The 57,671-nt window shown below is 30.1% G+C and carries 41 protein-coding genes (2 of these 41 cut by a window edge); 7 read left to right on the top strand and 34 right to left on the bottom strand.

From position 1 onward, the window contains the following. The 10 genes from DR024_RS03260 to DR024_RS03215 form a co-directional block, all read right to left on the bottom strand. A protein-coding gene (locus DR024_RS03260; protein WP_051195860.1) for a LamG-like jellyroll fold domain-containing protein crosses the window boundary here: on the bottom strand, nt 1-3,186 show its 5' portion. 480 nt of this gene lie to the left of the window's left edge; the window shows 3,186 of its 3,666 coding nt (coding positions 1-3,186); its start codon is at nt 3,184-3,186; its stop codon lies beyond the left edge, outside the window. A 179-nt stretch (nt 3,187-3,365) separates the two neighbouring features. Next, on the bottom strand, nt 3,366-4,295 hold the full coding sequence (gene pfkB / locus DR024_RS03255; RefSeq protein WP_111918149.1) for a 1-phosphofructokinase: 930 nt from the start codon (nt 4,293-4,295) through the stop codon (nt 3,366-3,368). A gap of 18 nt (nt 4,296-4,313) precedes the next feature. After that, complete coding sequence (locus tag DR024_RS03250) at nt 4,314-5,168, bottom strand: tagatose bisphosphate family class II aldolase (protein WP_027096721.1); 855 nt, start codon at nt 5,166-5,168, stop codon at nt 4,314-4,316. Nucleotides 5,169-5,185: 17 nt separating this feature from the next. Next, nucleotides 5,186-5,701 carry a galactose-6-phosphate isomerase subunit LacB gene (lacB, locus tag DR024_RS03245; RefSeq protein WP_027096722.1) on the bottom strand — a complete coding sequence of 172 codons (516 nt, stop codon included), beginning with the start codon at nt 5,699-5,701 and terminating at the stop codon, nt 5,186-5,188. 12 nt (nt 5,702-5,713) lie between these two features. After that, nucleotides 5,714-6,142, bottom strand: a complete 429-nt coding sequence (gene lacA / locus DR024_RS03240) for a galactose-6-phosphate isomerase subunit LacA (RefSeq protein ID WP_027096723.1) — start codon at nt 6,140-6,142, stop codon at nt 5,714-5,716. Nucleotides 6,143-6,157: 15 nt separating this feature from the next. Beyond that, the gene (locus DR024_RS03235) at nt 6,158-7,636 is read right to left on the bottom strand and encodes a sulfatase (RefSeq protein WP_027096724.1); all 1,479 of its coding nucleotides are present in this window, start codon (nt 7,634-7,636) and stop codon (nt 6,158-6,160) included. Between the two features lie 131 nt (nt 7,637-7,767). Next, nucleotides 7,768-8,580 (bottom strand): PTS system mannose/fructose/sorbose family transporter subunit IID, encoded by an 813-nt coding sequence (locus DR024_RS03230; protein ID WP_027096725.1) that lies wholly within the window; start codon nt 8,578-8,580, stop codon nt 7,768-7,770. After that, on the bottom strand, nt 8,580-9,383 hold the full coding sequence (locus DR024_RS03225) for a PTS mannose/fructose/sorbose/N-acetylgalactosamine transporter subunit IIC (protein WP_055183408.1): 804 nt from the start codon (nt 9,381-9,383) through the stop codon (nt 8,580-8,582). Before DR024_RS03225 ends, DR024_RS03230 begins: the two co-directional genes overlap by 1 nt. A gap of 34 nt (nt 9,384-9,417) precedes the next feature. Next, nucleotides 9,418-9,888, bottom strand: coding sequence for a PTS sugar transporter subunit IIB (locus DR024_RS03220; protein WP_027096727.1), 471 nt, complete (start codon nt 9,886-9,888; stop codon nt 9,418-9,420). Nucleotides 9,889-9,910: 22 nt separating this feature from the next. Next, a complete protein-coding gene (locus DR024_RS03215; RefSeq protein WP_027096728.1) occupies nt 9,911-10,342 on the bottom strand; it encodes a PTS sugar transporter subunit IIA in 432 nt (143 codons plus the stop codon). 274 nt (nt 10,343-10,616) lie between these two features. On the opposite strand from DR024_RS03215, the gene DR024_RS03210 reads away from it, so the two are divergent. Genes DR024_RS03210 through DR024_RS03200 form a run of 3 tightly spaced genes read left to right on the top strand, consistent with a single transcriptional unit; the run spans nt 10,617 to nt 15,378 of the window. Next, entirely contained in the window at nt 10,617-11,396 is a 780-nt protein-coding gene (locus tag DR024_RS03210) for a sulfite exporter TauE/SafE family protein (RefSeq protein ID WP_027096729.1), read from the top strand. A gap of 16 nt (nt 11,397-11,412) precedes the next feature. Next, complete coding sequence (locus DR024_RS03205) at nt 11,413-12,540, top strand: anaerobic sulfatase maturase (protein WP_027096730.1); 1,128 nt, start codon at nt 11,413-11,415, stop codon at nt 12,538-12,540. Nucleotides 12,541-12,546: 6 nt separating this feature from the next. After that, nucleotides 12,547-15,378 (top strand): sigma 54-interacting transcriptional regulator, encoded by a 2,832-nt coding sequence (locus DR024_RS03200; RefSeq protein WP_027096731.1) that lies wholly within the window; start codon nt 12,547-12,549, stop codon nt 15,376-15,378. 43 nt (nt 15,379-15,421) lie between these two features. Here DR024_RS03200 and folK read toward each other — a convergent pair whose 3' ends face one another. The 19 genes from folK to DR024_RS03105 all read right to left on the bottom strand — a co-directional run bounded on the left by folK (nt 15,422) and on the right by DR024_RS03105 (nt 43,849). After that, on the bottom strand, nt 15,422-16,246 hold the full coding sequence (gene folK / locus DR024_RS03195; protein ID WP_055253382.1) for a 2-amino-4-hydroxy-6-hydroxymethyldihydropteridine diphosphokinase: 825 nt from the start codon (nt 16,244-16,246) through the stop codon (nt 15,422-15,424). Nucleotides 16,247-16,256: 10 nt separating this feature from the next. After that, nucleotides 16,257-17,066 carry a dihydropteroate synthase gene (folP, locus tag DR024_RS03190; protein WP_065254512.1) on the bottom strand — a complete coding sequence of 270 codons (810 nt, stop codon included), beginning with the start codon at nt 17,064-17,066 and terminating at the stop codon, nt 16,257-16,259. 18 nt (nt 17,067-17,084) lie between these two features. Continuing rightward, a complete protein-coding gene (locus DR024_RS03185) occupies nt 17,085-17,558 on the bottom strand; it encodes an HD domain-containing protein (RefSeq protein ID WP_027096734.1) in 474 nt (157 codons plus the stop codon). Between the two features lie 14 nt (nt 17,559-17,572). Then, a complete protein-coding gene (gene folE, locus DR024_RS03180; protein WP_055183416.1) occupies nt 17,573-18,130 on the bottom strand; it encodes a GTP cyclohydrolase I FolE in 558 nt (185 codons plus the stop codon). Beyond that, on the bottom strand, nt 18,120-18,866 hold the full coding sequence (locus tag DR024_RS03175; protein WP_055183419.1) for an aminotransferase class IV: 747 nt from the start codon (nt 18,864-18,866) through the stop codon (nt 18,120-18,122). Before DR024_RS03175 ends, folE begins: the two co-directional genes overlap by 11 nt. Further along, a complete protein-coding gene (pabB, locus tag DR024_RS03170) occupies nt 18,866-20,212 on the bottom strand; it encodes an aminodeoxychorismate synthase component I (RefSeq protein ID WP_055253379.1) in 1,347 nt (448 codons plus the stop codon). Before pabB ends, DR024_RS03175 begins: the two co-directional genes overlap by 1 nt. After that, on the bottom strand, nt 20,199-20,789 hold the full coding sequence (locus DR024_RS03165) for an anthranilate synthase component II (protein ID WP_055183423.1): 591 nt from the start codon (nt 20,787-20,789) through the stop codon (nt 20,199-20,201). The genes pabB and DR024_RS03165 overlap by 14 nt, the downstream gene beginning before the upstream one ends. 143 nt (nt 20,790-20,932) lie before the next feature. Next, nucleotides 20,933-22,744 (bottom strand): ABC transporter ATP-binding protein, encoded by a 1,812-nt coding sequence (locus DR024_RS03160; RefSeq protein ID WP_034865781.1) that lies wholly within the window; start codon nt 22,742-22,744, stop codon nt 20,933-20,935. Nucleotides 22,745-22,758: 14 nt separating this feature from the next. Further along, entirely contained in the window at nt 22,759-24,471 is a 1,713-nt protein-coding gene (locus tag DR024_RS03155) for an ABC transporter ATP-binding protein (protein ID WP_111918147.1), read from the bottom strand. 960 nt (nt 24,472-25,431) lie between these two features. After that, nucleotides 25,432-25,728, bottom strand: coding sequence for a YciI family protein (locus DR024_RS03150; protein ID WP_027096741.1), 297 nt, complete (start codon nt 25,726-25,728; stop codon nt 25,432-25,434). A 23-nt stretch (nt 25,729-25,751) separates the two neighbouring features. Further along, entirely contained in the window at nt 25,752-26,516 is a 765-nt protein-coding gene (gene gpmA, locus DR024_RS03145) for a 2,3-diphosphoglycerate-dependent phosphoglycerate mutase (protein WP_027096742.1), read from the bottom strand. Between the two features lie 16 nt (nt 26,517-26,532). Beyond that, on the bottom strand, nt 26,533-27,312 hold the full coding sequence (locus DR024_RS03140; RefSeq protein ID WP_027096743.1) for a ZIP family metal transporter: 780 nt from the start codon (nt 27,310-27,312) through the stop codon (nt 26,533-26,535). Between the two features lie 232 nt (nt 27,313-27,544). Then, nucleotides 27,545-28,321 (bottom strand): class I SAM-dependent methyltransferase, encoded by a 777-nt coding sequence (locus DR024_RS03135; protein WP_027096744.1) that lies wholly within the window; start codon nt 28,319-28,321, stop codon nt 27,545-27,547. Between the two features lie 68 nt (nt 28,322-28,389). Next, nucleotides 28,390-28,977 carry a histidine phosphatase family protein gene (locus DR024_RS03130; protein ID WP_027096745.1) on the bottom strand — a complete coding sequence of 196 codons (588 nt, stop codon included), beginning with the start codon at nt 28,975-28,977 and terminating at the stop codon, nt 28,390-28,392. Nucleotides 28,978-29,079: 102 nt separating this feature from the next. Next, nucleotides 29,080-31,518 (bottom strand): DNA helicase RecQ, encoded by a 2,439-nt coding sequence (gene recQ / locus DR024_RS03125; protein ID WP_055253375.1) that lies wholly within the window; start codon nt 31,516-31,518, stop codon nt 29,080-29,082. A gap of 82 nt (nt 31,519-31,600) precedes the next feature. After that, on the bottom strand, nt 31,601-32,056 hold the full coding sequence (locus tag DR024_RS03120; protein WP_055253373.1) for a thioredoxin family protein: 456 nt from the start codon (nt 32,054-32,056) through the stop codon (nt 31,601-31,603). Nucleotides 32,057-32,110: 54 nt separating this feature from the next. Next, the gene (locus DR024_RS03115; protein ID WP_082422330.1) at nt 32,111-36,760 is read right to left on the bottom strand and encodes a beta-N-acetylglucosaminidase domain-containing protein; all 4,650 of its coding nucleotides are present in this window, start codon (nt 36,758-36,760) and stop codon (nt 32,111-32,113) included. Between the two features lie 419 nt (nt 36,761-37,179). Further along, on the bottom strand, nt 37,180-42,402 hold the full coding sequence (locus DR024_RS03110) for a discoidin domain-containing protein (protein WP_070098147.1): 5,223 nt from the start codon (nt 42,400-42,402) through the stop codon (nt 37,180-37,182). Nucleotides 42,403-42,544: 142 nt separating this feature from the next. Then, nucleotides 42,545-43,849, bottom strand: coding sequence for a class II D-tagatose-bisphosphate aldolase, non-catalytic subunit (locus tag DR024_RS03105; RefSeq protein WP_027096748.1), 1,305 nt, complete (start codon nt 43,847-43,849; stop codon nt 42,545-42,547). 487 nt (nt 43,850-44,336) lie between these two features. Here DR024_RS03105 and DR024_RS03100 point away from each other — a divergent pair, with 487 nt between their 5' ends. Continuing rightward, nucleotides 44,337-48,635, top strand: a complete 4,299-nt coding sequence (locus tag DR024_RS03100; RefSeq protein ID WP_111918145.1) for a glycoside hydrolase family 2 TIM barrel-domain containing protein — start codon at nt 44,337-44,339, stop codon at nt 48,633-48,635. 55 nt (nt 48,636-48,690) lie between these two features. Here the strand turns inward: DR024_RS03100 and DR024_RS03095 are convergent, their stop codons facing one another. From DR024_RS03095 to DR024_RS03075, 5 genes are all read right to left on the bottom strand, one after another. After that, nucleotides 48,691-49,050 carry a MerR family transcriptional regulator gene (locus tag DR024_RS03095; protein WP_027096750.1) on the bottom strand — a complete coding sequence of 120 codons (360 nt, stop codon included), beginning with the start codon at nt 49,048-49,050 and terminating at the stop codon, nt 48,691-48,693. Nucleotides 49,051-49,145: 95 nt separating this feature from the next. Continuing rightward, complete coding sequence (locus tag DR024_RS03090) at nt 49,146-50,492, bottom strand: MATE family efflux transporter (RefSeq protein WP_055183431.1); 1,347 nt, start codon at nt 50,490-50,492, stop codon at nt 49,146-49,148. A gap of 42 nt (nt 50,493-50,534) precedes the next feature. Continuing rightward, complete coding sequence (gene gloA2 / locus DR024_RS03085) at nt 50,535-50,915, bottom strand: SMU1112c/YaeR family gloxylase I-like metalloprotein (protein WP_027096752.1); 381 nt, start codon at nt 50,913-50,915, stop codon at nt 50,535-50,537. A 36-nt stretch (nt 50,916-50,951) separates the two neighbouring features. Next, entirely contained in the window at nt 50,952-52,133 is a 1,182-nt protein-coding gene (locus tag DR024_RS03080; protein ID WP_027096753.1) for a MalY/PatB family protein, read from the bottom strand. Continuing rightward, nucleotides 52,123-52,983, bottom strand: a complete 861-nt coding sequence (locus tag DR024_RS03075; protein WP_027096754.1) for a DUF3737 family protein — start codon at nt 52,981-52,983, stop codon at nt 52,123-52,125. The genes DR024_RS03080 and DR024_RS03075 overlap by 11 nt, the downstream gene beginning before the upstream one ends. Before the next feature lie 236 nt (nt 52,984-53,219). Here DR024_RS03075 and DR024_RS03070 point away from each other — a divergent pair, with 236 nt between their 5' ends. The 3 genes from DR024_RS03070 to aspD form a co-directional block, all read left to right on the top strand. Beyond that, the gene (locus tag DR024_RS03070) at nt 53,220-54,719 is read left to right on the top strand and encodes a hypothetical protein (protein ID WP_027096755.1); all 1,500 of its coding nucleotides are present in this window, start codon (nt 53,220-53,222) and stop codon (nt 54,717-54,719) included. Nucleotides 54,720-55,122: 403 nt separating this feature from the next. Further along, a complete protein-coding gene (locus DR024_RS03065) occupies nt 55,123-55,959 on the top strand; it encodes a PHP domain-containing protein (RefSeq protein ID WP_027096756.1) in 837 nt (278 codons plus the stop codon). A 180-nt stretch (nt 55,960-56,139) separates the two neighbouring features. Beyond that, on the top strand, nt 56,140-57,671 hold the 5' portion of the coding sequence (gene aspD, locus DR024_RS03060) for an aspartate 4-decarboxylase (RefSeq protein ID WP_099327954.1). 97 nt of this gene lie beyond the right edge of the window; the window shows 1,532 of its 1,629 coding nt (coding positions 1-1,532); the start codon lies at nt 56,140-56,142; its stop codon lies off the right edge, out of view.

The following is a 57,671-nucleotide window of genomic DNA, read 5'->3' as shown; positions in this document are numbered from 1 at the left end:
ATTATTAGGATTATCTAAAGTATTTTCTTCACTAAACGAATCTCCAGCAAGCTTCTGCACATCAACCACCTTATTAGTTAAGTCTACACCATCAACTTGAACTTCTATATTTCTTTTCTCATTCTTATCTAGATTAACTACAGCTAAATAAATATTACCCTCTTCATCCTTACTGGCTAATGCATTGAATACATCAACAGTACTAGCAAACTTAGGCATATAACTGAAGTTACTACTTATAATCTCATTACCAAACATTCCATTTAACATTTCAAATACATGGGCAGAAGGTGTTGAGAAAAACTTATAATTACCTTCACCTGTTGATGTATCAGCGCCCTCTTGAGGTACTGCTTGTATTACAGCTTGTTGTGTTGGTCCTAATGAATCTGCACCTTCACTGTACCAATCTACTAAACAATGTTTTTGAATATATGGACTACCTAATCTCACATATTCCATTAAACATTTAGCTATATATACAGCATGTGTCTGAGATCTTAATAGTGGATTGGTAGATCTAAATATACCAAATTCAGAAATTACAGGCACCTTTCCTTCTGGCATTAAATCAACGTATTTCTGAACATGAGCAATACCATTTTTATCTGCTAGCTTCATTGCAGAGTCATAGAAATCTTCTCCTGAACCTGTTGGAGTACCTGAGTATGGATGTATAGTTAAACCATCATATAAATCATTATAATTATTTTGATTCATAGTTTTTACAAAACCTTCTGTTTCAAAACTTGAATATACCTGAATTTCTTTATCAGTTCCAGATAATTCATTTATTTGCTTAATTGTATCTCTCATTGCTTGTGACACTTGGATAAATCCATCTTTTTCAACTGTATATGATACTTTTATAGTAGCACCTTCTTTAGGTATGTTTCCATTTACTCCATCACCAAATAATAGTTCCCCATTAAAGTAATTAACTTCCACTACATTTTCAGCACCAGTATTTTTAATATTTTCTACTACAGTCCATTCAACATCATTAACATATACATGCACTGAGTCTTTTTTTACTGCCGTAAATTCATCTTTTTTATAATCCTCTTGAGTATCACTTCCTCTACCCGGTATTGTATTAGCATATCTCATATACTTAACTTGGTTAGGTTCACCATTACTCTTAGCTGTTGATGCATTCCATTCTTCTGGTTCTACAACTTCTTGTTTTGTTATATTTATAGTTCCACCATTAATATAATGATCTAGAGCTTTTCCATCATAAGCAGTCCAATACATTTGTGAAGTTGATCCATCAACTCCACCTTGGTTCATTTCATTACCAATTTCAAAGAATCTTACATTATAAGGATTATGATGTCCATTTTTCTCACGAACCTTTGCCCATTCGATTCCCCCATTTGGATTTGTACCTACTTCAGCATTAAGATATTCAACTAAGTCTGCAGCATCTTGTGCTGAACCTCTACCTAATCCATATACATAAACTATTTCAGAATTGTTTTCATCAGCAAATGTAGCTACTTCTCCTAATCCAAAGTTAGGCTCTATTCCTTTAGCTGCACTATAGAATCCATGAATTTGATTTTTTCTATTAGATGAATCTCCTATAGAGTCTTTCCATCTAAATAAATTTGAGATAGTACCACCTGGATATCTTAGAGAACCAAAATTTGCATTTTTATAAAGTTCTGTAAAGTCTTCCCTCATCTTTCCTGTTTCAGAGTCAAAGCTTCCATATCCATTAAATGAATATCTATGATTAATTCCAAAAGTAGCACGATCAATTGAACGTTCAACTTCATTTGGATTTAATTTTAATTTTACGTTTTTATCTACTTTATCTTCATATATTTCTTTTGCTATATCCTTACCAATTGCATAGTCATATACCCTAATTTCATCTATTTCTCCTACAAATTGTTGTGGATTTTCTGCATTAGGATTTTTATGATTTCCTATTATTAAGCTAGTCATCTCATCAACTGAGTTATCTCCAGCATCATATTCCCCATCAAGTTCTCCATTAATGTAATACTTAACTTTATTTGACTTAGGATCAGTAGTTATAATAACATTTTGCCAAGTTCCCTTAGTTACTGTATTAGTGGATAAAACATCTGCACCATTAACATATGAACCATACTTATTATCTAGGCGAAGTGTTAATAAAGATCTTCCAGCATCCCCTTGTTGTAGTAACGCTGTATGGTTATCTTTACTAACTTCTCCGGTTTTATACCACAAAGAGAAGGAATATTGATTTTTACCTGTATTAATGAAATTATCAATCTTTAGACTACTATCATTACCTTTATTAAAGATTAATGAATTCCCCAACTCTTCGTTACTTGATTTTCCTATAGCTACATTATTACCTATTAATTTTCCATCTTTATCTCCAACTAAGTTGTCTACATTTCCATCATCAAAGTTCCAATGTCCTATTAGATTATCTTCAATTGTTTTATTAGGTGATTTTACTGATTCATATATAGCCTTTGCTTCACTATCATTTATGATTCTATCATATACACGGACCTCATCTATTTCCCCTTTCATTGAGTCTGGATCTTTTCCACCATTTTTATGCCTTCCTATTAATAAACTTGTTAATGCATCTACTTTATTATTTCCTGCATCTTTTTCCGAGTCAAATTTACCATTTATATAGTACTTTATTTTATTAGATTCTGGATCTATTGTCATTGATACATGTTGCCAAATACTTATATCTACATCTGTATTACTATCTACATTTTGTGCATTAACAAAACTTCTATATTTATTAGTAGAAGTTAATAATAGTAACGATCTACCATTACCATCTTGTTGAGCTAATACAGTATTATTATGAGTTGTTACATTCTCATCATACTTGTACCACATTGATATGGTATATGGTTTCGCACCAGTATTTATAAATTCAGGAACCTTCATATAACTATCAGAATCACTACCAAAGTAAAGGGATTTTCCCATATCTGAGTCTTTAATAGATATTCCTTTACCTATGAGCTCTCCATTCTTATCACTATTTGCTTTGTTAGTTAGTGTTCCTTCATTAAAATCCCAATATCCTATTAAGTTTTTTTCAATGTTTACATCTTCCTTAATATTCTTAGCGCTAACCACTGATATGGGAGAAACACATGATACAATCAAAGTAAACGATAACAATAAATTTAATATTCTCTTCTTTCTCAAACCTCTTCATCTCCTTATTTTTTGTTATATAATTATAGACTTACAACCAATCCTATAATTACACTCTTAATTATCAAAAAAAGATTCATCTTTAATACATGTTTTTACGCTAATACTAAAGATGAATCTAAATTTAATCAATAAATACTGAACATTTAAGCAATCACTTTTATTTAATATTATTTATTCAAAGTTACAGTTATTTTTTTAAATAAATCTTCCACTACCTCTTTTCTAACGAATCCTGTTTCTTCTTCCATAGCATTTGCTGTACCACAAGCTGAAGCATATCTTAATATATCTTCTATATCATAGCCTCTTTCTAAGGCAACAGCTACGCCACCAACATAAGAATCGCCAGACCCAACAGGATTTACAGCTTTTACTTTAGGAACAATTACTTTATAAAACTTTCCTTTATAACCTGCTATTGAGCCCTTACTTCCAAGAGAAATAACTACAAATTCTATTCCTTGTTCTTGGAACTTTATAATTTCTTCAATAGCATCTTCATCAGTTTCTATTCTTTTACCTGTTAATGCCTCTATTTCATCTCTATTAGGTTTAATAAAGAAAGGCTTAGATTTTATACCTTCTACTAAAAGTTCTCCACTTGTATCTAATAAAAACTTCTTGTTGTTTTTATTAGCAATACTAATTAATTCACCATAGAAACTTTTAGGAATATTTCTTGGTACACTACCAGAAGCAACAATAATATTGCTGCTCTTTATTAACTCTTTATATTTTAATAAGAACTTATTTTGTTCTTCCATAGAAACTTCCGGTCCTGGTTCTAATATTTCAGTTTGATCTAAATCCTCTGTAATTATAGCTAAACATTCTCTGGTTTCACCATTTATTTTTATAAAATCACTCTTTATATTATAATCAGATAACTTTTCTTCAATAAATTCACCAGTTTTTCCACCTAAGAATCCTGTTGCAATACATTCTTCGCCTAAGATAGTAGCTACATTGGTAACGTGTATTCCCTTACCTCCAGGTGTGTTTTCAACCTTAAAAGCCCTCATTACAGTTCCTTTTTCAAGCTCCTTCATTTCATATCTTTTATCAACAGATGCATTTAAATTTACTACTAATATCATATCTAACTTCCTATTCTATTAATATCTATTTGCACTACCGCAAATTTGTATCTTATGTTCTACTATTTTCTTCATTGCTTCTTTACCAGGAGTCATATACTTTCTTGGATCATTAGCTTCTGGATGCTGGCTGAAGTATTCCTTTAATGCACCTGAGAATGGAATCTTTAAATCTGTTGCAACATTAACCTTACATATTCCAAGTGAAATAGCCTTCATTACCAATTCATCTGGAACATCTGAGGCTCCATGTAAAACTAGTGGAACCTCTACTTTTGATCTTATTTCCTTTAATCTTTCAAAATCAAGTTTAGGTTCACCCTTATATAATCCATGAGCTGTCCCTATAGCTACTGCTAAAGAATCAATTCCTGTTCTCTTTACAAACTCTGCTGCATCATTAGGGTTTGTATACATTGTATCTTTTTCATCTACAATTAAGTCATCTTCTTGTCCACCTAATTTTCCAAGTTCTGCTTCTACTGTAGCATCAAATTTATGAGCATAATCTACTACTTCCTTAACCTTAGCAATGTTCTTTTCAAACTCTAGCTTTGATGCATCTATCATACATGATTTAAATCCAATATCTATATTACTCTTTATAGCCTCTACATCTTCAAAATGATCTAAATGAATTGCTATTGGAATATCATATTTATGGGCTGCTACTTCTGCCATTGCATTTATATATTCAGCACCTGCATATTCAATTGTTGAAGGTGTCCCCGCAATTATTACTGGTGATCTCATTTCAACAGCTGTATCTACAACTACTTGTAATGTCTCCAGATTGTGTATATTGAATGCTGGAACAGCATATCCATCTCTTTGTGCATTTAAAAGCATTTGTCTTGTTGATAGTATACTCATTTTTATCCCCCTAAATATTAATCGTGATATTCTCCTCTTTCCCACTTCTCATTGAACTCATCAAAATAATGTTCATCACCATTTGCATAATCTTTTTCTATCATGTTATCTATCTTTTCAATTAACTTCTTGTTTTCTTCTGTTGGCTTGTATTCAGTTTCTAAGAATACATCAATAATGTTTTCCATTAATCCAATCCCAGTAATTCTTCCACCAAAACCAAGAATATTTATGTTTAATTCTTCTTTAGAATATCTTGCTGTTTCAACATCTCTTACTAGAGCAACTCTAGCTCCCTTAATCTTAGCTGCTGAATTAGTTATACCAACTCCTGTACCACAGATTACTATTCCTAAATCTGCTTCTCCATTTACTACTTTTTCAGCAGTAGCCTTTCCGTATATTGGATAATGAGTTCTTACATGGTCATAAGTACCATTATCTATAACTTCATGCCCCTTTGATTTTAAATACTCAACTACGCTATTTTTAACATGTGTAACTATATGGTCGCATCCAACTGATATAATCATTTCTTTTTCCTCCTATGCCATTTTATTTAACATATCTACTCTTATTTGATGTCTTCCACCTGAGTATTCAGATGAAACGAATTTTTCTGAAATTCTTTTTCCAATTTCTAAACTTGTAACCTTAGAACCCATTGTTATTATTGAAGTATTATTATGGTCTCTAGTCATCTTAGCTGAATGTTCATCAGCTACTTGTGCACATACTATATACTTATGTTTTGCACACACATTAAAGGAACCTGTACCATATTCATCTACTACGATACCTCTTACCCCTTCTTTATTAAGAATTGCTTCACATACTAAATTTGAGGCATCATAAAAATCAACTTCTTTTCCTTCTGTTTTATCTATGACTTCATAACCTTTGTTAAGTAAGTCTTCCTTTATACCATTTTTAAATTCTACACTTTTGCTATCTGATGCAATTATTACTTTCATCGAATTTTCCTCCTACTATTTTAGATTTAGTCTTTCAAATTGCTCTTTTGGAGCATCCATTTCTTCTAATCCTCTTTTTAAAAGGTCAATATATTTGTTTTCTAAAGTTTCATCCTTTATTGGATTTACTTGAGGATAGTCTTCAACTATATTAAACAACTTACTTTCAGAAGTATATTTCAAAGCATCATCAACATTATCTAGTATTGAAGGATTTTCTATTGGAATTTTATAAACAGGATAATCTGTTCTCTTTAAGAACCTACCCATTTCTATTTCCTTCTCTCTTCCTTTTCCTAAATACTTTCTAATTGTTGTTGGTATGCATGTATATTCAAAGCATGGCTTATTTTCTTTATTAGGTGCTCTAAAATATGTATGTTCACCATCTGTAACATTCATTGCTATTCCATGGTAACCATATAAAGCATACTCCCTGTTATATTCTCTACCTTCAGGAATTGGTTTCCACGAAGCTCCTTGAACATCTTCTGGAATTTCTACTCCTGAATAATCTAGAACTGTTGGCATAATATCAATATTTTGAGTTAATACATTCACTCTTTCTCCTGCCATCTTTCCTTCTGGGAAATGTACTAATAAAGGAATGTGAGCTAACTCATTATACATATGCATATAATTCTTACCAAAGTAATTCCTTTCACCTAAGAAATATCCATGGTCTGTAGTTACTATAACTAAAGTATCTTCATATATATTAAGAGCCTTTAATTTATCTATTAATTTTCCAAAATGTTTATCTGTCATTGTAAGTAATGCGGCATACCTCTTATTTATATAGTCTAAGGCATCATCTGGCACATCAACTTCTTTATAATTTGGTGTTTCAAAATATGGTCCTTCATATTCACAACCATACATCTTCATATACTCTTCTGGAACATCAAATGGTTCATGTGGATCAAAAGTTTCTACCATCAAGAAGAAATCATCATGTTCCTTATTATCTTCAAGCCATTCACAGGCTGCATTAAATGTCTTAGGAGTTGGATATTCATCTTCTTGTCTTTCCCACTTTGTTCTGTTCCATTGATATTGTCTTCTTAATTTTCCATAATAATCATCTGGCATAAATGATGGATCATCAATTTTTGATATCCATGGATCTCCTTCTTGTCCTCTATAGAAGTCCCAAGTAGAGAATTGTTGAACATAATCCTCTCCACCTAATCTAAAATAGTGAGGATGGTCTGTTACTATATGACTAAATACATTCTTTTCTGATAATACTTTAGGAAGCGTTATATCAAATGGTTCTATTGGTCCCCAAGATCTTTCTAAAAAGTTCAAACGTCCAGTAAGTATATCTCTTCTTGCAGGCATACATGGAGCAGATCCAACCCAATGATTATCAAATGTAACTGCTTCCTTAGAGAATTTAGTTATATTAGGAGTCTTTACCCAAGTTTCATTATTGTAGACTTCCATCATATTTCTCTTTAATGTATCCATTAAAACTACGACTGTTCTCATATAAAATCCCCTCCAAATTTACTAAGTTTTAATTCATATTACTGTAGACAAGCAATAATATACTTATCAGCTTGTCTACAATAATTTTTAGGTGTGACCTTAAATTTTTAAGTTCACATATTCTTTTACTTCTATACTATAACTCCAGCCATTGACAATAATACTGCTATTATTAATACTCCGAATATTACCCAAACAGCATTCTTACCGTTAGATTTCTTTAATAGATAGTAACAAAGGAATGTTAATGCTAATGGAAGTAAGTTCGGCATTACTTTATCAAGCATTTCTTGTAACATTAAAGGATTTTCTCCTGCTGCAATCTGAACACCAAGTGTTACTTTTACAGTTGTTGCAATTAATCCACCAACAACAATAACTCCAAGAACGTTAGCCATATTTGCTAATCTGTCAAATATACCTTTTCCGTTATCTTCTCCACCTAAAACTTCCATCCCTTTAGAATAACCTTTAGTTACACCATAATACTTTAACGGGAAGTATAAACAGTTAATCATTAAGAACATTAATATTGCACCTAATATGTTTCCATCTAAAGCGAATGCCGCACCAATTGATCCTGCTATAGGCATCCATGTGAAGTTAAGCATACTGTCTCCAATACCAGCTAAAGGACCCATTAAACTTGTCTTCATTGAGATTACTGATTCTTTTTGATCTTCATCTGTTGTCTCTTCCATTGCTGCTACGATACCTAAGATAAAAGGCATTGCTATTGGATGAGTATTGAAATACTCTAAGTGTCTCTTCATAGCATTAGCTCTTTCTTCTTTTGATTTATCTTTATAAAGCTTCTTAAATATTGGCTTTAATATATAAACTGTACTTAAACTTTGCATTCTTTCATAGTTATGAGAGAATTGACATATTTGTGATCTCCAAAATACTTTCTTTAAATCCTTTTTATCAATTAAGTTAGCCATTATAGATCCCAGCCTCCTTCTACACCTTCTTCTACTTCAATAGATACTGTCGCTGCTTTATTAACAGATGATTCTTTTTGTTTATTGTTCATTATTAAGTCATAAACACCTGCGAAACATGCACCTATTAATGCTAATGCTAATGTAGGTAAATTTAAGTATGCAGTTAATGTGAATCCTAGTATTAAGAACATCCACATATTCTTTTTAAGCATCATAGTCAATAACATTGCTATACCTACTGCTGGAATTGCTTTTGATGCAACTGTTAAACCGGTCATTACGCTTGCTGGTATTGCTGCCATAATAGAGTCAATTGCACTTGCTCCTAAAAATACAGCTATAAATGTTGGTACTGCTCTACTTAAGAAAATTAAGCCACCACCCATATATTGAAGCTTGTCAATCTTATCAAAGTCACCTGTTTCAGCAATTTTATCTGCTTTGTGTACTAAAGAAATACTGATAGTTTTACATAACATATCAAGTTGTTGAACTAATAATGAAACTGGAATTGCAACAGCTACACCAGTTGCTTCTCCACCGCCTGATAAAATACCAATTGCTACACCAACTACTGAACCTGAAATAACATCTGGTGGAACATAAGAACCTACGTTGTTTACTCCTAACCACATTAATTCTAATGTTGCTCCAATTATAAGACCTTGAGTTAAATCACCTAAAATAAGTCCTGTTACTGCACCTGCAAGTAATGGTTTTCTGAAACCTAAATGTGGTCCATATTGGTCCCATGCACATATACCTGCCCAAACAGCCACTAATAATGCTTTGATTAACATAATAACCTCTCCTTTATTAATTTATTTATAAATTTTAAATTAGATCCTTCATGTATACTACGTCATCTTTAGGTACCATTTGTACAAATACTTCAATGCCTTTATCCATAAGTTCTTTAAATGCACTTTCTTCTTCAGGGGTTACTGAAATTGACTTTGTAAGTCTCTTTCTAGTTTCGTTGTATCTCATTCCTCCAGCATTTACCTTTTGAATTTCTAATCCCCCATTTACTACTTTTAATACATCTGTTGATGTTGTAAATAACAGCAAAGTATCCTTCTTTATTGGATTCTTCTTTAATACTTCTATAAATTGATCTACACCAAATACTAAAACTCTTACTCCTGCTGGAGCTGCAAGTCCTACTACTGATTTTTGTACTGGATCCTTGCTTACCTTATCATTAATTATTAGGACTTGTTCTATGCCATAGTCTCCAATCCAAGTTGAACAAACTTGTCCATGTATTAATCTGTCATCAATTCTTACTAATTTAACACCCATTTTTATTTCCTACTTAAACTCTCTATAAAGCTATTTCTTCCTCTTCTTCTTTTACTGATAACTTCTTGTTTATATCTATAAATGTTTCTTTATAAACCTCTTCTAACTTTTCTTTAATTGCTTCAGTTGGTAACTCTCTGTTTAATAATAGTTCTAATAGAACAGGTAAATTAAATCCTGTATACACTACTACATCGCATCCATCTAATATCATTCTTGAACTAGCGTTACATGGAGTCCCTCCAAATATATCTGCTAGAATAATTATTTCTCTTTCATCTTTTAATTCTTTATAAGCTTCTCTAAGCTCCTCTAAAACATTTTCTAAATCCTTATCATCAGTAACTGAAACTATTTTATACTTCTCTTGCTTCCCAACTATCATTTCAGCACTCTTCATTGCATACTCTGCAAAATGCCCATGACTTATTAATATGATTCCTATTTCTTTCATTTATGTACTCCCTCCTTATGCCTTTATTTAAAGCAAGTACCGTGCCAAAATCAGTATTGCAAGTGTATATAACGTTTTCAAACAAGTATAATACTCATTAATACTCTTTTTAAAAAAACAATACTGTTTATTAGTATCAATCCAATACTCTTCATATAAAATAGTATTTTTTTTATTTTCTAATAAGTTTGAAATCTGCTTGAAAATTATAGAAATTGAAATTAATATAGATAGTATAGGTTTTTTACAAAAGTTAGAATTGGAGGAAAAACAAATGAATTTACTTTACTTATTTATTGCTTTAGGGGCTACGACCCTAGGTTCAATGGCAGGTCTTGGTGGCGGGGTAATAATAAAACCCATTCTAGATTTCTTAGGCGACTATAACTTATCAACAATAAGTGTATTATCGTCATTCACTGTTTTTTCTATGGCTATAGTTTCCATAATCAAGCAAATACGTTATAAATTCAAAATTGAAGTAAGAAAAACTGTGCTTATTGGTATAGGTTCAATCTTTGGAGGTCTTATAGGAGAAAAACTAGTAAAGTTCATTTTAACCTTAATGCAACCAATAACAGTTACAATAATACAAAACTTTGTACTAGCTACACTACTAATTCTTGTATACATATACATGAATAATAAAGACAAATTTAAAAGCTACCATATAGAAAATTCTTTAGCATGTATAGCAATAGGGTTGCTTTTAGGAGCAATAGCATCTTTCTTAAGCATAGGAGGAGGACCAATAAATGTTTGTGTTCTTACAATATTCTTCTCAATGAATACAAAGGAGGCAGCTGTTAATTCAATAATAACTATATTATTTTCTCAGGCTTCAAAGCTAGTAACCGTTGCAACTTCTTCTGGTTTCAGTGGATTTGACTTAAGTATGCTACCATTTATGGTTGTGGGTGGAATCCTAGGAGGAATAATAGGTTCTAGGCTTAATAAGCTATATTCAAGCGAAACCATTCTAAAAGTATTTAACGTAGTATTAATAGCATTAATTATATTAAATTTCTATAATATTCTTTCAGTATTTATTTAATATGGGAGGTTAAAAAATGAAAAGAAATTTAAGCTTAATGATAAAACCGTCATCTAGTAAATGTAACTTAAAGTGTAAATACTGTTTCTATCACTCTATTGCTGATGCAAGAGATATAAAAGACTATGGCTTTATGCCACTTTCTACTCTTAAAGAAATCGTTTTAAAAGCTACTGACTATTGTAATGGTGGTCATTGTTCTATAGGTTTTCAAGGAGGAGAATCTACTCTTGTGGGCCTAGAATTTTATAAAGAGCTTATCAAATACACTAAAGAAATAACCAATAGTACAAGCTTCTCATTCTCAATTCAAACAAACGGTACACTACTGAATGATGAATGGGGGGAATTCTTAAAAGAAAATAAATTTCTTGTTGGTATTTCTCTAGATGGAAATAAGGATATTCATAATTTAAACAGACTTGATTATAAAAATAATGGTAGTTTTAATAGCGTCAATAAAGGTATTACTATACTAAAAAAATACGATGTTGACTTTAATATTCTTACTGTTATAACCTCAGCTTTGTGTAAAAAAGTTGAAGGCATTTATAACTTCTACAAAAAAAATAACTTTAAATACATTCAATTTAATCCTTGTTTAGAACCCTTAGAAAATACTTCTATGACTTTAGAAGAATATTCACTTACACCTAAAGAGTATGAAGAATTTCTCATTAAAACATTTGATCTATGGTATAAGGATGCATTAAACAATAATTATGTAAGCATAAGATTATTTGATAATATATTAGGACTATTCTTAAATAAAGATTACGAAGCTTGTGATATGAGAGGAGTATGCTCATGTCAACATATTATTGAAAGTGATGGTTCAGTATATCCATGTGACTTTTATACCTACGAGAATTACAATATTGGAAACATACTTAAAGACTCCTTTGACGACATTCATAAAAATGAAGGAACCATTAACTTTTTAAAGGAATCCACCGAAATAAGTACTAAATGCAAATCCTGCAAATATATGTTAATTTGTCGAGGTGGTTGTAGACGTCACAGAGAGAACCAAAATGATAATCTTAATTATTTCTGTGAAGCTTACTATAACTTCTATTCATATTCCTTAGATAAATTTAGACATCTATCACTTATAATTAAGAATTCTTCTTTTAGGAGGTAGATTAGGGTGTTAAGAATTGATGTCATAAAAAATCATATTGAGGCTTTTTGTGAAAACGTTACTATTAATGATATAAAAGAAAATCCAACTTTAGGAATTTCCTCTTTAGATATAGTTGAAAAACTTAGTATACTTAGAAATAATGCCTCTTCAGATTTGAATAAACTTTATAAAGATGGTTTACTTATAAAAATCAAAGGAAAACCAACTAAGTATTTTGACAGAGAGCGCTTTGAGAATATATTTCAAATCCTTTTAGAAGACCAATGTCTAGAATGCTCTTCTTTAGCAGATTTAGTTCCAATTTTAGATTATTCAAATGAGAAAGAAGTTAGTAATACTAATAACTTAGATCCTTTTAACAAATTAATAGGTTCAAATCATAGTTTAGCAGGTATAGTAAAGTTAGGTAAATCATCAATACTTTATCCTAATGGACTTCATACTATACTTCTTGGAGAGTCTGGTGTTGGTAAAAGTCTATTTGCCGAAATCATGTATGAGTATGGTGTACAAAATAATGTGTTTAGCAAAAACTCCTCTTTTGTGGTATTTAACTGTGCCGACTATGCTAATAATCCAAATCTATTAGTTGCTCAATTATTTGGTACTGTTAAAGGAGCATATACTGGCGCAGATACTGACAAAAAAGGGTTAATAGAAGAAGCTGATGGTGGGGTTTTATTTTTAGATGAAATCCATAGACTTCCTCCAGAGGGGCAAGAAATGCTCTTCTTATATATTGATAAACAAAAATTTAGAAGACTTGGAGAAACTTCCTCTGAGAGAACTGCTAAGGTCCTAATAATAGCAGCTACGACAGAAAATCCTAACTCTATGTTGCTTACTACATTCCTAAGGAGAATACCATCATCAATAAGAATTCCTAGTCTTAAAGAGAGAACCTTAAGTGAAAAACTAATGCTAGTTAACAATTTATATAGTGCTGAGTCTAAAAAAATAAATATGCCTATACATGTTGATAAAAACTGTTTATCAGACTTAATGCTATATAATCCTCATGGAAATATCGGTCAACTAGCAAGTGACATTCAACTATCCGTTGCTAGATCATATTTAGATAGTAGACTCAACAACTTAGATAAAGTTCATATAACCAAAGATTCATTGCCACTTTATACTAACAACACTCTATCTAACATAGAAATCTCAACTAGACAAAAAGTTGAACTTCTTTTAGATAAAAATGAATATAAATTTTCACCTGGAAGCCAAATCTTTAAAACGGCTCCCACACCAACATATGACTTTGTAAAATTCTATAATAATCAATTAAACATCTTAGGAAAGGATAATGTAGATATTAAGAAAACTTTTTCTGATTATACCCAACTAATTGCAAAAAATCTTACATTACAAAAAATGTATCCAGATTTTTTAGATGATGAAACATCAGAAATAATATCCACTCTATCTGATATTTTATATGATGATTTAAATCTTGTAATTGATAGAAGTTCATATGCAGCACTTGCTTTATATCTTAAAAATTTAAAAGACTACAATAGTGATACTAAACAAATTTCTAAAACTACAGACTTATTGGATATACCTTTAGAAATTCAATCAGTTTGCAAAAAGATTGTTAAAACTCTTGAAGTTAAATTTAATATATACTGTCCAACTGAAGAACTTAACAATCTAATGATTATAATAGATTCCTTAAAATCTAAAGAAAATTTTGATTCTGTAGGTATTATGATAGCCGCCCATGGAGACTCTTTAGCTAGTAATATAGCAGATGTTGCTAACGACTTACTTAGCATTAATTTTGCTTTAGCTATTGATATGCCTCTTACTGAGGATGCAAGTAAGATATTACCTCTATTCTTAGAAAAATTAAAACCAGGAACCTTTAAAAGAGGATTAATTTTATTTGCTGATATGGGGTCACTAACTACTCTTGATGAAGTCATAAAAGAGAAAACTGGAATAAATATTGTAACTGTTAATTCAACTAATATATTATTAGTTATCGAAGCTATTCGGAAGTCCATATTTTTAAAGAGTGATATGGATGATATTCTTCATGATTTAATAGGAATGAATAACAAACTTTCTTATAGCTTTAATAAAAAAATAGAGAACCACCTTTCAATAAATAAAAAGAGGTTAATATATACTGTTTGTAATTCAGGTGAAGGCGTGGCAAACTACCTTCATTACAACTTAAAGAATATATTAAAAGATAATAATATTTATGATATAGAAATAATTCCTTTAAATTTAGAAAGTAAGACTCAACTTAGAGACATAATACATCGAACATCTATTGATAAGAAAACAATAGCTATTGTAGGTAGTATAAACCCAGATACAAACGATATTCCATTTATATCTTTGGAGGATATCGTATTGCATAATGGTGTTAATAAACTTCTTTCTTTAATAGGAGTACAAAATAAAAATACTGAAAATAAAATAGTTACAACCTTAACAAAAGATATAGCAATAAATATTACTTGTGATGCTGTAGACAAGTATTTAACTATATTCTCAGCATACAAGATAAAACCACTTGTCTTTAACTTTATAAATGCTATCGAAAAGAATTTAGAAATTGTATTAACAAACTCTAGCATAACAAAAATCTTTATTCATTTATCCTGTGCTATAGAAAGAATTTTTCTTAAAGACTTTATTTTAACCCCTCAAGAAGAAATGTCTAGCTATATTATAAATAATGAAAAGTATGTAAACGTAACAAACAGGGCGCTAGAAGAATTAACTGATAACTTGAATATAACAATCCCAACAAATGAACTTTACTATATATGTGAAATAGTAAAAGATGCTTATAAACAAGCTACAACATAAAAAATTATAGTTATATCTACATCAAAAAAGAAAACTGCCTATTCTAGCAGTTTTCTTTTTCTATATCCTCTAATAATCTAAATACTCTCTTTTTAAGAAGTGGATGTACTTTATTACCACATATTTCACTAAGAGGTTTTAATACAAATTCTCTTTCTTCCATTCTTGGATGTGGAACTGTAACCAACTCATCTTCTAACACTAAATTATCATAGAAAATAATATCTAAATCTATGATTCTTGGGCCCCACTTAATTATTCTTTCTCTCTTCATTTCCTGTTCTATATCTAATAGAACCTTCATAAGTTCCTGTGGTGAAAGAATTGTCTTAAGTTTTAAAGCAGCATTTACAAATTTCTCTTGATCTAAGTAGCCCCAAGGCTCTGTTACTAAGAAAGAAGATACCTTTTCAACCTCTATTTCCTTATAAGAATTTATTAACTCTATTGCTCTATGTAAGTTTTCTTCCTTATTTCCAATATTGCTTCCTATTGAAAGATATGCTTCATGCCATCCTCTTTCAATCTGTACTGCTGCATAATCTAAATGTCTTCCTATTGGTGCCCAAGGTTTTTTTAAAGTTACCTTAACCTCTTTAACTAAGGGATAATTATACAAAGTAAACTCTGCTACCTTTTGCGCCGCTGTTTCTATAAGATCATACGATTCCTTCACAAATTCTTTTTCTATACCATGGCAAAGCTCACCATAGTGAACTGACCTAGTTAAATCCCCAGTTCTTCCTGCTTCTTCTAAACTCAAAGTTAATTCTAAATCTAAAATAAACTTTTGCCCTAAAGTTTTTTCTTCTTTAAAAACCCCATGATTAGCAAATATCTCAACGTTTTTTAAATATATCTTATCCATTCTATACACCTTATTTCGCTTTAAGTATTGCATCAGTCATAACACAAGCCCTTTTATTCTCTAAAACATCATGAACTCTTACAAATTCACAACCTTTCATTATTCCAATTACAGTAGTTGCAACTGTTCCCTCAACTCTTTCTGTAACAGGTAAATTTAAAGTTAATCCTATCATAGACTTTCTTGATGTTCCAAGTAATACTGGTAGCCCTAAATTCTTTATCTTTTCTAAGTTATTCATAACAATTAGATTTTCTTCATAAGTCTTAGCAAAGCCTATTCCTGGATCTAATATTATGTTCTCTCTCTTTACACCTGCTTCAAGTGCAATATCTATACTTTCAGCTAAATCCATAATTATGTCATTCATTAAATTAGTATAAGGTTTATCTTCCCTATTATGCATTAAGATACATTGAACATTGTACTTTGCAGCAACCTTTGCCATTTCCTTATCTTTTTTAAATCCCCATACATCATTAATAATGTCTGCCCCTGCCTTTATTGCTTCTTCAGCAGTTCTAGCCTTATATGTATCTATAGAAATTATAATATCAAACTTTTCCTTAATAGCTTTAATTATTGGCACAACTCTATTTATTTCTTCTTCAACCCCTACTGGTGCAAAGTTAGGTCTTGTAGATTCTCCACCTATATCTATTATGTCAGCTCCATCTCTAATAAGTTCTTCTGCATGCTTTACTGCAAGTTCAACCTCATTAAATTTCCCTCCATCTGAAAATGAATCAGGTGTAACATTTAAAATTCCCATTACATAAGTTCTTTCACCTAAGTTAAATTCCTTATTTCCTATTTTCATTTTTCCTCATACCTTTCTCTAATACTTTATTTTAAAGTTCTTTTTCTCTTTACTCCAATAACAATCTTTTTCAGATTTACACGAAAAACAATTTCTAGACAGCTTGTCGCTTTCATATATAATTCTAGATAACTCATCAACACTATCTTTTCTATGATTCTCTATTCCTTTTAAAATTTCATTCTTCTCCTCTTTTGTAAAGCTAGTTTCCTTTAAAATATCTTTAGCTATTATAACACTACCTTCATGGTGTGGAATTTCTTCTTTATACTCTAAAACTCTTCCAATATCATGTAATAACCCAATTGCATAAATAACCTCTTTAGAATACTTAAGCCCCTCTTCTAAAACTCTTATGTACGCAATTCTTGAAACATCCAAAAAATGCTCTATGGTATGATTACAAAATACTCTTTCCTTTTCTAGCTCACTAAGTTCCTCTAAATAAACCTTGTAATCTTTATTATTTAATATCTCATTAACCTTATCCAAAGTCTTTAAATCTCCTATCTTTGAATTAAATCTAAAACTTCTCTTCTAAGATTATAGTTTTCCTCAAAGCATCCTCTATAAGTAGTTGTAAAAGTTCTAGTACCTGGCTTCTTAACCCCTCTCATGGTCATACACATATGCTCTGCCTCAATAACTACCATAACCCCTTCTGCATTTAAGTACTTCATTAAAGCATCAGCTACTTCTGAAGTTAACTTTTCTTGAAGCTGAGGTTTTTTAGCATAAGTTTCTACTGTTCTTGCAAGCTTTGAAAGCCCGGCCACTCTGCCCTTTGGTATATATGCAATATGAGCCTTACCATAGAAAGGAACTAAATGATGCTCACACATTGAATAAAATGTTATGTCTTTCTCTAAAACCAGGTCATCTCTATCAACTTCAAAAGTCTTCTTTAAGTGTTCCTCTGCTGTGGCATTTATTCCTGAAAATATTTCTTCATACATCCTAGCTATTCTATCTGGAGTTTCTATAAGACCTTCTCTGTTAGTATCTTCTCCAATAGCTTCCAATATAAGTTTTACACCTTCTTTTATTTTTTCCTTATCTACCATTATTTATTAACCCTCCTAGTTTACTGCTTATCATATTTGTTAAATCCCCTTGTTCAAAAACTCTATCATTAATTCCTGTTACCTTTATTACTCCCATTAAACTGTTGGTAATAAAAACTTCATCGCTATGGTAAAGTTCATCTAAAGTAATACTCTTTTCTATTACATTAAAATTACTTACAATCCACTCTCTAATTATACCACCTAGAAGTCCATCTTCAATTTTAGGTGTTAAAAGAACACCATTCTTTATTAGAAATATATTAGCACAGCTTGTTTCTGTAACAAAACCTTTTTCATTAAGAAATAAAGCATCATTATATCCATTTTTTATAGCTTCCTTCTTCTCAATGATGTTCTCTATATATCCATTCCACTTTATCTTGGTCATTTTTGATGTGGAATTTCTTCTAACCTCTGAAACCCTTAAGGTCATCCCCCTATTATAATCCTCACTTGTATAAGGATTATCCCTTTCAGTAATAATAATATTTTTAGGAGTAACTAAAATCTTTAACACCTTATTTTTTATATTTATATTTTCTAAAAAATCAAGAAGCTCTTTCTTCTCTAAAGTTTCTAACTCTAAACTCTTCATACTTTCTTCAAGCCTATTTAGATGTTCTTTTAAAAACAAAGGCTTATCTAAACAAAGAATAGTCTCAAAAAGTCCTTGTCCAAAGAAAGTACCTTCATCCAATAGAATTTTGTCACTATTATAAACTATTTCTCTCATTATAACACCTTCATTAAGGCTTTTGCTTTGTCAATTGTTTCAAACCATTCATCCTCAGGATTTGAGTCCCAAGTGATTCCCCCTCCAACACCAAAGTAAGCCCTATTATCCTTTTTAATTATTGTTCTTATTACTATATTAAAATCACAGTTTCCTCGGATATCAAAGTACCCAATAGAACCTGTATAAAGATTTCTCTTAAGACCTTCAAGCTCCTCTATAATTTCCATAGCTCTTATTTTAGGTGCTCCAGTAATTGACCCCCCTGGAAAACACTCCTTTATGCACTTAATAGAAGATGCCCCATCTTTTAATCTTCCTTCTACTGTAGAAACTAAATGAAATACAGTTGCATATTCTTCAATTTTAAATAGCTCTGTTACTTTAACAGAATGAGGAGTACACACCTTACTTAAATCGTTTCTTTCTAAATCTACTATCATCAAAAGCTCGGATTTATCCTTCTTTGAATTTATAAGAGCCTCTTTATTCTCTTTATCTTCTTTAGGATTTTTCCCCCTTGGTCTTGTTCCTTTTATTGGTCTTGTATGAACTTTTCCATCAACTACAGATAAGAACCTTTCTGGTGATGAACTTATCACTTGAAAATCTTCAAAGTTCATATATGCTGAAAAAGGAGCTTTATTAATACTTCTTAATTTTTCGTATATTTTAAAAGAAGGAGAAGTGTTTTCACACCATATTCTTCTTGTCATATTAGCTATATAAACATCACCACTTCTGATGTAATCTTTAAGCTTTCTTATAGCGTCTTCATATTCTTCTTTTTCAAAATTTGAGTAAAAGGTATTGTTACTCTCCTCAAATCTTACCTCTTCAAACTCCCTATATTCCTTTAGTTTCTCTAAAATCAATCTAGTACTATTTTCTATGTATCCAAGCTCTGTAACATATGTTTTCTTACTATGTAAATCAAATATAATTAAGTTTTCATATATGTTAAAAATGCTATCAGGTATTAAAAAATCTTCCTTAGATGTATTAGGCAAATCCTCTAAAATCCTACCTATATCATAAGAAAAATACCCTATTGCCCCACCTATAAAAGGAAGATGACTTTCTCCCTTAAAACTGAATCTTTCCATTATCTCCTCTAAGCATGAAAAGGGATCATTTGACTCTATCTTTTCATTATTTATGTAAACTGAATTTCCTTGTGACCTAAAATTCAAAATTGGGTTTATACCTATAAACGAGAATTTAGATAATTCCATGTCCTCCTTAGAGCTATCTAAAAATATACTTTCCTTAAAATCCTTAAAAAGCCTATATGTATGAAACGGATCATAATATTTTTCTAATTCTTCTATCTTAAAGTTTACCATTCTTAAACCTCTTACACTCATTTATAAAGTTATGTAGCATCTTGTGACCATCCTCTGTTAGCTCTGCCTCAGGATGAAATTGCACTCCAAAAATTGGATAGCTTTTATGCTCTATTCCCATTATAACCCCATCTTCTGTTTCTGCTGTAACCTTTATTTCACAAGGGAGATTATCCTTTGATATCACTAAGGAATGGTATCTTGTAACCCTTAGAGGATTTTTAATACCTTCAAATATTCCTTCATTATTATGAGTTATATAGCTAAGCTTTCCATGGACAGGCTCCTTGCCTTTAAGTATTTCCCCACCAAAATAGTGTCCAATGCATTGATGCCCTAAACATACACCTAATATGGGAATCTTTCCTTTAAATTTATCTATTATATCTAAAGATAAACCTGCTTCTTTAGGATTTTTAGGTCCTGGAGATATAACTATTCCACTATATTTATTTAAATCTATATTATTTATATTTATCTTATCATTTCTAACCACTTCTAACTCTTCTTCTAGCTCTTCAAAATATCTTACTAAGTTATACACAAAAGAGTCATAGTTATCTATCATTAGTAACATATTTACCCCCTTAAACTGTGACTAAAATCATTTCTCATTATAACATAAATGAAAACAAAAAGTAGGAGCAGCAAATTCACTACTCCTACTTTTTGTTTTATAAATAATTCTATTTACACTCTGTGATATCTACATAAACATATTTATCCTATCTTATTAAGAGTATATAAATTATAATACTTTCCACCCTTAGCAATAAGTTCCTCATGACTTCCAAGTTCAATTATCCTTCCATCTTCTATAACCATAATACTATCTGCATCTCTTATGGTACTTAATCTATGAGCTATTATAAAGCTTGTTCTCCCCTTCATTAAATTCAACATAGCTTGCTGAATTCTAAGCTCTGTCCTAGTATCTACGTTACTAGTAGCTTCATCTAATATTAATATTGAAGGATTTGATAATACAGCTCTAGCTATAGCTAATAATTGCTTTTCTCCTGCACTTAAATTGCTACCACCTTCTGAAAGGACTGTGTCATACCCCTCTGGTAGCCTTGATATGAACTTATGAGCATTGGCTATTTTTGCTGCAGATATTATTTCTAAATCTGTTGCAGCCTCTTTTCCATACATAATATTTTCCTTTATTGTTCCAGAAAATAAATAGGTATCTTGAAGTACTATCCCAAAGTTGCTTCTCAAGCTATCTCTTGAATAATCTCTTATATCAACCCCATCAATAGTTATTGATCCTTCAGTTATTTCATAAAATCTAGTTAATAAATTTACTATTGTAGTTTTCCCTGATCCTGTAGCACCAACTATTGCTAAAGATTTACCTTCCTCAACCTTAAAGCTTATATCATGTAATACTATATTATCCTCATTATAACCAAAACTTACATCTTTAAACTCTACGTTTCCTCTTACATTTTTTAATTTTTTACATGCTTTCTTGTCTTCTACTTCTTCCTTTTGGTCCAATACTTCAAATACTCTTTCTGCCCCTGCTAATGCTGATTGTAGGGTATTAAATATATTTGCAATATCATTTAAAGGCCTTACAAACTGTTTGCTATAACTTATAAATGAAGCAATTATACCTATTGTTATCATATTACTAACAGCTAAAATCCCTCCCAATAAAGCTACTACTGCAAATCCAAAATTATTTATTACATTTATTAGTGGCATTAAATATCCAGTCCAAATTTGTGCCTTATATCCCTTTACCCTTAAATCTCTATTTAAATCTTCAAAGGCAGATTTTATTTTTTCTTCATGATTAAAAGCCTTAATAACTTCTAAGCCAGATATACTTTCCTCAATATGTGCGTTTAAATTTCCTAAAGCAACTTGTTGTTCCTTAAAATATATCTTAGTTCTCTTAGCAATGGTTTTTGATAATATAAGAACTAATGGCGCAGTAATAAGTCCTGCTATAGTTAATATAGGACTTAATACAATCATCATTATTAATGAACCTATTATACTTATTGAACTACTCATAAGAGTTGATATTGAAGATGATATTGTAGTACTAATATTATCTATATCATTAGTTAATCTACTCATAATATCTCCATTTAAATTACCATCAAAATATGATGTAGGCAATTTTTGAAGTTTGTCAAAAAAGCCCTTTCTTATATTTTTTACTATTCTTTGAGAGATACCAGCCATAGAAAGTCCCTGAATAAGATTTATACTACTATCAATAACATAAACAGATATTAATATATAAATTATTCTTTTTACAACTGTAAAATCTACATTATTAACACCAACTGATATGACATCTACAGCTTTCCCTATTAAATAAGGAACTAAAAGTAATATTAATGTATCAGCTGCTATTAAGAAAAATATTAGTATAAAAAATCTTTTTTCTCTTCCAAATAATCCCCATAACCTAGATAATGTATTTTTTAAGTTTTTAGGCTTTTCATTGTTACTCATAAACCTACTTGCTTTAGATTTTCCTGAAGTAAAAGTCTTATCACCTGACATTTTCTTCCCCTCACTTATTGTTGCGATTTATAGATATCTTTATAAGTTTCACAATTACTCATTAATTCATCATGGGTACCCTCTCCAACAATCTTCCCATGATCTAATACAATTATCTTATCTGCACTTATTACAGAAGAAATTTTTTGAGCAATTAATATTGTTGTCATATCCTTTGAATATTTCTTTAATGATTTTCTTATTCTATATTCAGTATCAGTATCTAATGCTGATGTTGAATCATCTAATATTAGTATCTCTGGTTTTTTTATAAGCGCTCTCGCTATAGATATTCTTTGCTTTTGTCCTCCTGAAAGATTTGAACCACCTTGTCCAACAATAGAATCATATCCTCTATTAAATCCACTTATAAAAGAATCAGCATCTGCAATTTTACACACTTCTACTATTTCATCGTCTGTGGCATCCTCTTTGCCCCATCTTATATTTTCCTTTATAGTTCCTGAAAAAAGCACTGTCTTTTGTGGAACTATTGAAATCTTAGCCCTTAATTCTTCAAAAGTATACTTTCTTATATCTATTCCATCAATTAATATTCTTCCTAATTTAGCATAATAAAATCTAGGAATTAAATTTACTAATGTAGTTTTTCCACTCCCTGTAGACCCTACAATACCTAATGTCATACCCTTTTCTAAAGTAAATGATATATCATCAATTATAGGATCACCTTTTAATCTTTTATATGAAAATGTAACATTTTCATATTTTATATTTCCTTTTTCTGAAGAATTATAAGTTTTATCCTTTACCTCTTTAACATTATTTTCTTCTAAGAATATCTCATTAATTCTTTCTGATGAAGTTTTCGCACGTATTAAACTTGAGAAAATCATTGTAGTTGACATTAATGCAAATAAAAGCTGCGTCATATAATTAATAAAAGCCACTATCTTACCAACTTGTATAGTTCCTAAATTTACTCTTCTAGCTCCACTCCAAATTATAATAGCTATTGCTATGTTTACTATAAGTGTAATTATAGGATTAAATACAGCCATAAATCTCATAGATGCTATAGACTTACAAGTAAGATCATCATTAACATTTTCAAATTTCTCTTCCTCAAAATCAAAACGATTAAAGGCTTTAACAACTCTTACTCCTCTTAAATACTCTCTAATAACTCCATTTACCTTATCTATAGCTCTTTGAACCTTAAGAAAATACGGATATCCATACCTTAAATTTAAATATATTAATCCACCTACTATTGGAACTATAGTTAATACTATTAATGCCATCTTAAAATCCAACCTTATAGACATTATTATGCATCCTATAGCTAGCAAAGGTGCTCTAACAAATATCCTCATTAACCCATATATAAAGTTTTGTATATTAGTTATATCATTTGTTAACCTTGTTATTAATGAACCTCTTTCAAACTTATCTATATTGTCAAAATCAAAACTTTGTATCTTATTAAATACATCTAATCTAAGCTCTGCTCCAAAATCTTGAGCGACTGTAGTTGCAACTCTATTTCTATTGATAGCTATGAAGGCTCCAAAAATACTTACTCCAATCATTATAAATCCGTACTTTAAAACCATACTCATATCATTTGTAGAAATACCATCATCAATTATAATAGATGTTAATGTAGGTTGAAGTAAGTCACATAAAACTTCAAGCATTACACATCCTATCGCTAAAAAAAACATCTTATAATATTTCTTAAAATATTTGTGTAAAAAGTTCATTATATATTTCTCCCTTCTAGAAAATAAAAACTCTTACCTGTATAACCTTAATACAAGTAGGAGTTTATCTTTTGTGATTTACCTTATGAAATATAGAATTTTAGTAAAATTTTCGCTTATTAATAGTGCAGTATCAGTAGTAAATAATACCTTTTATACATTAGAGAAACTACACTTTATGTGTTATATATTTTTCGATTATAATAGCTATTATTTCTTTTTAACTTTTTCCATTAAGTTGTATTGCTACCAAAAACTTTAAATCAAAATCATTTCTTTCTTAGTATATGATTTGTATAAGTATTTGGAGATAATTCCTCTAAAATGGACTTTTTCATAAAGTAATCTGTCAAAGTCATCTTTCGTGTCTTCCTTTAGACACATAACAATGGCTAGTGGTACCTTTTTGTCTTTTTACAATCAAAAAGTGTATCCGTAAATCCCCTCTTACTTATGACACGGTTCTCTATGACTAATTCTAAATTTCCTATATTCAAATATATTTAACCTTCATTAATTATAATTTTCACGTCCTACTAAATATCTTTATAAACTAACCACTAACTTCTCAATTTTGTAATAATCATTTCATTTACCATAATGACTCTCATAATTTCTCATTTACCACTTACTTACTGATGATTACATCATAAATTCCACTCAGCTAGCTTTTTTCCTATATATTTATATATTGTTATATTGTTATATTGTTATATTTACAAAAATATATAAATATTTATTTTTGCATCTATCTATAAATAAATTAATTATTTCAATTTAAAATATTTAATGGCTATTCCAGGAAAACAATTCTAATTATAATCATAACTATAATAAAAAAATATCGTATTTTCTATTTTGAACTGCACCTTCTCTACTTAACAGAAGGAAGTTCATCTTTGAATAATACGATATTTCTATAAGGTAATAACAATCTATTCTTTCTAATATTTTTACATATTATTTGTTAAACCATTCATTAGGCAATTGGTTGAAATAATGAACAGAAAATTCTATAACATTATAATCTTGTAGACCAAAAACCTTAAAAGGTTCTTCAGACAAATACCCCTCTACCTCTTCAATAGATTCTGCTTTCATAACAAATATTCCACCACTCATATCATCTTTTAGCCCAGACATTAATATTAATCCTTTATCCATTGCTTTTTGGGTATAAGCCATGTGTTTTTTCATAATATCATCATTAATTAGACTAGAATCTTTAAGCATACCTTCAACAATAAAATATTTCATTTGCTCCCATCCTCCTATAACTATTATACGGTCTCTATTTCCTTATTTTTAATATTCCCCTGATTTAATACACTATTAGTCTTTTTTGCAATTTCCTCTTCATCACCTAAATAATGCTTTTCTATAACCCTAAAATCATCATCAAATTCATATACTAATGGAATTCCTGTAGGTATATTTACTTCTAATATTTCTTCTTCTGAAAGATTTTCAAAATATTTTACTAGTGACCTTATTGAATTACCGTGTGCTACAATTAATACTCTTTTGCCTGATAGCATGTCCTTTTTTATAACATTATTAAAATAAGGAACAACTCTATTTATTGTGTCTTCTAAACTTTCACAAAGGGGTAATTCATGTCTATTTATACCACTATATTGTACTTGCTTTTTAGGATTCTGATTGCTTGTCTCATCTAAAACTGGAGGTCTTACAGAAAATGATCTTCTCCATATTTTAACTTGCTTTTCTCCATATTTCTTAGCAGTCTCAGCTTTGTTTAATCCTTGTAATGCACCATAATGCCTTTCATTTAATTTGTATGATTTAACAACTGGAAGCCAATCTCTATTCATTTCTTCTAATACTAAATTTAAAGTATGGATAGCTCTCTTTAAATAAGAAGTATAACAAACATCAAAATCGATTTCTTCTTCCTTTAAAGCTTTTCCAGCTAATATTGCTTCTTTTTTTCCTTCTGGAGATAAATCTACATCACTCCACCCTGTAAATAAGTTTAATTTATTCCATTCACTTTCTCCATGTCTTATAATAACCAATCTCATAGCTTACCCTCCTTATCTATGATAATGCTACATCTAAAATCATCATAATTACAAAGCCTATAGAAAAAGCTATTGCACTAATATCCGATGAATTTCCTTCTGCCGCTTCAGGGATTAACTCTTCAACTACAACAAATATCATTGCTCCTGCTGCAAAAGAAAGAAGATACGGCATTACAGGAGTAATAATACTAGAAAATGCTATTGTGATTGCTGCTCCTATAGGTTCTACTATCCCTGATAAAGCACCATAAAGAAATGCTTTATTTTTACTTAACCCTTCACTTTTAAGAGGCATTGATATTATTGCACCTTCAGGAAAGTTTTGTATTGCTATTCCTATAGAAAGTGCAAAAGCAGAAGCAAGAGTTATTGTATCTCCTCCATTTAGGATTGATGCAAATACAACTCCCACAGCCATCCCCTCTGGAATATTATGAAGTACTACCGCTAATACAAGCTTTGTAGTCTTTTTTAAACTATATTTATTTGTACCTTCTGGTTTATCACTATCTACATGAAGATGTGGGATTACTTTATCTAAAGAAAATAAAAATATAATTCCACTCATTACTCCAACTGCTGCTGGAACGAAAGAAAGCTTCCCCATTCCACTAGACATATCTATTGCAGGAATAATTAATGACCATACTGCCGCTGCCATCATAACGCCAGAAGCAAATCCAAGAAGTATTTTATTAATCTTCTTATTCATTTCTTTCTTCATGGCATAAACACCAGCCGCACCTAATGATGTACCTAATAGTGGAATTAAAATTCCTATTAAAACATTCATTTCCTTCTCCCCCTTTATATAAAATCAATTTAGCCTATTTTTATTAGCTAATAATTTCTATTAATTAATATTTTATACATATTCCTCTTACTTATCAAGCATTTAATCTAATTCTTTTTATTTTATTACAATAATGTATGTATTTAGAAATCAATTGACAATTAATAATAACCATAATATCCAAAATAATAAAAAATGACAGTACTTTTTTATACTGTCATTTTATAATATCTTATTCTTTTCTTAAAATATCTAATGTATGAGCACTTGCGCCTAGTAAATCCGCTCTTTCACAAGTTGAAAGGTGGTACTCAATAAAAAGTTTATATGTTTCTTCATCCATAGAATTTAGAATTGGACGCATATAGTTAGCTGGACCATCAGCGGATATCAGCTTTATTCTTTTTATTCCTGCACCTTCATTAACTTTATCAATATCTTCAATTCTTACATAATCATATAAATCCTCTGGCTCTGAAATAACATGAAAATCTTTACTCACCTTACCCTTTGCAATAGACTCTTTTATATGGTTTTCTTTAAATCCATATGTTAATATGCTATATTCATTCATACAATAAGCTACTAAGATAACACCACCCACCTTTGTTACTCTCTTAGCTTCTTGTAGTGCTTTTATTTTATCCTCAATTGTATATAAATGATACATTGGTCCAAACACTAATGTCATATCAAATGTATTTTCTGAGAATCTTGATAAGTCTAATGCAGTTCCTTGATAAGCTTTAACAGTGCTTCCCTTTGACTTTAAAACACCTAAATTATGCTTTACAAGTTCCACCGCTGTAACATCATATCCTTCATTAGCTAGTTGAACAGAATATCTTCCAGTCCCTGCACCTACATCTAAAATCTTGGCATTCTGATTTTCCTTTAAATATTCATGAATATACTTCATAGATGTTATATATTCCACTTGTCCATGCTTTCTAGTTAATCTTTTATCTTCACAAAATTTATTATAGTATTTCTCTAATTCTACTGTCATATTATCATGTCCCTCATTTATAATATTTAGAAATTACAAGCTATAGGGCTCTTAATTTCTAAGAATTATTATACTACATTTTTTAAAGGATCAATAACTTCTATAAATTTAAACTCATTATCTTCAAATTCAAACTTTAAAATACAACAATTAGTAAATTTTATTGGTTCTCTCTTAGAAATATCTTCCCATTTTCTTAAGAACATAAAACATGCACCACCATGACTTACAGCTAGTACAGTTTCATGATCTTCCTTATTCATAATTTCTGTAAGAGTTTTATTCATTCTTTTTTGAACTTCTAAATCTTCTTCACCATTATACTGGACAAAAAAATCTCCATAGGTTCCACCTTTTCTATTCTTAGGATTCAAATCCTCACTTTCTCCTTCAAAAGTTCCAAAATTCCATTCTTTTAACCCTTTAAGTCTAACATATTCCATATCTGTAATTATCTCTAATGTATCACATGCTCTTTCTTGAGTTGATGAATATGCATGATCAAATTCTATGCCATTTTCCTTAAAATAATCCTTGGCTAAGGTTGCTTGTCTAATTCCCTCTTGTGTCAAAGGCGAGTCACAAGCACCTTGAACCTTTCTTCTTAAATTAAATAAAGTTTGTCCATGTCTCATTAAATAAAGTGTTTTCTTCATTGTAACCTCCCAATATTAAATATGCATCCCTATAATTTTACTACTTTAAGTGAACTCTAAGTCAATACAAAAGCCAATGATATTTTTATCATTAGCCTATAATTACTCTTGCATTATTTTTCTTTTTAATATTACAGCTCTAATACACTCATATTTAATATAATCTGGTAAAGATTTTTTAATAACTTGAATTTTATCTATTCCATGTTTATTTATAGCATTTAATATTATTTCTTCATCCTCTTTATTGTAGTATTTATCTAAATCTATTTTTATACTGTTATCACCAGTAGACTTTATATAATCTGTAACATATCCAAGGATTGTTGAAATTGATATTTCCATATCTTCTGATACACTTTCTATTTCCTCACACATATTAAGTCTATCTAAGGTTATTTCTGATGCACTTCTAGTTTCTCCATCTATAATAAGCTTCTTTCTCTTCTTCTCTTTCCAAGTAGGATTAAGACCCTTTTCAATAATATAATTATCTACTTCTTCAATTATTGAATCACCATATCCCTCTATTTTCTTTGGCCCAATTCCTCCTATATCCTTAAGCTTATCTAGGGTATTGGGATAACGTCCACTTATCTCTTTTAAGGTATTTTTACTTAAAATCATTGATACAGGAAGGTTTAGCTTATTTGCAAAGCCTTCTCTTAATTTAATAAGTCTTTCTAATAATTCTTTATCACTATTAACTTCAAAATAATCATCTTCTATTTCTTCAGTCTCTTTATTATCTATAGCTACTTCCTTTTTTATATTATTAGCTATAACATACTCCTTAATAATTTCTATAAATCTTTCTCCATATCTTTCATACTTAATTTCTCCAACACCAGATATCTTAAGCATTTCCTCTTTATCTATAGGATACTTAATACTCATCTCTCTTAAGGTTCCATCACCAAATATCATATATGGAGCCTTCTTTTCCTCTTGTGCTATTTCACGTCTTAATAAAGATAACTTATCAAACAAATCATTAATTTCTACTCTATTACTTTCAATATTAACATCCTTTAATAGAACTTTAATTTCTCCTTTTACAACCTTATAAGATAAATTATTTAAAGCAACTGTAGAAAACTCCTCATTTACTTCTAAATATCCATGAGCAATTAAAATATTAATAAACTCCTTTAACCCATCACTAGAGTATTCTTTCATTATTCCATAAGTACTTAATTCATTAAATCCTAGATTTAAAAGTTTTTTATTCTTAGAACCTCTAAGAACATCTACTATCATACCAACTCCAAAACTTCTTTTCATTTTATGAATACAGGATATAACTTTTTGAGCATCTATAGTTTTATCCCTAACCTCACCTTTATTTAAACAGTTACTACAATTATCACATTCGCCTTCATAGGTATCACCAAAATAATCCAAAATATATTTTCTATAGCAACTATTTATATAAACTAAACTCATCATTTGTTGAAGCTTTTTATATTGTTTGTTCTTTCTTAAAGGGTCTTCTGTACTTACTTCAATTAAATATTTTTGAGTAATAACATCTGCTGGTGAAAAAAGCATAATACACTCACTTGGTTCACCATCTCTACCAGCTCTTCCTATCTCTTGATAATACCCCTCAATATTCTTAGGCATATTATAATGAATAACATACCTTATGTTAGGCTTATCAATACCCATTCCAAAAGCATTTGTTGCAACTATTATATTGGTATCATCATTTATAAACTCTTCCTGACTTTTTATTCTTTCATCATTTGATAAACCAGCGTGATATTTTCCAACGCTAATCTTATTTTTCTTTAATAAGTCATATATACTCTCAACTTCTTTTCTTGTAGCAGCATATATTATCCCTGAATCTTTAGGATTATTTTTAATGTAGTTAACTAAAAACTTCTTTTTATCTGAGCCCTTAACAATGTTTATTCTTAAGTTCTCCCTATCAAATCCAGTAACAAATATCTTAGGTTCCCTAAGTTTTAATAAATTTATAATATCATTTCTTACTTCTTCAGATGCTGTAGCTGTAAATGCTGTTATTATTGGTCTATCTACAAGCTTAGCAATAAATGTTGAAATCCCTTTATAACTAACCCTAAAATCATGTCCCCATTGAGACACACAGTGAGCTTCATCAATGGCTACTTGAGCTATCTTCATTTGAGCTATAACTGTAATAAATTCATTTGAGTTTAGTCTTTCAGGCGCAACATATATAATTTTATATTTATTATTTACAATTCCATTTATAACCTCATTAAACTCATAGGTAGACAAAGAACTATTTAAAAATGCCGAGTTAAGACCTACTGAATTTAATGTATCCACTTGGTCTTTCATAAGAGATATAAGAGGTGAAATTACTATTGTTATCCCATCTAACATTAAAGCTGGAATTTGGTAACAAAGTGACTTCCCTCCCCCTGTTGGCATAATAGCAAGCGCATCATTTCCTTTTAATATCTCATCTATTATTTTTTCCTGTCCTCTTCTAAAACTCTTATATCCAAAGTATTTTTCTAATATTTCTAATTTATTAATGGCCAATACTATTCCCCTACTCTCATACTATGTCTTATTTTAATTCATTTCCTCTTAATCTCTTATTATACTACTATACTAAAAATACTTATAGCTTTCCATTAAACCACCCTTTTAACTCATCTACTCCTCCTAATGTATCATATCTATCCTTTTCAATATTTCCTTCAAAGTATATTATTGTTGGAACGCTTTCAACTTTTACTTCTTTTAATATTTCCTTCATTAATTCATTATTTTCGTTTCTAGCTTTATCTGTATCAAATAAATATATTTTTTCTTGTGAATTCTTATCTAATACTTCCTTCAGATTTTCATCTAGTTGAAGACATCTATCACATGTTTTTCTTGAAAAATATATTATTTTATCCTTATTTTCTTTTATTAAATTTGATATTTCAAATACCGATACACTCTTAAAATTTAATTCTTCAACTGTTTCTACATTCTGTGTTTCTTTTTTATCCTCAATATCATTATTAGTACATGCTATAGCTCCAAACATTAAACATATAGATAGTGATATAAAAATAAATTTCTTCATAAATACTCCTCCATTATGTATAAAAGGAGGATACTATGCTATCCTCCTCTAATTTTATTCTACTGTCTTTTTCTTTCTAAAATATAGACTAGCTAATCCTGCAATTACAACTAATGATCCAAATAAAAGTATTTTACTTCCTTGTGTATCACCAGTCTTAACAGTTTCACCATCACTATTATCCCCTGATGGATTTGAAGGTTTTGATGGTTCTTCTTTGTCAACACTTGGATCTACTGTTTTTTTCTCAAGAGCTTTTATGGAATCATCTAATGCTTTTAATACATTATCTACCTCTTCTTGTGCAGCATATTCATTATTTAATACAGTTTTTGCATTATTTAATTCCTCTTTAAGTGCTTGTATAGTTTCTTCTGTATATTCTACATTGCTTTCAATAATAGAATTTGCTCTATTAATTACATCCACTAAATCCTTAATATTAACTAATTCTGTAATTGAATTTATTAAATTTAATTTAGCATTATCTATATCATCTTGAGATACACTTGCTAAGTCGTTTAATATATCTTTTGCTTTTTCTAATGCTTCTATAAATTTACCATAACTTGCTTTTGTATAATTTTCTTCTACATATTTATTAGAAGATGCCACTAATTCTTCCAAATCAGTTATATCAGGAACATTATAGTCATTTATTGTTACTATTTCATATATAGTAGGAGCTATACCTTGCCAATCAATCCTAATTTCAAAAATATTATCATACTTAGTATTTACAAGTTCAGTTAAGCTTTTATTTAAAATTCCAAGCTCATTCCAAATAGCTTCTCCATATTCATTATATCCTGTTCTAACCATAACCTTTGCATTTGATATAGAATTTCCACCTTGAACAATATTTATCTTCTTAACATCAGTCTTTTCAGATAAACGATAAGTTAAACTTCCTGATTTTATTTTATCACTATTTGTATTTGGCTTATATGCTGTAGTTAAATCTCCATCATTTATATTTCTTGGTGAAAATCCTTCTAACTCTATTGGATTTGATATATAAGTTGGGTCATTAATAGTTGAAATATATTCGCCATCATTTATTAAAATTTCACTTATTTTAACCCATCTATACTTATAATCTGCAGTAAACAATATTCTTAAATACCTAGCTTCTTTACTTGTATCCAACTCTCCCCTTACAAAAGCATGGGAAATTGGTACTATTGTTGTGCTATCTCCATGAGAATATCCAGCTTCAACTGGTTTAGAGTTTATATCACTATTATCATTCTCTTTTCCATCACCAATAGTAATTACATCTGTCCAACTTTCACCATCATTAGATATTTGGAATTTAGCATCTCTTAAATAATCTTTTTCTGTATCTAGCACAGCATAAGTAAGGTTCTTCACATCAATTGTTTGACCCAAATCAAATACTATACTTCCATCTTTTATTGGGGATGCATCAAATGATACTGAAGTACTAAAGTTTTTATCAAATATACTTCTAACTTTACCATTAATTTTAGTAAATGTTGATTCTAAAGATGGTTCATATATTTCGTTAGATTTAACTTCAAATTTATTTAAATTAAATATTACATCCTTACTAGCTAATAATCTTACATATCTAGCATCCTGTAATTTACTATTATCATTCATTGTTATATTGGTCCACTCTACTCCATTCATAGATGTTTGTAAACTTAAGCCATCTTCATTTGATACCTCTACTAAAATTTCACTTAAATCTTTAATCCTATTTAATTTAACTCCTATATATTCCTTTGCATGTAATATTATATTCTCTTTCGGATTTAATTTAGTTAATCCCTCATTTTCAAAAGTTGATAAAAGTTCTAAATTAGTATTAGTATAAACATTTTTTGTTGATGCATCTGCGCCATGCTTTTCAACACTGATTTCTGATAATATTATCCACTTATGAAGGTCTACTTCATTAGTTAATCTAATATATCTAGCTTCTTTTCCATCAAAGTTTTCCTCAATAACATCTTGTCCAGAATCTTTACCACTATATTCTTTAAACTTTGTCCAATTTAAATTATCTGTTGAATACTCTAGTTTATAATTACTCCATTTATCAGATGAACCACTTCTTCCAAGTACAAATCTAACCTTTCCAATTGGAATTACTCTTCCCAAATCAACTCCAACGAAATCTCCAGCATAAGTCATATCTCCATCATTAGTTTTATACCAAACATCTGTAGAATCATCACCATCAAATAAATTAGACTCACTACCTGAATAAATTCCTTTCCAAGTTGAAGTTCTTATTACAGTTGGATTAATATCTGGTTGCTCTACAATATTCTCTTTATTAACTGTAATATCTTTAATTCCAAACCAAGTATTGACTCTAGATTTAGTTGCAGTAACACGAATTCCCATTGCATCTAAGTTTAATCCATCTATAACAATTTTTTGTGGCATAGAATAGAGTTTGCCTTGTTCTAAATCTAACCAACTTTTCCCGTCTAATGTGTATTGAATCTTAGCTTCTTGCATTGTATCATTTGGATTTGAAATAGCTCCTAAGGAGAATTCTATATCTTTAATATTAATTACTTTATTATATTTAACTCCAATGTAAGTTCCTTCTGATATTGTATTCGGATTCTTGTAAACAATTTCTGTAGAAGGATTATTATCCAAAATATTATTTAAATCTCCTGTTGGAGTATCAGTTCTATTAGTTATAACTGTAGTGATAACCTTAGATGGATCAACTATACCAGAAACTATTGGAGATAAAAAAGATTGCATATTGTTTATAAAAGGTACAATATGTTGAACACCTACTTCTGCATATTCTGTATGGTCTACATAATTAAATCCATAAGTTTTTGATTTCTCCAGTGACGATTGAGCTTCTGAATAATGAGACCATAATTCACTTCTATTATCCTCTTCATTTGCAATAATAGCTTTTAAGTATTCAATTGCTGCAGTTGTTGTATCTTCCCAACAATTTAACCAATAAATAATTTGGTCTCTTGTTTTTCTATTTCCTGGATTACTCTTATAATAATTAGCTGCATCTTTAATTTTTGTAAATTCCTCTATTAATAATAATGCATCCTCTTTAACATTAACTCCAGAATCACACTTTTCCTTAAAAGCCTTTAATTTTGGAGCTAATTCAATAGATTCTTGTAATGCTGTAACACGATTGTCCATATTTTGATTTATCATGTGTTTACTTATTTCACGCAAAGCAGCTGAAGCTTCTGTCTCTATTGCTGTATTATGATCCATATATTTAAAAGAATCATTCCAGTTCTTATCTGCTTGCTCCTTTGTCTTCCATATATTCCATGAATAATCTGCAACTGCAAATAGAGCTGATTTATTTGCTTCTGATTGCTGCATTGGGTTTAACATTATTCCTTCTATAAGTGTTGGATCAACACCTGGATGTAAGAATGTATCATTACCTCCCATTATTAAATGGCTCTTTGAATTATCAGAACATGGCCAATTAATCCAATAATATGGGGATCTACCTGTGTTATTCTTAAATGTTTGAGAGAAATTTTGAGTTACTTCTCCCCATATCCTTCCGCCTGTTTGTACAAGTTGTACATTTTCTGGTGCTTCTTTTAAAGATGTAAACTCAGCACCTGATCCATTCCCCATATAATCATAAGGAACATATGGTAATGTAGTTTTCATATCAGGATATTCAAGCTTTACTTCATTTTCTAACCAATTAGTTATATCATTTACTAATCTAAGACCTAGTTCTCCACCTGGATTAGCAAAATCATCTGCCAATATGGCAACTTGTCTAACCCCTTGATCAATAACTTGCTTAAGTTTAGATTTTAAATCCACTAAATCCTTCTGATATCCAGCTTCATCTTTTCCTATTCCAAAAGCATCATTTCCTGGAAATGGATGAATTCCATAAACAAATCTACATTTAGAAGCATTACCTGCATCTGCTAATTGTTTGATCCACTTAAGCTCATCTTCAGTATATAGCGAACGCCATTGAACTCTATGTTTTGGATCATCCTTTGGCGCATAAAAATAAGCATTTAACTTATAATATCCACCATAAGTCATAAGATCTGCTCTATCTTGAACTGACCAAGGATTTCCATAGTAACCTTCTATAAACCCACGAGTTACTACATTTGCATAATCTTCTATTTTAAAGTTTCTTATTTCATTATCAGTTACTTGATTAAATATATGATATAAAGTTGTTAATCCATAAAATGCAGAATCTGTATCTTTTCCAAGAACAGTAATAACATTATTATCAGATACTAAAAAATAAGAATCTGTTTTACTAAAAAGATTTTCTGTTAATAAAGTATATTTCTCTGCATACCTATCAACAGCTTCACCAGAACCATAAACCCCTACTAAAATATTAGTTTTTCCATTTATAATTTGGTTTGAATCTGAAACTTCATAAGAAATGCTATGAGCTTTTAGTATCTCATCTTCAAGTCTAGACTTAGTATAATTATCTATCCCTTTCTCATAAACAACGTTTACATCACTACCAAAATTAAAACTTCCTTCTTCATATTCTACACTCTGTGGTGAAGGATATATCTCATAGTCAGTATTAACCTTTTCAATAGCTGTTACTTTTATATCACTAGTTTCAGCTGATACACTTATTGCACCTAGCATATTAGATATCACCATAACACCTATAATCATTGCAGATAAATATCTTTTTGATTTTCTTATCATACCACTCTTCTCCTTTCTTTTTATTTTTATGGGTTTACTTTAATCTCAATACCTGATTGTACTTGTATCATAGAGTAAGACTCTTACTTTAACATTGTTTTTTCTTCTTAAAATCAACACCTCCTTATTCCTATATATTTTACTCTTAGACAATACTATCTTTAAGAAGTAGTATTTGTTAAGTATTTAGGCATAGTTTATTTGTATAATACCTATAATAAAATTTATATCATACATGGGATTTTTTTACATTGCATAAATAAGTTAAAATTTTATACTTTTTATTTTGGACAAATATTCAATACTATAAAATCATATACCTTCTCTTAATAAAAAGAACCTCCTTATAATTCTTTTATTATAAGGAAGCTCTTTTCTATAACTTCTTATTCAAGGATCATTTATTTAAAGAAGTTTTCCTATTCCACTATCTTTTTCTTTCTAAAATATACACCAGCTATTCCTGCAATTACAGCTAATGATCCAAATAAAAGTATTTTACTTCCTTGTGTATCACCAGTCTTAACAGTTTCACCATCACTATTATCCCCTGATGGATTTGAAGGTTTTGATGGATTTGAAGGCTTAGCTGACTCTTCTTTAACCTCTAAATTATCAATTGCTTTATTTAAATCCTCTAAAGCTTTGTTAACTTCATCTTGAGTTGAAGCCACATTGGCTAAAACCTCTTTTGCTATTGATAACTTTTCACTAAATTCATTTACAGTTTCATCTGTATATTTACTTAAGTCTATAGCTTCTGCTTCTTTTATCTTATTTTCAAGAGCTGTTTTATCAACACTTGGCTCTACTGGCTTTTCTTCAAGGCCTGCTATTGAGTCATTTAGTGACTGTAATGCATTATTTACAGCTTCTTGTGTTGCCTTTGCATCATCTCTTACAGCTTTTGCATCATTTAACTTTTCCTTAAATACATTTACAGTTTCATCTGTATATTTACTTAAGTCTATAGCTTCTGCTTCTTTTATCTTATTTTCAAGAGCTGTTTTATCAACACTTGGTTCTACTGGTCTTTCTTTAAGACCTGATATTGAATCATTTAATGCTTTTAATGCATTATTTACAGCTTCTTGTGTTGCAGTAGCATTATCTCTTACAGCTTTTGCATCATTCAATTTTTCCTTAAATACATTTACAGTTTCATCTGTATATTTACTTAAGTCTATAGCTTCTGCTTCTTTTATCTTATTTTCAAGAGCTGTTTTATCAACACTTGGTTTTTCTGGTTCATTATTTGTCTTAGCAATAAATTCAACTTCTGCTACAGATAGCATTAATGGACCACTATGGGATTCTTCAAATACTACTTGAACCTTGCTTAATTCATTTATTGGATCTATATCGAATTTAACATAAGCTTCATTTGGCTCTACTGTCTTTGTTCCTAAATCATATTCAGTTCCATCAATACCAAATCCTTTTATAGATAACTTTTTAATTTTACCATTTGTATACTGTGGTCTATTAAATACTGTAATATTACTAATTGATTGTGGCTTATTAAATTTAAAATCTACTGATAAAGGTAGTTTCTTACCACTCTCTTCTGTATTGTTCCATATAAGTTCTGCTAAAGAGTCTTCACTAACTACTCCATCAATAAGCTTTTCAAATGCAGCATCTCCACCTTGCATCATACTTCCATCACCAGAAACAGTCATATCTTCATTAGTCAATTTTATATATTCTGGCTTTTCTTCTGGAATCTCAGTATCTGGATCTAATACAATTCCTTTCTTAGTGATAACATTAAAGCTTGTGTCTACCAATAAGGAGTCTGAAATTTCCATATCAAAAGTAATATCTTGTTTAGCTTTTAACTTAATCTTAGCTAATACATTACTTCCATTTAAAGTTTTTCCATTTCCTTTATTTGAGAAGGCTGCAAATATACGTTGTTGTGGCTTTCCTACTCCTGCAAGTATTGAGTAATTAAGCATATTATCTGTTGCTTCTGTTGGACTAACAACAGTTGTTCCACAAGTTCCGTCTGCATTACATTCTTTTACAACTTCATACTTATGAGGATCTAAAATCATTTCCAAGTTAAATGCATTAATATCTTGTAATCCTTGTCCTATTACTTCTATAGTAAACTCTTCCCCTGATTTTAATTCCTTTTTACTTGGTTTTATATTTAATACTCCCTTCATTTCAATACCTGTTGGTACTAATGGAGACTCTCCAAGTTGTCCTGCTACATAAGCTAGGTCATAAGCATCTATTACACCATTGTAGTTTATATCAACCTTAGATACTTGATCCCATGCTGTATCCTCCTTATTAACACCCATATAACTTGCAAAAAAGGTTAAGTCATCATCATCAATTACGCCATTTGGTATATTTTCGCCAACAACTTGACCTTTTGTTCCATCTACCATGTAAGGTCTAAATTCTTGAGCACTACCAAAACCACCTACAGCTTCTTTTATAGTTAGTTTTATATATCTAGCATACACATTCTTACCAAAATCAACTGTTTTCACATCTGCACTTCTATCCCACTTGCCATCTTTAACTATATTTACATAAGTTTTTCCATCTAAACTTACATCTAAATCATACTTTGTAATAGTTCCATTACCTGAATCTTGTCTTGGTGTATACTCAAATTTATCTAATTGATATGCTAACTTCATATCAATAGTAAATGTATGAGGTAAGACATTTCCAGTTCCCCATTCTGTATGCCATTGAGTATTATCCTTTCCATCAACAGCATTTTCAGGACCACTTCCTGGCTGATAACTATCTGCAGTTGCAGTCATATTTTTAGGAACATTTCTATACCTATCTAGCTTTGTTTTTACTGTTAATTCTTTACTCCACTCAGATGAACCCTTAGTATTTGTAGCTCTTACTCTATAAGTATGGGCTGTATCTTGAGTTAAATCCTTATGTGTAAAGAAAGGTTCTTCGCCATTAGTATTGCTAAAAATATTACTATAAATAGTTCCATCTATCATTAAGTCATATGAAACATTTTCTCCATTAACTTTATTCCAATTTAATGTTATAGCAGTATCAGTAATATTTTCATCTTGAGCCACTAAATTAGTTGGTACTGATGGTATTTCTGAATCAACTTCTTCTTTTATTTGAGTATTATCAAACCCATCTACATTTACTTCCACTGAATTCTTAGTTATATCTGTTTTACCAACTTTAACATACAACTTCGGAGAAGTTATAATTTCTTGTTTAGCAAATTCTGAACCTTCTGTTGAATATTTATTTAAGTTTGGTTTTTCATTATAGAAGTATACATTTTCTCCATTATTATAAGCTTCTTCAGATGTAACTGGAGTTAATTCTACATTTTTCCCTCCAACTTTTACAGTAACTTTTTCTGGTGCCTTACGAGTATTTATTATTACTTCTGTACCTCTATTAGCAACCATTCCTTCATATCCTTGGCCCTCTGCTCTATTTACAATAACCTTTACTGAGTTTCCTGCAACTTCTGAGGTAACTTTTGTTGTTGTGTTCTTCCCTTCCTTATAATCAATTGTTTTTCCATCATCTTCATACATAGTAAATTCTGTAGATCCTGATGGATACACATCAAATATTCTATTTTCAGAACCATCAAGTTCATTAATTGAATTGTTTTCTGGAGCCATAGGAATTATTGCACCGTTCTTAACAAATACAGGTGCTTTCCATAGTGGAGCATCAAAATTATTAATTACTTGTCCACCTTTGTATTGTTCTCCAGTAAAATAATCAATCCAAATTTGATCTTCATCAGGAAGATATATTCCATTTCTTACATTATTATTGTTATCTTCTTCGTTATATACAGGAGCAACTAATAAATTGGGTCCCCACATGTATTGGTATTGTGTTTGAGTACCGTAAGTATATGGATCATCTGGATATTCTAACATCATAGCTCTTACCATAGGTAATCCAGTTTTTGATGATTCAGCTGCATTTGTATAAATATATGGCATCATTTCTGCCTTTAATTTTAAATACATTCTATTAATTGATGCATATGGTTCTCCATAGTTCCAAGGAGTCTTCTTGTTACTAGTTCCTGCCCATCCATCCATATCAATTTGTATAGGCGTAAACGCTTTCCATTGGAAATCACGTGTTTGAATTACTGGTGCTCCTCCAAATATTCCATCCATATCTGATCCTACGTTAGGGTTTCCTGATAATCCAGCACCAATATAAGTTGGAATGTGCATTCTAATGTATTCCCAATTTCCTCCATACTGGTCTCCAGACCATAATCCTGCATATCTTTGAGTTCCTGCCCATCCATCTAATGAAATTACAAATGGACGTGCTCCACCTGAATTCTCTTCTTTCTCAATACCTTCAGCTGCTTGCCTTGTTGCATTTAAAGCCATTGAATAACCATGGCCAACCCATGCAACATCTGTTTTTATTGCTCTAATACCAGCTTTTACTTCACCATCTAAGTCACGACGTAATGGACTATCTTCTGGTAAGCTTTCATCTGGATATAAATTACTTTGAGTCCATAATCCTACGTTAACGTTTTCCTCTTTAGCAGCATTCACAAACTTTTCTAAATTATCTAAGCCACCATAGCCACAGCCATAGCCATCATTTGGTAAGAACCATCCAAGAGGCATATCGTTTGTACCATAACTCTTAAGTGTATCTAATCCTTTACCTAAAAGTTCTCTGTTATCTCCAAGTCCATTATGCTTACCATTAAAACAATCTGCATGTCCTAAATAAAATCCATACTCAGGCATCATTGCTGGTCTTCCTGTAAGCTCTGTATAACTTTCAATTACATTTGGTACATTCCCCCCTACAAAATAGTATGCATCAAATCTTCCTTCATCATGCGATAAAGTTGCTTCTTCAAAAAAATCATACTTTCCAGGCTTAAAAGTATTACGCATTACTCCATACCCTTCAGTACTTATATAAAATGGTGATGGACTTGATGCTGCACCTGCATCCCATCCTCCTCCAATTGCAATATTTATTGAAGTATTCTTATGAGAGAAATAACCATTTTGTTGTCCTCCACCATAGAAATACTCCTCATTCTTAGTTTTTAATGTTTGTACTGTTTTTTTATCAGAATACATAAGTGGTTTTGCTTCTGACCAAACAACTTTATCATTTACCTTATCATATAGTTCCATAATAGATGTTTCTTTATCTATTCTTAATTCAATTGAATTTGTAGATATTTTATAAACCTTACTATCAGAATCATCAACATTTACATCAATAACTCCATATTCAGACTTATACTCATCTAACTCTTTATCAATTATTTTTGTAGTATGGTCTTCTGCATTAGGCGTTGGATACTCTTGGAATTCCCCTTTTGGATCCATGTATAATCTAAATACATTATCCTCTAAGAAGTTAATTCTTATAGACTCTCCTGTAGACAATCTAATGTTTACTACATCCTTGTCCTTTTTAATTTCAGTAACTTTTCCTATAGACTCTAGCCCCAATCGTGATATTTCTGATTCTAATAACGCAATTGTTTCACTATTACTAGCAGCAGATACGATACTTGGTGGAACAAGTGTTACAGCCATACATATTGGTAAACATAATCCTGCAAGTCTCTTTAAAAAGTCATACTTATTTTTTCTTTTTAACACATAAACCTCCTCCTTAATTTTATATTCTAATACCTAAGCCTCCCCCCTTAATTTCATGTATTTTAAACATATATAATACTAGCTTTAAAAGATTAGTATTATATATGTTTTAGACATAAGCTCCTATCAAAAAGTCTTCTTTCTACTTCCTGATTGCATATAAATAATCATCAATGTATTCTCCTATTTTGCTTTTTAATAGCTCTATAGGAGTATTCTCCAATTTGCCCTCTCTAATTAACCTATATTGATTAGGAAGATACTGACTTATTAATGGTAATGGAATGTCCACTTTTGATAGATTATCAAGCATCTTATTTAAAGCAAAATCAACTTCTTCATTTGGCATATAATACCTACATCTATCCGACAAACTATACTTTCTTTCTAACTTTACTTTCCTACCAGATCCAACATAATGCTTTTCCCATTGCCTTGAATCTTTAACCATTTCAAAATCTAGTATTTCTCTAAATCTTGATAATTCGAATTTATCATTATACTGTAATAGCTCTTCTTCAATACAATTTAATGCAAAAGCTCCTTCTCTAAAACCAAATGTTAATTCTGGACCAACTTTAAGTATTACAAATCCATCCTCAACCATTTCTCTTAAAGCATACTTAGTTTGGTAATCAGTAGAATGTGCTTCAAATAATATAGAATCATATTCCTTAATAGCTTCAGATAACTTTTTTGCTTTTTCCCTATCATATTCACATACAGTTTCCGAACTAAACTCAACCCCAGGTTGTACCACTACTGCCACAACATAATCAAATGCACTCTCAACATTATGCCTCTTAAAAGCTTCCTTAAATGTTTCAATAGTTGTTTTGAAGTTTTCAACCTTTGTAACACTTATTCCCTCTTCTTCCCCTTCTGCACCGCCAGGTATTGGAACTTCACTTCCTATTACATAAATAGGATGAATGGCATCCTTATTTTCTTTAATCAATTCTTTATAAGCACTTTCTGCCACACTACATAATATACCTGCCCTATCAGCTATTATTTCATCACCAAAATCATTATTTTCTGAATCACCCTTTATCTTCATACTTGTATCTATATGAATTTTAGTAAATCCAGCCATTACATATTGTCTTATTAACTCCTTAGCATTTTCCATAGCTTGCTCTGGATCTATATCTCTCCAAGTTAATGGACCTAAGTGATCTCCCCCTAATACTACCCTATCTTCTGGAAAATTATTTTTCTTACAAAGTTCTAAAATAAATCTTCTATATTCTGATGGTTTCATTCCTGTATATCCACCAAATTGATCTACTTGATTTGCAGTTGCTTCAACTAGTAGTGCTATATCCTTATCTCTTAACTTATCCATAGCTGCTTCAATTACAAATTTATTTGAGCAACATACAGATACTATCCCATCATGTATTCCATTCTTGTAATTACTTATAATTTGTTGTATTTTATGCATATATACCTCCTTTTTAAGTACAAAGCTTATAGCTTGTCTTTCAAATAAATTCAAGGGATATTTTTCCATACCTCTTGATATAATTTATATCACATCTTCTTTTCCTTTCAAATGGACAAATTAGTTTACCTTTTACACTTTTTGTTTTTATCCCCTATTTTGTAAAACTATTAAAATTCTTCGATTTACTTTTTTAACATCAAAGAATTTTGTATGTACTTTATATAATTTAAATTTTATAATTTAAGCATCTATTAATTTTAATCTTAATTTTAATCTTAATTTTAATCTAAAAATATTTTTATAAATATAAATTCAATATATATCCACAAACATATGCACTACTTACTGATAAAACTTATCTCTACATTTATAACAACACTAAACCCACTTATAAAATTTGTATTTTGTTTTGTATATTGCTACTTATTTCTTAGAAATAAAAGCAATATCTATATATTTTATTTTTCTATAAGGAGGTTCTAAAATGAAACCATGTACAAAAAAAAGATGTTCTTTTGTGCTTGCTTTAGGAATGCTTTTCTCATTATCTCCCACAACTGCATTTGCACAAACAAAACAGACCCAAGAAGCTGAAACTGTATCTGTAGGCTTCATCAAAGATGGAGAACGTTCAACCCTATTCAATCAAAATTGGAAATTCTTTAAGGGTAACCCCTCAGGTGCAAGTGAAACTAATTTTAATGATTCGTCTTGGAGAGTTTTAAATCTTCCTCATGATTGGAGCATTGAAGATGAATTTACAGTACAAGGGGAGGCAGAAAGCGGATTCTTACTTGGAGGTACTGGATGGTATCGTAAACATTTCGTAGTTCCCGAAAAATTTAACGGAAAAGACTTTACCTTAAATTTTGACGGTATTTACATGAATGCAGAAGTTTATGTAAATGGTAAAAAACTAGGTTCTCATAATTATGGATATACAGCCTTTGCTTTTGATATAACTGATGAATTAATTTGTGATGGCATCACCGAAAACGTTATATCTGTAAAAGTATCAAACCCTACTCCTAGTAGTAGATGGTATTCAGGTAGCGGTATTTATCGTGATGTAACTTTAAGTGTAACTGATCCAATTCATGTTGGGTACTTAGGTACAACTGTTACAACTCCAAAGCTTGAAAATCAAAAGTCTGGCAGCGTTGATGTAAACGTTAAAACAACTATAGAAAATGAGTCTCTTTCTGATTCAGAGGTAACTCTTAAAACTACTATTATTAATAAGGATGGAAAAGAAGTCAGCATCCCTGTAAGTGATAAAAAAGTTGTTCAAGTTAATACAAGTGTTGATTTTGAACAAACTGTTATAGTGAACAAGCCTACTCTATGGTCTGTAGATAATCCTACTATGTATAAAGTAAAAACTGAAGTTATAGTTGAAAATAAAGTTGTAGACACTACATTAACTGATTTTGGATTTAGATATTATGCATTTGATAGAGACACAGGCTTCTCACTAAATGGTGAAAATATGAAACTTCAAGGTGTTTGCATGCATCATGACCAAGGTGCTCTTGGAGCAGCCTCAAACTATTATGCTGTTGAACGTCAAATGCGCATTATGAAAGAAATGGGTGCAAATGCAATACGTGTATCTCATAATCCTGCCAGTGAAATGCTACTTGAAATATGTGATAAATTAGGACTTTTAGTTATAAATGAAGCATTTGATACTTGGACAAATCCTAAGAATGGTAATGTAAATGACTTTTCTAAATACTTCAGAGAAAGCATTGATGAAGATAATAAAATTATAAATGGTAACTCTAACATGACATGGGGAGAATTTGAAGCCAGAACAATGGTTAAAAGTTCAAAGAATAGTCCATCTGTAATCATGTGGTCAATTGGTAATGAAGTTTTAGAAGGTATAGGTGGAAATTCTTCTGATTATACTGATATTGCACAAGATATTATCACTTGGATTAAATCTGAAGACTCAACTAGACCTGTTACAATTGGTGATAATAGAACCAAGAATGGTGATAGTAATGCTAACGCTATCTCAGAAGTAGTAAATAAAAATGATGGTATTGTTGGCTTTAACTATGCAAACGAAAATCAATTTAACACTCAAAGAAATAACCATCCTGACTGGATTCTTTATGGCTCAGAAACAAGTAGTGCCGTTCATAGCAGAGGATACTACAAAACTAAAGGAATAGACCATGCTAATAATCAAATATCAGAATATGATAATGATAGTACAAAAGTAGGTTGGGGACATTCCGCAAGTAATGCTTGGAAATATACAATAAAAAATGATTACAATGCTGGTGAATTTGTTTGGACTGGCTTTGACTATATTGGAGAACCTACTCCATGGAATGGTGTTAATCCTGGACAAGTAAATGGAGGTAAAGGTCCTGCACCTAAATCCAGTTACTTTGGTATAGTTGACACTGCTGGTTTTGAAAAAGATATCTACTATTTATATCAAAGTCAATGGAATAAGGATGTTAATACTCTTCATGTTTTACCTACATGGAATAAAGAAGATATCGTAATTGAAAATGGAAATGTACAAGTTGATGTATTTACTGATGCTTATAAAGTTGAATTATACTTAAATGGTAATAAGGTTGGAGAGGCCACTGCAACTGAACATGTAACACCTGCTGGATATAAATATCAAACATTTGATAATGGTTCATTGTATCCATCATTTAACGTTGCTTATGCTCCTGGTACTCTAACTGCAAAGGCATATGATAAGCAAGGTAATTTAATTACTGATACAAAAGGTAGAAATACAGTTACTACCTACAGTACTCCTACTACAACAAAATTAAGCGCAGATAAAACAACAATTGCTTCTAATGAATATGATTTATCTTATATCACTGTTGATTTAGTTGATGAAAATGGTAATTTTGCTTCTGGTGCTTCTAACACATTAAACTTCAAACTTGAAGGTAATGGTAAAATAGTTGGTATTGATAATGGTAATCCTGTTGATACTACTTCCTATAAGCCTACCACTGATTCAACAGCTACAAGAAAAGCATTTAGTGGAAAAGCTTTAGTTATAGTTCAATCTACAAAAGATACCGGTTCAATGAATCTTACTGTTTCTGGTGAAGGGCTACAAGAACAATCTATAAGTATTACAACAGAAAACCAAGCTTCAGATGATAAATATTTAGAATCTTATGATATAGTAAAGAACTACTATGTAAATGTAGGAGAAACCCCAACTCTACCTAAAACAGTAAATGGTCGTTTTAGTGATGGAACTACTTCTACATTCAATATTATTTGGAATAACTATGATGAGAACCAATTAAATACCCCACAAATTTTTAAAGTCACTGGAACTTTAGAAGGAACTGATGTTGCAGTAGTTGTTAATGTACATGTTATTGGAGAAATAGCTTCTATAGCTAATCTATCTACCTTCACATACGCTGGTACTGCCCCATCACTTCCAAAAACAGTTTATGGATATTATGCAAATGGTTCTAAATCTGAAGAACTTGCTGTAAATTGGGATTTAGATGGTGTTGATTTTACTAAAGAAAATACAATTGTAAAAGTAAATGGTACTGTAGAGTTACTTGGTAAAACTTATCCTGTAACAGCTAGTGTTCGTATAGTTCCGGCTTTAAAGGCAGCTCGAAACTTAGCTATAAATAACTCAGAAAATAATGATGTTCCAAAACTTTCTCAAAGCTGCAAATCAGTTTCTGATAATTTAAATTCTATTAATAATGGAACTACTAATAATGGTTCTCTTGAAGCTGAACGTTGGACTAACTGGAATGAACGTAATTTGACTGAGGAAAATGGCGAACCAAAAGGTGCATATATACAATTTGACTGGAAAAATAAATACAAAATAGATCGTCTAGATATGTGGCTATTTACTGACAATGCATTTTCACGAATTCCAAGTAAAGTTGAAATTAGCTATAGGGATGAAGATGGTAACTACAAAATTGTAAATCATACTAATACAACTGAAGTTTCTTATTCTGTTGGTGAAACAACATATAGACTTGATGAAGTAATAAATACTGATAGTATTCGTATTTATATGCAACAACCTGAAGTGGGTAAGTGCATTGGTCTTACTGAGGTAAATGTATATGAATATGTACCTCAAGAAATCTTAAAAACTGGAAATAAACTTTCTTCAATTTTACTTGATGGACAAGAATTAGAAGGATTTAATCCTGAAACTAATGAATACACTATTGATTTAGAAGCTTTACCTGAAAGGGTTGAAGCTATAGCTAATTCTGATGATAACTCTTCAGTTACTGTATTACCTATTAGTGGTAACAAATCAGTTATAATAGTTAAAGCTGAGGATGGTAGTGAAAATATATATACAATAAACTATGTACTACCAAAACATGATGTAATTATAGAGACTGTAGAAGGCGGTTCTGTATCAGGAGCAGGTACTTATACTAAAGGCGATGAAGCCACTTTAGTTGCTACTGCTAATGGAGGTTATAAATTTGTTGGATGGTTCGATGAAAACGGTAATCTTTTAAGTGATAAAACAACTTACACATTTATAGTAAATGAAAATATAAAATTGATACCAAAATTTGAAAAACTTAAAGAACCTACTCCAAATCCTGAACCAACAAATCCAAATGCTCCTAAGCCAAATAAGCCAAATGATACAAGCAAACCATCAACTAGTAATCCAACAAAAACTTCAGATCCTTCTAATATTTCTACTTTAGCTGGAATATTAGCTTTAGCTGGTGGTTCCCTTGTCTTAAGCTCTAAAAAGAGAAAAATAAAATAATAATTTATAAACAAAGAATAAACCTCCATATGATTAATCAATTGGAGGTTTATTTTTATTTTTTAACAACTGAATTTTCATATCTAGATATCTTAAAATTAAGACGTTCAAGAGTCTTTTGCATCTCTTCCATTCTTGCAAGAAGCTTTTCTCTTTGGTCAATTAATATTTCTTTTCGTGCTTGGATAGTCGACTCTCCCTCTTGAAATAATGCCACATACTCAATTAATACTTCAATTGGAAGTCCCGCCCCTCTCATACATTTAATAAACTCTACCCACTTACAATCCTCATCTGTATAATCTCTTATTCCACTCTTATTACGATTAACTGTTGGAATCAATCCAATACGTTCATAATAGCGTAACGTATCCTGTGAAAGATCATACTTTTTACTTACTTCTGTAATTGTCATCCCCAACCACCTCCCAATAACTGAATTATATCACTTAGAGTTAACTCTAAGTCAATATATATTAAAAATTGGAGTATTATGGATTCCACTTAAAATCAATTTATTTTAAATTCTCTTATATATGGATTCCTATAGAATGAATATACAAGTTGTGCACACATACAACACCAAATTATCGGCTCACATAGAATTACTCCAAAATACTCTAGGGTTGGAATTAATAAAATAACAAATACTATCTTACCTAAAAACTCTATAACACTAGATACAAGTGGAAGTACTTTTTCTCCAATTCCCTGTAGTGAATTTCTTAGATTTAATAATATACCTAAAACGGCATAGAATGGTGAATTCCACAATAAGTATTTTACCCCATTATCTATAACTACTGCTTCGGTTGAGCCTGATAAAACTCTCATTAAAGTTGGTGCAATAAAAAATAAAACTATTGTAATAAATATTCCCCACCCAATTGATATTATATTTGCATATCTTACAGCTTCTCTTATTCTCTTACCTTGATTAGCCCCTTTATTTTGGGATACAAAAGTTGATAAACTCATTGCTAGTGATGATACAGGTATCATGCAAAAACTATTTAACTTACGGGCCGCTGTATGTCCTGCAATTATTAAGTATCCTAAATTATTAATAGCAGTTTGTAATATAACTGTTCCTGCAGAAACTATCATAAGCATAATTCCCATGGATAACCCTTGTCCCAATAATTCCTTATATAGTTCCTTATCAAACTTAAAATGTTCTTTCTTTGGAATAAGGATTGGACACTTTAAGAAAATATATATAATACATAACACTCCTGAAATTCCTTGTGCAATAACAGTTGCAACTGCTGCTCCTTTTATCCCCATATTGAACTGAGTAATAAATAAAATATCTAAACCTATATTTAACACAGAAGAAATAATAAGAAACACTAAAGGCATAACGCTATTTCCTATTGCTCTTAAAAATCCTGAACATAAGTTATATAAAAACATAACAGCTACAAACATGGTTACAGTATAAATATAAGAATATGATTCCTCTATAATATTTGAAGGAGTATTCAACAACTCTAATAAAGGATATAAAAATAATTGTGCTATTATCATTATTAAAACTGTTATCCCTACACCTATTACTAATGAACCCGCTACTGATTTTTTAACTTCCTCTTCATTATTTGATCCAAAGCTTCTTGCTGTAACAATACTTAATCCATTCCCTACACCTAGGGAAAATCCTACTAAAAGTTCATATACAGCTGCACTAGCCCCTATAGCTGCTAATGATGTATCCCCTAAGTAATTTCCAACAATCATAACATCAACTGTATTATATAATTGCTGGAATACACTTGATATGAAAAGTGGAATAGCAAAAATAATTAAAGACCTTAAAATCCTTCCCTTTAATAAATCCACATTTAAACTTAACATATTGTCCCTCCTATTTAGTTGCCTAGAAACCTTCTCTTTATACTACTCATGTAATTCTAGTGGCAACCCATCTGGGTCTTGAAAAAATGTCATCCTCTTATTAGTAATCTCATCTAATCTTATAGGTTCAACTTCAACACCTAAAGACTTCAACTCTTCCACTTCTTTTTCTATGTCATCTACCTTAAAGGCTAAATGTCTTAATCCACAAGCTTCTGGATATGATGGTCTCTTAGGATTATTCTTTCCCGAAAAAATCTCTAATTCACATTCTCCTAATTTAAGGTCTAACTTATAATCCCCTCTATCTTCCCTATAATTTTCACGTAATATTTGAAAACCCAACTTATTAACATAGAAATCTTTTGATTTCTCGTAATTACTAACAATAATAGCTATATGATGTATCATAGTTAAATTCATTTTCTTTTGCTTCCTCTCATTAATAGATTTTTACTACTATAAATTTCCCATTATATTCCTATCAATATACTTATCAACCCCAACTTTAAGTCTACTTAAGCCATCTTCTACTCTTTCTCTTTGACTTGCAATATTCATTCTAATAAAATGCCCACCATTACTTCCATATACGTGTCCACTAGATACATAAAGACCTGTTTCTTTTCTTATAAACTTGCAAAAGTCTAGACTATCTTTTGTTATACTACTACAATCAATCCATAATAAATAAGTTGCATCTGAATGTATAATATTAAGACTAGGTAACTCATTATAAATAAATTCTTGTACAACTCTCTTATTTTCAGCTAAATATTCAATTAATTCATTTAACCATGGTTCTCCCTTTGTAAATGCAGCAATTGTAGCCTCTATTGCAAAAGCATTTGGTTCTGCAACTTCATCTGTATTTATTCCCCTGTTAACCATTTTTCTAATTTCATCATTAAGAACAATAATATTTGAAGCTTGTACTCCTGCTAAATTAAATGTCTTAGTTGGAGCAATACAGGTTATACTATTTTGAGCTATTTCAGGTGAAATAGATGCAAATGGTATATAAGAATTACCATAAGTCAAATCACAATGAATTTCATCTGAAACTACAATTACACTATACTTTATACAAAGCTCTCCTATCTTTTTCAATGTTTCCTTTGACCATACCTTTCCAATTGGGTTATGAGGGTTACAAAGAATCATTAAAGTTGTTGCTGGGTCTGATAGTTTTCTTTCTAAATCCTCAAAATCAATTGAATACTCTTTTCCATCAAAACATAAATCACTTGAAAGCACTTTTCTATTATTATTCACAATGGAATTATAAAAAATATTATATACAGGTGCTTGTACAAGTACATTGTCCCCTTCTCTAGTCATCTTTCTTACAATAGAGGATATAGCAGCAACTACTCCTGTACAAAAAAGAATCCACTCCTTCTCTATTTTAAAATTGTGTCTTCTCTCCCACCAATTACTTATCGATAAATAGTATTCATCTGGAATAATAGTATATCCATATATACCAAAATCAACTTTTTTCCTAATAGCTTCTCTTATTTCAGGTGCTGTCTCAAAATCCATATCAGCTACCCACATTGGAAGTTCATTATCATTAACATCCCACTTTAATGAATTAGTATTAAATCTATTTGTTAACTTTGAAAAATTATACTTCATTCTCTTCTCCTCCTTCATCAACTAAAATTTTTGTATTAATTGAAGATATCTCTTTATCATCCATTATTAAATCATCAATACCCTTTGCATGAATTCTTCCCCCCATAGGATTTTTAAGACTATCAACCCTTGTAGTAATATCAGCATCAACTGTTGAATACTCAAATGCCAAGTCTGTATTAATAACTTTTGAATTCCTTATTACAAGGTTTTCTACATAGCATAATCCTTGATTACTTTCTATGAAACAATCAATAAAAGTTAAATTCTTAGAATTCCACCCTAAATACTCTCCAATAATTACTGAATTATTAACAGTTACATTTTCACAATTCCAAAAAGCATCCTTAGAAAGTAGTCTAGAATTATAGACTTCAACATTCTTTGCCCCATCAAATGCATAATTTCCTGAAAGGTTAAAATTTTTAATAACTATATTTTCACTATTCATTCCAAAATAATCGCCCTTTGCATTTACATTATTAAGGATTATATCTTGACAATTCCAAAGTGTTTCTGTAGCTATAGGAATATTTACATTTGTTAAATCAATATTCTTACAGCGCCTAAATGTTTTTGGTGACTCAATAGTACTGTTATTTATATTAATATTATGAGTATACCAAATTCCTGACCTTGCAGTTTCTACCAAAGTACTATTATCTACATTTATATCTTTACAGTACCATAATGGATACTTCCACTTAAAAATAGAATCTCTAATTTTTATATTTCTACTTTCCTTTAAAGGAGATTCACCATCACAAAAAACAGAGTTAACAACCTCTAAATCCCTGCTTTTAAATAATGCTCTCTCTCCCATTAGCAACTCTTGATTGATTATCTTCACTAAACTTCATCCCTTTCTCGCCGAATAGAAGATTATTGAATATTCACCTATTATTTTACAATATTTCAAATATATCTTCTATAGACAGTTTAATATCTTGAGTTAACTCCAAGTCAAGTGAAAATGTAATAAATATTAATCATACATTCTTTAATTTATAAATGTTGACAAGTTACTATTATTATAATAAACTTTCACATGATTTTAGTAATTTTGACGCTTTAATGGAGGACTTTATGACTAAAAATGGATTAAGCTATTTGTTAAACTTATTAGGGGTTTCACCAACTAAAATGGGAAATTTTTTAAATATTGATAGAACCTTAGTAAGTAAATGGAAAAATGGTTCCAGACATTTATCTACTAATAGCAGCTATATAGAGAACGTAATAGAATTTTTAATCCAAAGAAATGCTGAATTAAATTCTAATATACTTGAAAATTTATTCTTAAGTATATATCCAAATGAAAATAATAAAACAAATAATGACGACTATTTGAGAAAATGTATAAATAACTTCATATTAACTAACGAAAATTATAATCCTAGTCTAAACTTTAGCAACTCAATCAAACCAGAATACTCTACATATACATCAACTATGCACGTATATAATGATGAAAAAAATGAAATATTAGCCTTATTAGATATGTTAGATTTAGCACTTGCGGAAGGAGTTAAACAAAAACTTATTTTTATTCTTTCAAAATCATTTGATCCTCTTATAGAATCAAATACTTATAGACCTATTTTTATTGAAAAAATTCTAACTTTGTTAGACATTGGATGCACCCTAGATTTTGTTCATTCAAATATGAATAGTTCTAAAATATTTTTATACTGTTACGATATAATTTCACATAAAAATACTACTACTTCTTCTTTTATAGACACTTTTGAAAGTCCATATATATATTCAATTTTTATATTTGAAAAGAAAAGAATGTATTTATCTATGCGCAACCAAAACAATAATAACTCAGAGATATATGGAGCTATGTTTTTAGATCCAATAACTATAAATTTTTATACAGGTATCGCTAATAATATATTAGAAAAATCTTACCCTACACTTTCCTTAATAGATATTACCGATATGATAGATATTTGTATAAAGAATATGTATTTAAATAATTACACTGAATATCCAGAGGTTATCAAAAAAAATAATACCTGTTATTTTTTTAGTCCTTATCCTATAATTAATTTTATGAGTGATGATTTATACTATGAAATACTTAAGAATTCTCTAGAATCTAATGAGGTTATAGAGAAATATATGAATATTTTTAAAGAGTTTAAAAATAATATACCATTCGAACTAACTCATGTAGATAAAATTAATTTTTATTCAATTGATTACTTAGTTAAGCTTTCTAAGCAAGATGAAGTAATATATTCGTATAATCAAACTAAACTCACTCCAACTTTAAAACTCACAAAAAACCTTTTCAAAAAGCATATGAGTGAATTAGCCGATTATCTTATAAAAACTAAAAACTTTAATATTTGTTTAAGTACAGATTTAATAACCTCTCCTAATCTTAACGCAAGTTATTGGTGTAAAAAAAATGAATTTTTATTTCTCTTTGATAATAATTTATCAAATGTTAGAATGTGTAACGATGTTCATTTCATAAATTCTATTTCATACTTACTTAACCAAAAATATTTACAAACACCAGATACTTTAAAAAATAAAAAGATAGTATCAGAGTTTTTAAAAAGCTTATAAGAAAGTGGAGTTAATATTTGTTTTTCCTGTTACATACCATCAAAATAAATATTAACTCCACTTGTAAGAGTATACACCTCTAAATGGAGCACTCTCATTTAGGATAATTCAAACATATTCTATATATTTATATAAAAAGTCGAAAGTATTTCAGTGAGAATAAACTTTTACACCTGGGAGAATCAAAAGTATTACTCTATGTCTGTAAAACAAATCTATAGAAGATAAAATTCTAAATTATCCTTTATTTACACTTTAAGTATAATATAAAAACTATTCTATTAGAATGCTCTCTCTCAAACTGTCACACTTTTTCACAGTGATACTTATTTTTCTTAAAATTTGCTCCTCTACTAAAACTATGCTAAAATTTTAGTAACTTTAGTGAGAAAGGATTTTTGCTATGATAAAGATAGATTTCCATACACATTCAAACTCATCTGATGGTTTAATGTCACCAAAAGAAGTTGTTGAAAGAGCTTATCAAAATGGAGTAAAATACTTAGCTTTAACAGATCATGACACAATATCTGGACTTGATAGTGCAATAAAAACTGCTAAAGAAATCAACCTTTCATTTATACCTGGTATTGAACTTTCTACCACTCATAACAAAGAAAGTATACATATATTAGGATTCTTTAAGGATGAAAGTTATAAAAATGATGAATTTATTAATTACTTACAGACTTTAAAAAATAAGCGTAAAATAAGAGCTGAAAAAATGGTTCAAAAATTAAAAGAAGTTTTTAATATAGAAATTAACTTAGATAATGTATTAAAGCGTGGAAAAGATGTTGTTGCAAGACCTCATATTGCACAAGAAATTATAGCAGCAGGCTATCCATATGAATTTGAATATATCTTTCAAAACTTTATAGGTAAAGATTGTCCTGCATTTGTTCCAACTACAAAGCTTACCACTGAAGAAGGGGTTAAACTTCTAAAAAAGTATAATGCTTTAGTATTCTTAGCTCATCCAAAACTAATACATAACTCTCCTTTAGAAGATTTTTTAAATATGGGTTTTGACGGGATGGAAGCTATATACTTTCAAAACACCTCTGATGAAGAAAAATACTTTTTAAATTTTGCAAATAAACATAACCTTTTAGTTAGTGCTGGCTCAGACTGTCACGGTAATGTTGAGGGAGATGAAAGACATGGTGACATAGGAGCTATGAACATAAAAGAAAATTTACTGCAAAAATTTTTAGACAGCTATAATAACTTAAAATAAAGAGACTCTGCTTTTAGCAGGGTTTTTTTATTTTATATTTAGCTTATAGTCCCCTCCTTTTTCCTTTTATATTTCCTTCAATTTATAGATAAACTAGAAATATATATATTATATAACCTATAAAGAAATTATCTAAATATTATTTTAACCTAAATGCATACTATGTAAATTAAATAAGGGGTGAACACCTTGGATAAAAAATTACTTGAAGAAGTTAAAAACCTAAGTCCTTTTGAATTAAAGAATAAACTAATAAACCTTGCTAATTCTAATGAAAAAAAAGGAGTTAAAATTTTCCTTAATGCTGGTAGAGGAAATCCTAATTGGACTGCTTCTACTCCTAGAGATGCTTTTTTTACCTTAGGATATTTTAGCGTTGAAGAAACACGAAAAACCTGGTGTGATGGGGACCTAGCAGGAATGCCTGAAAAACCTAATATTTATAAACGTTTTAAAGCCTTTTGTAACTCTAATACAAATGCTCCTGGTATTGAGCTATTAGAAGAAGCTGTGGATTATGGAATAAGAGAATATGGATTTGATTCTGACTCTTGGGTATTTGAATTAGTAGATGGAATTATTGGAGATAACTATCCTGTTCCAGATAGAATGCTCTTAAGAGTAGAGAAAGTAGTCCACAATTACCTAATTAAAGAAATGGGAGGAAGTATTCCTGATAAAGCTAGTCATGATCTTTTTGCTGTTGAAGGTGGCACTGCTGCTATGTGCTATATATTCGATTCACTTATGGCAAATCACCTTTTAAAAAAACATGATAATATTGCTTTAATGGTTCCTATTTTCACTCCATATCTAGAAATCCCTCATCTCTCTAGATATGACTTTAATGTTACAGAAATTCATGCATGTGAGTTAAATGAAGAAGGCCGTCATACATGGCAATACCCTTCTTCAGAATTAGATAAACTAGCTGATCCTAATATAAAACTTTTATGTGTAGTTAATCCTAGTAACCCTCCTTCTGTAGCAATTGATGAAAAATCTATGAAATACATTCAAAATATAGTAAAAGAAAAGAATTCTAATTTAATGATTGTTACAGATGACGTATATGGTACTTTTGTTGAAAATTTTAAATCATTTATCATTACATTACCTTATAATACCTTAGGTGTTTACTCCTTCTCTAAATACTTTGGAGTTACAGGTTGGAGACTGGGTGTTATTGCTCTTGCAAAAGAAAATGTATTTAATAAGCTAATTCATGAACTACCTCAGGAAGATAAAGATGATTTAAAAAATAGATATAGTTCATTAACTCCAAAGCCTGAGTCAATATCCTTTATTGATAGAATTGTTGCTGATAGCAGACAAGTTGCTTTAAATCATACTGCTGGTCTTTCTACTCCTCAACAAGTTCAAATGGCACTATTTTGTTTATTTGCTTTATTGGACAAAGATGATACCTACAAAAAGCAAACCATAGATATTTGTACAAAACGTAAAAAACTAGTTTATGATCATTTAATTGATTTACCAATGAAAAAAAGTGATATCCATAGTGCTTGTTATTATAATGAATATGATTTATTAGTGTGGGCAAATTTAAGATATGGAATGGACTTTGCTAATTATCTTAAGGAAGAAAGAAATCCATTAGAATTTCTATTTGACCTTGCTGAAAAATATCATATTATACTATTGAATGGTGAAGGATTTGATGGTCCAAAGTGGTCAATTCGTGTATCCTT

The sequence above is a fragment of the Clostridium paraputrificum genome (genome assembly GCF_900447045.1).
GTDB classification, from domain to species: Bacteria; Bacillota; Clostridia; order Clostridiales; family Clostridiaceae; genus Clostridium; species Clostridium paraputrificum.
Note: the sequence above shows the minus strand (reverse complement) of the source record. Positions and strands in the feature narration are given on the sequence as shown.

Excerpts from the sequence above, each read along its gene's own strand:
- pfkB (WP_111918149.1), bottom strand. The coding sequence starts at position 4,295 with ATGATATTAGTAGTAAATTTAAATGCATCTGTTGATAAAAGATATGAA.
- DR024_RS03250 (WP_027096721.1), bottom strand. The coding sequence starts at position 5,168 with ATGAGTATACTATCAACAAGACAAATGCTTTTAAATGCACAAAGAGAT.
- lacB (WP_027096722.1), bottom strand. The coding sequence starts at position 5,701 with ATGATTATATCAGTTGGATGCGACCATATAGTTACACATGTTAAAAAT.
- lacA (WP_027096723.1), bottom strand. The coding sequence starts at position 6,142 with ATGAAAGTAATAATTGCATCAGATAGCAAAAGTGTAGAATTTAAAAAT.
- DR024_RS03235 (WP_027096724.1), bottom strand. The coding sequence starts at position 7,636 with ATGAGAACAGTCGTAGTTTTAATGGATACATTAAAGAGAAATATGATG.
- DR024_RS03230 (WP_027096725.1), bottom strand. The coding sequence starts at position 8,580 with ATGGCTAACTTAATTGATAAAAAGGATTTAAAGAAAGTATTTTGGAGA.
- DR024_RS03225 (WP_055183408.1), bottom strand. The coding sequence starts at position 9,383 with ATGTTAATCAAAGCATTATTAGTGGCTGTTTGGGCAGGTATATGTGCA.
- DR024_RS03220 (WP_027096727.1), bottom strand. The coding sequence starts at position 9,888 with ATGGGTGTTAAATTAGTAAGAATTGATGACAGATTAATACATGGACAA.
- DR024_RS03215 (WP_027096728.1), bottom strand. The coding sequence starts at position 10,342 with ATGAAAGAAATAGGAATCATATTAATAAGTCATGGGCATTTTGCAGAG.
- DR024_RS03210 (WP_027096729.1), top strand. The coding sequence starts at position 10,617 with ATGAATTTACTTTACTTATTTATTGCTTTAGGGGCTACGACCCTAGGT.
- DR024_RS03205 (WP_027096730.1), top strand. The coding sequence starts at position 11,413 with ATGAAAAGAAATTTAAGCTTAATGATAAAACCGTCATCTAGTAAATGT.
- folK (WP_055253382.1), bottom strand. The coding sequence starts at position 16,246 with ATGGATAAGATATATTTAAAAAACGTTGAGATATTTGCTAATCATGGG.
- folP (WP_065254512.1), bottom strand. The coding sequence starts at position 17,066 with ATGAAAATAGGAAATAAGGAATTTAACTTAGGTGAAAGAACTTATGTA.
- folE (WP_055183416.1), bottom strand. The coding sequence starts at position 18,130 with ATGGTAGATAAGGAAAAAATAAAAGAAGGTGTAAAACTTATATTGGAA.
- DR024_RS03175 (WP_055183419.1), bottom strand. The coding sequence starts at position 18,866 with ATGAGAGAAATAGTTTATAATAGTGACAAAATTCTATTGGATGAAGGT.
- pabB (WP_055253379.1), bottom strand. The coding sequence starts at position 20,212 with ATGGTAAACTTTAAGATAGAAGAATTAGAAAAATATTATGATCCGTTT.
- DR024_RS03165 (WP_055183423.1), bottom strand. The coding sequence starts at position 20,789 with ATGTTACTAATGATAGATAACTATGACTCTTTTGTGTATAACTTAGTA.
- DR024_RS03160 (WP_034865781.1), bottom strand. The coding sequence starts at position 22,744 with ATGTCAGGTGATAAGACTTTTACTTCAGGAAAATCTAAAGCAAGTAGG.
- DR024_RS03155 (WP_111918147.1), bottom strand. The coding sequence starts at position 24,471 with ATGAACTTTTTACACAAATATTTTAAGAAATATTATAAGATGTTTTTT.
- DR024_RS03150 (WP_027096741.1), bottom strand. The coding sequence starts at position 25,728 with ATGAAATATTTTATTGTTGAAGGTATGCTTAAAGATTCTAGTCTAATT.
- gpmA (WP_027096742.1), bottom strand. The coding sequence starts at position 26,516 with ATGAGATTGGTTATTATAAGACATGGAGAAAGTGAATGGAATAAATTA.
- DR024_RS03140 (WP_027096743.1), bottom strand. The coding sequence starts at position 27,312 with ATGAATGTTTTAATAGGAATTTTAATTCCACTATTAGGTACATCATTA.
- DR024_RS03135 (WP_027096744.1), bottom strand. The coding sequence starts at position 28,321 with ATGACAGTAGAATTAGAGAAATACTATAATAAATTTTGTGAAGATAAA.
- DR024_RS03130 (WP_027096745.1), bottom strand. The coding sequence starts at position 28,977 with ATGAAGAAAACACTTTATTTAATGAGACATGGACAAACTTTATTTAAT.
- DR024_RS03120 (WP_055253373.1), bottom strand. The coding sequence starts at position 32,056 with ATGAAGAAATTTATTTTTATATCACTATCTATATGTTTAATGTTTGGA.
- DR024_RS03115 (WP_082422330.1), bottom strand. The coding sequence starts at position 36,760 with ATGATAAGAAAATCAAAAAGATATTTATCTGCAATGATTATAGGTGTT.
- DR024_RS03105 (WP_027096748.1), bottom strand. The coding sequence starts at position 43,849 with ATGCATAAAATACAACAAATTATAAGTAATTACAAGAATGGAATACAT.
- DR024_RS03100 (WP_111918145.1), top strand. The coding sequence starts at position 44,337 with ATGAAACCATGTACAAAAAAAAGATGTTCTTTTGTGCTTGCTTTAGGA.
- DR024_RS03095 (WP_027096750.1), bottom strand. The coding sequence starts at position 49,050 with ATGACAATTACAGAAGTAAGTAAAAAGTATGATCTTTCACAGGATACG.
- DR024_RS03090 (WP_055183431.1), bottom strand. The coding sequence starts at position 50,492 with ATGTTAAGTTTAAATGTGGATTTATTAAAGGGAAGGATTTTAAGGTCT.
- gloA2 (WP_027096752.1), bottom strand. The coding sequence starts at position 50,915 with ATGAATTTAACTATGATACATCATATAGCTATTATTGTTAGTAATTAC.
- DR024_RS03080 (WP_027096753.1), bottom strand. The coding sequence starts at position 52,133 with ATGAAGTATAATTTTTCAAAGTTAACAAATAGATTTAATACTAATTCA.
- DR024_RS03070 (WP_027096755.1), top strand. The coding sequence starts at position 53,220 with ATGACTAAAAATGGATTAAGCTATTTGTTAAACTTATTAGGGGTTTCA.
- DR024_RS03065 (WP_027096756.1), top strand. The coding sequence starts at position 55,123 with ATGATAAAGATAGATTTCCATACACATTCAAACTCATCTGATGGTTTA.